We start from the raw sequence: 55,151 nt of genomic DNA, 5'->3' as shown, positions 1-55,151 counted from the left end.
GGTCGTCGGCAACCAGACCCGCGTCAAGGTCGTCAAGAACAAGATGGCGCCTCCGTTCAAGCAGGTCGAGTTCGACATCATGTATGGCGAAGGCGTGTCGAAGACCGGCGAACTGGTCGATCTCGGCGTCAAAGCCGGGATCGTCGAGAAGTCGGGCGCCTGGTTCTCCTACAACAGCCAGCGGCTCGGGCAAGGGCGTGAAAACGCCAAGCTCTTCCTGCGCGACAATCCCGTTGTGGCTCAGGAGATCGAAATGGCGCTGCGGCAGAATGCCGGTCTGATCGCCGAGAAGTTCCTGCAGAATGGCGGTCCGGACGCCAATGACGGGGACGGCGCCGAGGACTTGTAAGGTCGCTGTCTGTCTGCCGAAATTTTGCCGGCCGCGTTTCACCCGAAGCGCGGCCGGTTTTCATTTGTGCTGGCGGTCACGGCGCTGGACAGGGGCCATGGCGGGCGATAAAAGCCATTGATTTTGCGAATTGGCCGGGCTTCCGGCCCGAATGAAGGGCGTGACATGAGCGGTGTAAACGACATCCGGTCGACTTTCCTCGACTACTTCAAGACGAACGGTCACGAGGTCGTTTCCTCCAGCCCGCTGGTGCCGCGCAACGATCCGACGCTGATGTTCACGAATGCCGGCATGGTGCAGTTCAAGAACGTCTTCACCGGTCTTGAACAGCGTCCCTATTCGACGGCCGCGACCGCGCAGAAATGTGTGCGCGCCGGTGGCAAACATAACGACCTGGACAATGTCGGCTATACGGCCCGCCACCATACCTTCTTTGAAATGCTGGGGAATTTCTCCTTCGGCGACTATTTCAAGGAGCGTGCGATCGAGCTTGCCTGGAACCTGATCACCAAGGAATTCGGCCTCGACCGCAACCGCCTGCTGGTTACCGTATATCACACCGATGACGAAGCGCATGGCCTGTGGAAGAAGATCGCCGGTCTCTCGGACGACAAGATCATCCGCATTCCGACAAGCGACAATTTCTGGGCGATGGGCGATACCGGCCCCTGCGGGCCGTGCTCGGAAATCTTCTATGACCATGGCGATCACATCTGGGGTGGTCCTCCGGGTTCGCCCGAGGAAGACGGCGACCGGTTCATCGAGATCTGGAACCTCGTCTTCATGCAATACGAGCAGATCACCAAGGAGGAGCGCGTCGACCTGCCGCGTCCGTCGATCGATACCGGCATGGGTCTCGAACGTGTCGCAGCCGTCCTGCAGGGCCGCCACGACAACTATGATATCGACCTGTTCCGCGCGCTGATCGAGGCTTCCGTTGAACTCACCGGCGTGAAAGCCGAAGGCGAGCGCCGCGCCAGCCACCGGGTCATCGCCGATCATCTGCGTTCGTCCGCCTTCCTCATTGCCGATGGCGTTTTGCCGTCGAATGAAGGTCGAGGCTATGTGCTCCGTCGCATCATGCGCCGTGCCATGCGCCATGCGCAGCTGCTCGGCGCCAAGGATCCGATCATCTACAAGCTGTTGCCTGTCCTCGTTCAGCAGATGGGACGCGCCTATCCGGAACTGGTGCGGGCCGAACCGATGATCTCCGAGACGCTGAAGCTTGAGGAAAGCCGCTTCCGCAAGACGCTGGAACGTGGTCTGTCGCTTCTGTCCGAGGCGACCTCCGATCTCGACAAGGGTGACAGCCTTGATGGCGAAACCGCCTTCAAGCTTTACGACACCTATGGCTTCCCGCTCGATCTCACGCAGGATGCATTGCGCAACCGGGGCATCGGCGTCGATCTCACAGGCTTTAACGATGCCATGCAGCGGCAGAAGGCCGAGGCGCGGTCGCATTGGGCCGGTTCTGGCGACAAGGCGACCGAGACGGTCTGGTTCGAGCTCAAGGAAAAATTCGGCGCCACCGAATTCCTCGGCTATTCTGCGGAGACCGCCGAAGCGCAGATCCTGGCCGTCGTCGCCGAAGGCAAGGTCGTCGAGCAGGCCGGCGCCGGCTCCGAGGTCCAGATCGTCGTCAATCAGACGCCGTTCTACGGTGAATCGGGCGGCCAGATGGGCGATACCGGCGAGATCGTCGGCGAAGGTTTCTCGCTTGAGGTCACTGACACGCTGAAGAAGGGCGAGGGCGTCTTCGTACATGTCGCGACCGTTCGAAACGGTGTGGTGCGCGCGGGCGAGGCCGTCGTGCTGAACGTCGACCATGCGCGCCGTCAGCGCCTGCGCTCGAACCATTCTGCGACGCATCTCCTGCATGAGGCCTTGCGTGAAATCCTCGGAACCCATGTCGCCCAGAAGGGGTCGCTGGTTGCGCCCGAGCGTCTGCGCTTCGATATCTCGCATCCGAAGCCGATCTCGGCCGAGGAGCTGAAGGTCGTCGAGGAGATGGCCAATGAAATCATCCTGCAGAATGCACCGGTCACGACACGGCTGATGGCCGTCGACGACGCCATCGCAGAGGGTGCGATGGCCCTGTTCGGCGAAAAATACGGTGACGAAGTGCGCGTTGTTTCGATGGGCACTGCGCTCCGTGGCGAAAAGGCTGGAAAGTCTTATTCGACTGAACTCTGCGGCGGCACCCATGTGTCGGCGACCGGCGATATCGGTCTTGTGCGCCTGATCGGCGAAAGTGCTGTCGGTGCCGGCGTGCGGCGTATCGAGGCGCTGACCGGTGATGCTGCACGGACCTATCTCGCCGAGCAGGACGAGCGGGTGAAGACGCTTGCCGCGTCCCTCAAGGTTCAGCCGGCCGACGTCATTGGCCGTGTCGAGGCTCTCATCGATGAGCGCCGCAAGCTTGAGAAGGAGCTGGCGGATGCCAAGCGCAAGCTGGCGATGGGCGGCGGGGCCGCAGGCAATGTCGAAGCGCCAAAGGTCGTCAACGGGATCAATTTCATTGGCCGTGTCCTGGCCGGGGTCGAGGCCAAGGATCTGAAGGGCATGGCCGATGAGGCCAAGGCCGGGCTGGAATCGGTGGTCGTGCTTCTGATCGCGGTCTCCGAAGACGGCAAGGCGAGCGCGGTCGTGTCGGTGTCGCCTGACCTCACGGATCGCCTGAGCGCCGTCGATCTCGTGCGTGTCGCCTCTGCGGCGCTTGGTGGCAAGGGCGGCGGCGGACGACCCGACATGGCGCAGGCGGGCGGTCCGGATGGTGCCCAAGCCGATGCTGCGATTCAAGCGGTCGAAACCGCACTCGCCTGACACGAGATCTGACTGATTTCGACGGGCCGGCAGGGAATGCCGGCCCGTTTGCATGTTTGCATTTCCCTGGTGGCAAAATCCTGGCGCGTGATTGCCTTGCCCCTAGAAATTCGGGGATTCATGCTTGAATTTACCAAAGGGTTTTGGGCTTTCTTCAATCTTGGATGCCATGGTCCCGACCTTCGCGAGGGTTGAACTTGGACCACCTATTTCACATTCCGACACTCAGTCTCTGCCTGTCTGCGGCCTGCATCACCGTGTCGGTGTTCGTCACCTTGCTGTGGAACGAGGACCGCGCGGATCGGGCATTGGCTTTCTGGACCCTCGGCTTCTGGGCGGGCTGTGTCGGTCTTGCCTTGCTCAGCCTGCGCGACGTCGCGCCGCCGATCGTGGCGCTCGGATTCGGCAATGCATTCAGTCTTTGGAGCCTCGGTCTGGTGTGGCTCGGTTGTCTGGCCTTTGACCGGCGCCAGCTGCGCTTCTCCTTCCTCAAGGCCTTCGCCTGTGGCGGCATCTGGCTGATCTGCTTCGAGCTTTGGCCGCGTTTTGCCGTTGATCTGAACATGCGGATCGTCGTCTGTTCGGTGCTGTTTTTCATCAGCTCCTTCATGGTTACAGTCGCGATCTGGCAGGGGTATCGACACGATCCTCTTCCGGCGCGCCGCCTCGCCATCTTCGCCTTTGGTGGTCATGCCCTTGTCTATCTGATCCGCACGCCCATGCCGCTGCTTGAGCCGGTAACGCTGTCTGGCGGATTTGGCCCGAACTGGTTCGGGCTGATCATGTTCATCTATTTCGTCCAGGGCCTTGTCGGTGTCCTGGCGATTTTTGCCATGGTTTATGAGCGGACGCTCCGGGCCCACAAACTCGCCTCCGAGATCGACTTTCTGACCGCGGTGCCGAACCGGCGAGCCTTCCTGCTTGCGGTGGAGCGCAGTCGCCAGAGGCCGGACGAATCGGGTGCGGGAGCCGTCCTTGCCCTGGTTGATGCCGACCACTTCAAGGCGATCAACGATACGCATGGGCATGCCGCAGGGGACGCCGCATTGGTGGCGTTGGCGACCTTCCTGTCGGGCCGCCTTCCGAAGGGCGGCGTGTTCGGCCGCCTGGGTGGTGAAGAATTCGGCATCTACCTGCCTGCACGCCAGGTGGCGGCGGATCCGGATCTGCTCGAGCGATTGCGGATGGGCGTCGGGACCCTCGATATCCGCCATGCGGATATGGCGCTTCCGGTGACGATCAGTCTCGGCGCCGTCAGGCTGGCATCCGGGGATGTAGACCTGTCGATGGCGCTGGCGGCGGCCGACCGAGCACTGTATGCGTCGAAAGAGGCCGGGCGGGATCGGCTGAGCTGGGCAGAGCAGCCTGGGGCTGAGCCGCCAACGGCTCAGTTGCATGCGCTGTCGCAGCAATTGGCTGGCGATACGCGCGGAAAGGAGCGGCCGGCGGCGTAGCAGCGTATAGGCAAGACCAGGTTTAGAGGCTATTGCCCTGTATCGCCCATTGGGCCTCGCTCAGCGTCCTGGTGAATACGATATCCTGGGCATGCAGATCGTGATGCGAAAGCAACAGGCGGACCTCCGGACGGTCACTCACCACATAGACCTTAACCCCGTCGCGCCGGGCCTTGCGAATGACACCTGCCAAAAGATTGGCGCCCGAAGTGTCGAGGAGTTGAATGCCGCTGCAATCGAGCACGAGGTTCCGGTGGCCATCTGCGATGCGGTCGAGGACGGCGCTCGCGCTTGCCACGGCGCCGAAGAAGAAGGCGCCGTCCAGTCGGTAGATTACGGTGCCGGCATCGATGTTTTCGAGCGGTCTCTCGTCCTCCTGGTTTGTTACCTTCAAGCCCTTCGCCATGTGGTGGATGAACTGCAGGGCGGCGAGCGAGACGCCGACGACGATCCCCTCGGTCAGGTCTCGGAAGATGACCAGCAGGAATGTCACGGCCAGCACCAGAGTTTCGGCTCGTGAGGAGCGAATCAGTGCGGATATCGCCGACCGTTCCACCATGTTCCAGGAGACAACGGCGAGCACACCTGCGAGGCTCGCAAGCGGGATGTAGGCGGCGAGGGGGGCTGCGACCAGCATGAACGCGAGTAGGAAGAGGGCATGCAGCATTCCCGAAACCGGGCTTGTGGCGCCCGCCCGGACATTGGTTGCCGTGCGAGCGATGGTGCCCGTGACACAGATCCCGCCGAAGACGGCGGAACCGATATTGGCGAGCCCCTGTGCCACCAGTTCCATGCTGGAGCGGTGCCGTCGGCCGGTCATGCCGTCGGCCACGACGGCGGAGAGAAGCGACTCGATCGCGCCGAGAAGCGCAAAGGCGATCGCGTCCGGCAGGACTGCGATCGCAAGCGCGGGCGACAGGTGCGGCAGGCTCGGCATGGACAGGCCGGACGGGATCCCGCCGAACTTCGTGCCGATCGTCGAAACGGGCAAAGACAGCATGGAAGCCGCAATCGAGGCAGTGATCACGGCGATCAGCAGGCCGGGCCAGGTCGGGCGGAAGCGGCGAATGATGAGGATGATCGCAATGGTCAGGCCCGCAACGACTGCGGCGGGCGGTGAGAAACCGGGCAGGGCGGAGACGATGGCTGGGATCTTGTCGATCAGCGGCCCAGGTTCACCTTCGGGAAACGTCAGCCCCAGCAATTCGCCGATCTGGCTTGCGAAGATGATTACGGCAATGCCGGCGGTGAAGCCGATGGTCACGGGATAGGGGATGAATTTGATGTAGTCGCCGAGCCGTAGCAATCCGGCGGCGATCAGCATCAGCCCTGCCATGGCCGTTGCCAAGAGCAAGCCATCGATGCCGTGGCGGCTGACCGTTGCGGCCACCAGAACGATGAATGCGCCGGCAGGGCCACCGATCTGGTGCCGGCTGCCGCCCAGTGCGGAAACGAGAAAGCCGCCGACGATTGCGGTGTAGAGACCGCGATCAGGCGTGACGCCGGAGGCAATCGCGATCGCCATCGACAGCGGAAGGGCGACGATCGCGACAGTCAGCCCCGCCAGAGCATCGGCCTTCAAACGCGCAAGGTCATACCCCTCCTGGAAAACGCTGACAGTTTTCGGGAGCAGGTCTTCCTTCATGGCTTGCCACCGATTTCGTCTGGCATGCGCGGGTTCCGACGATGAAAGTGTTCCACATCAACAGACGCTATAGGACACTGAGTCCGGCTCTCTTTGCAATCGGCGGCTTTATCCATCTGCCCGTTCGCTGCGGCGGCGCTAACCCGTCGGGTCAGCTCGGCGTCTTCTGCATTTCGGCGGCGGCTGTATCGTCGAGCCTGCGGGCGCGTTGGTAGGCCGGGCGCGCGGAAAGTCCGGCGAAATATGTCTCGAAGACGGGGCGTCGTTCGATCGAGCCGAACTGTAAGCCCCAGCCGATATGGGCGCCGACATAGACATCGGCTGCAGAAAATCGATCGCCGGCGACGAATTCGCGATCGGTCAGCGCGATTTCCAGGGTGTCCATGACCGTTTCAAACGAGCCGTAGCCGACCATGCCCTTGAGATCGAGTGGGACTTCGACCTTGAGGCTGCGATTGGTCGAGGCTGCCTCCAAAGGACCGGCCACAAAAAACATCCAGCGGTAGTAGTCGCCGCGCTGGCGTGGCTCTGGTGCAAGGCCCGCTGCGGGAAAGGCATCGGCCAGATAGGCGCAGATGGCGGCGCACTCGGTGACGATGGTCTCGCCATGGCGGATTGCGGGCACCTTGCCCATCGGATTGATCCGCCGATAGGTGTGGGACTTCATTTCAGGGCCGTAGGCGACGAAATGGGTCTCGTATGGCTCGCCGAGTTCTTCCAGCATCCAGCGGGCAATCCGCCCGCGCGACATGGGATGTGTGTAGAAATGCAGTTCTGACATGATCATTCTCCCTTTGCCGACAGTTATCCCCGGACAGGGCTGCTTTGGTCACTTGGCCCTGTTGTCCAGCGTTGCCGTTTTTGATTACAGTTTTCCCATGGCCAATGACAACAGACCTTTCCTTCTTGTCGCCTATCCGGCGCGTGCCGTGCCTCTACTCGGCGTCACCCTGCTCACGATCGTCTTTGCCGTCGCCTTCGGCGGCGTGCTCACGCAGTTGCTGGGGGGAGGTTTCGGATCGTTCATCAGCTTCTTCTATATCGCGCTGGTTGCCGTGAGCTTTCTCGGATTGCATCGAAGCTTTCGGCGTATCGTCGTGGCGCTGAAGCCCGCGTTGGAACTGAATGAAGAGGAAATCGTCGATTACCGGACCGATACCCGTATTCCCTGGGAAACCATCGTCGAGTTCGAGCAAAGACGCGACGGGCGACAGACCTACATGCGTTTTCGCTATCTTGACGAGGAAACGCCGGAGCGGGAGCTGATTGCCGATGTGCTCTTGAGTGGGCTCAGCGTTTCCAGCGTGCGGCTGGCGAACCGGATCCGGGAGCACTTTGCCCGGATCGATGCTCAAGATCTCGATCCCGGCTTCGATCAAGAGGGCGCTGCCGAGGCATGAAAAAACCCGGCCATTGCTGGCCGGGTTGATGATGATTGCTTATGGCATTCGCCGATCAGGCGGCCATGGCCTTCTTCAGGTTTTCGTCGACCTTGTCGAGGAAGGCGGTCGTCGACAGCCACGGCTGATCAGGGCCGATGAGCAGCGCCAGGTCCTTGGTCATGTAACCGGCTTCGACGGTGTCGATGCAGACCTTTTCGAGCGTCGTTGCGAAACGGGCGAGTTCCGCATTGTCGTCGAGCTTGGCGCGGTGGGCAAGGCCACGGGTCCATGCGAAGATCGAGGCGATCGAGTTGGTCGAGGTTTCCTGGCCCTTCTGGTGCTGACGGTAGTGGCGCGTCACCGTGCCGTGTGCGGCTTCGGCTTCAACCGTGCGGCCATCGGGGGACAGAAGAACCGAGGTCATCAGGCCGAGCGAGCCGAAGCCCTGGGCAACCGTGTCGGACTGGACGTCGCCGTCGTAGTTCTTGCAGGCCCAGACGTAGCCGCCGGACCACTTCAGAGCGGAGGCGACCATGTCGTCGATCAGGCGATGTTCGTAGACGATGCCGGCTTCGTCGAACTTCGCCTTGAACTCGGTCTGGTAGACTTCTTCGAAGATATCCTTGAAGCGGCCGTCATAGGCCTTGAGGATGGTGTTCTTCGTCGACAGGTAGACCGGCCACTTGCGCATCAGGCCGTACATCATCGAAGCGCGGGCGAATTCGCGGATCGATTCGTCGAGGTTGTACATGGCAAGTGCCACGCCGGCGCCCGGCGCGTTGTAGACTTCCTTCTCGATCACTTCGCCGTCTTCGCCGACGAACTTGATGGTCAACTTGCCCTTGCCGGGGAACTTGAAGTCGGTTGCCTTGTACTGGTCACCGAAGGCGTGGCGGCCGACCACGATCGGCTTGGTCCAGCCGGGAACAAGGCGGGGAACGTTCTTGCAGATGATCGGCTCGCGGAAGATGACGCCGCCGAGGATGTTGCGGATCGTGCCGTTCGGGCTCTTCCACATTTCCTTGAGGTTGAATTCCTTCACGCGGGCTTCGTCCGGCGTGATCGTCGCGCACTTGATGCCAACGCCGTGCTTCTTGATGGCGTGAGCGGCATCGACCGTCACCTGGTCGTTGGTGGCATCGCGATTTTCAACCGATAGGTCGTAGTATTCGATGTCGAGATCCAGGTAGGGCAGGATCAGTTTTTCCTTGATGAACTGCCAGATGATGCGGGTCATCTCGTCGCCGTCGAGATCGACGACCGGGTTGGCTACCTTGATCTTGGTCATGAATATCCTCACGGAGTTTGCCTGACGCGCAGGCCAAGGGGAGGGCGCTGCGCCAATGGCCTGCCTATAACATTCTCTCACGGCAAGGCAAACAGTGCTGAGGCGTTCCGGACAAAAACTGCCCCCGCGACTTTCGGCTGAGAAGCCGGCATTCTCCCAAACTTGGACCGGGCCTACAGCGCTCATTCGCGCTAGGAGAGTGGTCTACCCATGCGCCTGTCCGTGACGCCGCTTGAAACCGGGAAAGAGATTTGCATGAAGACGATGAAGGCTGGTTTGTTCATGCTCGCGTTGATGTCCGGTGCCGGACCGGCACTCGCCGTCGACATGACGGCGCCGGTGCGCGAGATCGTCGAGGCGACTGCGCGCAATTGGGAAGAGGGGGCGAGTGGCACCGAAGAGGAGGTCTTCAGCGAGGACCGACTTAAACGTCTGTTCAGTGCCGAGTTTGTCGCTGCCTTTCGCGCGGCATCGAAGAACCCGCCGTATGACATCCCGGAGGGTGAGACGACGGGCTTCCCGTTCGACTACGACCCAATTGCCCAGGGGCAGGACGGTTGCCCCTTCAAGAATATCCGAATCGAAGATGATGGCGACGGCCAGGTCACAGCGCTTTTCGACAACCGCAGTTGTTCTTCGGACGCTGCTGGCGCTGCCGATACGGTCTTGATCTTCCATGTCGAGACCGAAAACGGACGGGCCGTGATCGACGATATCTATCCTGTCGTCGACGGCAATTCCGGCAATTCGATCAAGCAGGATCTGAAGGTCCAGGGTGGCGAGTAGCGAGGCGGCGATGACGAAACCTGTCCATATTGCCATAGCATTTGTATCGACACTCTTATCGCTTCCTGCCTTTGCAGCGGACCCCGCCGATCCCGTGAGGACGGTCATGGCGGTTGCCGGCTGGAATGGCGAAGGCCAGCCTGCAGTCGAAGCACAGGGATATTTTGACGAGAGCCTTCTTGCGTCGATTTATAGCAGCAGTTTCGTCGAGGTTTATCGGCTCGCCCAAAAGGTGGACGAACTCCAGGATGGCCAGGGCTATATGACTGGCTATGACGTGGTGATCGGCGGCCAGGATTCCTGTCCGCTGAAGGATGTCCGCTTCGAGACACTCGCGCCTGTTGGTGCGGTGACGCCGGTCGCCGTCTACTTCGATGCGATGTCCTGCTTTGGACACGCGCCGAACCTGAAGGAGCCGGGCACGATCTTCCATGTGATCGAGCAGGATGGACATTACGTCATCGACAACTTCTGGAACCGTGACTACGCGGCCGGGAATATCGAGACGTCGGTGAAAGCCGAATATGCCGCGCTCACCCATTCGTATCTCGACTTTCTGGTCACCGGATCCTGGCCCAAGCAGTGACCCGCCCCTTTGCGGCGCGGTGAATTTGTGCGAATGGGAGCCCGGATTGTTTTAAGAAGGGCGGATCATGGCGGGAACGAACAGCGAGCGCATCATGCTGGCGGAAGGGCCGGCAATCATTCTGGTGGAGCCGCAGCTTGGCGAAAACATCGGAATGGTGGCGCGCGCGATGGCGAATTTCGGCCTGGTGGAACTGCGCCTGGTCAAGCCGCGCGACGGCTGGCCCTCCGACAAGGCCCGGGCCGCCGCCTCCAAGGCTGATCACGTCATCGACGGGGCCGTCGTCTACGACACATTGGAAGAGGCGATCGCCGACCTCAATTTCGTCTACGCGACGACCGCGCGGGGGCGTGACGGGTTCAAGCCGGTTCGATCGCCCGTGACGGCGGCCGAGACCCTGCGCCACAAGTTCAGGGCGGGCGAAAAGACCGGTATACTCTTTGGCCGGGAAAAATCCGGTCTGTCGAACGAAGACGTCGCACTGGCCGACGAAATCGTCACTTTCCCGGTCAATCCTGCCTTTGCTTCGCTCAACATCGCACAAGCGGTGCTGTTGATGTCCTACGAGTGGATGAAGTCCAGCATGGACGATGTGCATGCGGTGCCTTTCGACGCACCCGAGCAGCCCATGGCGACAAAGGACGAACTTGTCGGCCTGTTCGATCATGTCGAGGAGGCACTCGATGCACGGGGCTATTTTCATCCGCCGCATAAAAAAGCCAGGATGGTAGAGAATTTAAGGGCGGTGCTGAGCCGGCGCGCTTTCACCACGCCCGAGATCCATGTGGTCCGTGGCGTGATTTCCTCCCTCGACCGTTTCTCGCGGCGGGGGCAGAGAGCCCCGGCAGTCCCAGTGGCGGGTGATGAGGATGCTGATACAGATGGTCAAGCCGGCACCGAATGAACTGAAGCCCATCCTGGTTTTCGATTCCGGGATCGGTGGGCTGACCGTGCTGCGCGAGGCGCGGCTTTTGATGCCCGAACGTGGCTTCATCTATGTTTCCGACGATGCCGGCTTCCCCTATGGCCGTTGGGAGGAGGCGCCGCTCAAGGCCCGCGTGATCGACGTGTTTCGAGACCTGCTCGAGCGCTACGACCCCGAGGCCGTGATCGTTGCCTGCAACACCGCCTTCACGCTGGTCGGTGCCGAGCTGCGCGAAGCGTTTCCCGCCATGCGCTTCATCGGGACGGTGCCGGCGATCAAGCCGGCGGCAGAGCGGACGCGGTCCGGTCTCGTCTCGGTGCTTGCCACACCCGGTACCGTGCGCCGCGCCTATACCCGTGATCTCATCCAGTCGTTTGCTTCGCAATGTCATGTCCGGTTGGTCGGGTCCGAGAACCTTGCGCGCATGGCAGAAGCCTATATCCGGGGCGAGACACTGGATGACGAGGCGGTGCGCGCCGAGATCGCGCCCTGTTTTGTTGAAAAGGATGGCGCGCGAACCGATATCGTGGTGCTCGCCTGCACCCATTATCCGTTCCTCGCCAATGTCTTTCGCAAGCTGGCGCCCTGGCCGGTCGACTGGCTCGATCCGGCGGAGGCCATTGCCCGCCAGGCACGAAGGCTCGTTCCGCTGGTCGAGGATGCCGAACATCCGGACGGCTTCGATTTTGCCGTCTTTACATCCGGTCGGCAGGACTTTCCCACACGCCGGTTGATGCAGGGCATGGGACTTGCCGTTTCCGAACAGCCTGCGATCGCTCTGGCTTGATGCCACCCATTCGCGACGGCGAATGCCTTTCGGCTTTTTCGCTCGTGTTCGTCGTGTTAGTAGCTATGGGCTATTGGCCGGCCATGCTGCCGGTGTAGAGGAGCCTTGCTCAGCGTTTTGTTCATCGAGATTTCAATCGTCTTTTTCCTGACCGTGCTCAACGGCATTCTGGCCATGTCTGAACTTGCCGTGGTTTCGGCCCGTCCGGCCCGTCTGAAAGTGCTGGCCGAGCAGGGAAGCCGCGGTGCCGAGACCGCACTTCGCCTCGCCTCCGATCCGGGACGCTTCCTGTCCACCGTGCAGATCGGCATCACCCTGGTCGGCGTTCTCTCCGGGGCCTTTTCCGGCGCCACGCTCGGCGCGCGCCTCTCCACGTGGCTGGGCGCCCAGGGCCTGTCGGAGACCGCGTCCGATGCACTCGGCGTCGGGTCTGTCGTCATGCTCATCACCTATCTGTCGCTGATCGTCGGGGAACTGGTGCCGAAACAGGTGGCACTGCGCAATGCCGAGGCGGTTGCCGCCCGGATGGCGCCGTTCATGTCGATCCTGTCCAAGGTCGCGGCCCCGCTCGTCTGGCTGCTCGACGGATCGGGCAAGCTGATCCTTTCCCTGCTCGGGCAGAGCGGCGATGCCGGCGGAAGGGTGACGGACGAGGAAATCCGCACGGTGCTTGCCGAAGCGCATAGCGCTGGGGTCATCGAGGCTGGCGAATCCGCGATGCTGAGCGGGGTGATGCGCCTTTCCGATCGAACGGCCCGCGGGTTGATGACGCCGCGTCGCGACGTGCTGATCCTCGACGTCGAGGATACGATCGACGAGGTGCGCGAGGTGCTGCGCGACAGCCCGCATTCACGTATCCCGGTGCGACGGGGCGATTCCGACGAGATCATCGGGGTGTTGCTTGCCAAGACCCTCTATGAACGGCTCGCCATGGGCAATGCCGCTGATCTCGCAAGCCTGGTTTCGGACGTTCCCGTGGTCTCCGATCTTTCCAAGGCGACCGACATCATCGAGGCATTGCGCCGGACCCCGCTGCACATGGTGCTCGTCTACGACGAATATGGCCATTTTGAAGGGATCGTCACCTCAGGGGATATCCTCGAAGCCATCACGGGCGCCTTCCAGCAGGATGCGTCCGAGGAACAGGCGATGTTCCAGCGCGAGGATGGTTCCTATCTGGTCGCCGGCTGGACGCCGATCGACGAGTTCGTCGACATCATCCGTGTGCCTGTCGATCCCGATCTCGACTACACCACTGTTGCAGGCTTCGTGCTCGACGAGATGAAACGCATTCCGGAACTCGGCGAGAGCTTCGTGAAGGGCGACTGGCGTTTCGAAGTCGTGGACCTTGACGGCCGACGGATCGACAAGCTGCTGGTTTCCCGACATCAGGGGTAAGCAGAGAATGGTCAGGGCCTCGACCTGGCCAATCTTCACGGCGTCGCTTCGCCTGCGACAATCTGTTGCATCTGTGCAACGGATGTCCTGAAGTTTTGCAATCCCGAATTGCGGGGTTGCAGGTGCCGATTCGGCGTGGCATGTTCCCTTCATCCGCAACTCAAGCAACAGGAGGCGACTGATGACTCATTCTTCGACGCATATGCGCCTCTCTGGCGGATCGGTGTTTGCATATTCTTCGGCCATCTTCGGCTGCGTGCGAACCACCCGCTGATCGTTCATTCGATCAGTTTCTCCGCCTTTTCAGGCAATTTCATCCTACTGACGTGAATGGCCCCCGGCGCGCGTAATCGTGTCTTCAGGCTCGATCCGCGTCGTTTTTCATCACCGAAAGGACCTGGGCGCCGTCGCGTTCCGGGGCGGAAAAATCATGCACAAAGATCAATCACTGGTTGAGATTCCTCTCAATGACAGAATCCACGAACTGGTCGAGCGTTTCGGCCCATGGCGGACTGCACTTGCGGTTCTGTTTGCGGCTTGGCGGCAGCGGAAGATCCGCAATGTCGTCTCTGGTCTCTCGCCGCGCATGCTTGAGGACATCGGCTTGCCGGTGGACGAAGTCCAGCGGCTGCCTCCGCGGATATCGCTGTGGGACATCAGGCTCTAATTCCGGCATTCCGGCTCCGCACGCCTTGTGGAGCCGGAGGCCGGCTGCTGTCCCTTGTCGGTGGCGGCTTTGCTTGGTGATCGCGACTTCGGACTGCTACATAAATCGAACCAGCGAATCGCCAAGGTGGATCGCGTGCGACAACGCCCCGTATTCCGGCCTTTCGCACAGCATTGCCTGTGGGTTTCTTGCGCCATCCTCGGACGGAAGGGCGCAAGTCTGTTAGAGACGTCTGGTCAATGCATTCATGGGCCTTCAGGAGACTGCGCAGTTGAAAGTCGGAATCGATATGGGAACGGTGCAGGGCGGTCAGCCTGCCAAGCTCGATATCGAGGAGCTTCTTGCCACCCGTCTTCTCGTGCAGGGCAATTCCGGCTCCGGCAAGTCCCATCTGCTGCGCCGCCTGCTCGAACAGTCCGCGCCATGGGTCCAGCAGGTCATCATCGATCCCGAGGGTGATTTCGTTACGCTCTCGGACAAATATGGCCATGTGGTCGTGGACGGTGAGCGCACCGAGGCGGAACTGGTCGGTATCGCCGACCGTATCCGCCGTCACCGGGTCTCCTGCGTGCTGACGCTCGAAGGGCTCGATGTCGAACAGCAGATACGCGCGGCCGGTGCCTTCCTCAACGGTCTCTTCGATGCAGACCGTGAATTCTGGTATCCGGTGCTTGTGGTCGTCGACGAGGCGCAGATGTTTGCCCCCGCCGTCGGCGGTGACGTGTCGGAAGACGCGCGCAAGGTGTCGCTCGGTGCGATGACCAATCTGATGTGCCGCGGCCGTAAACGCGGGCTTGCCGGCGTCATAGCCACGCAGCGCCTCGCCAAACTCGCGAAGAACGTCGCAGCGGAAGCCTCGAACTTCCTGATGGGCCGCACATTCCTCGATATCGACATGGCGCGCGCCGCCGATCTCTTGGGCATGGACCGGCGCCAGGCGGAGATGTTCCGCGACCTGCAGCGCGGCAATTTCGTGGCGCTGGGGCCGGCCCTCTCGCGCCGCCCGCTGCCGATCGTGATCGGGACCGTCGAAACCTCGGCGCGTTCATCGTCGCCGCTCCTGATGCCGCTGCCGGATGCGCCGCAGGATGTCGAGGATCTGATCTTCACGCCAGATCCGGAAGAATTCACCCGTCCGATCGTCCGCCGCGCGCCGCCGGCCCCGCGTCCGACGACGGATATTCTCGCCGAGCTCTCGCGCTCGACACCTGCTTCCGACGCGCCGATCAATGCTGATGCTTCAGCGCCATCCCGCCATTCGGAAATGTCGGCGGAGGAACGCGAGGAGCGACTGTCGGCCGTGCTCTCGGAAATCCTCGCCGATCCCCAGGCGGCCTACCGTACCGACAGCGTGCTCTATCAGGAGTTCCTGGTGCGCGCCCGCATGCGCCGTGTCTCCGGCCCGCCGATGCCGATGGGCGAATTCCGCCGCCGCGTTGCGGTCGCTCGCGCCGGCGTCGATGAGGAGACGGCGGCGAGTGAAGGCTGGCAGACGGCATTGTCGCTTTCTGTGCGGGTGTCCGACGATTTGCAGGGTGTGTTCCTGCTGCTGGCCAAGGCAGCACTCCGCAACGAGGAATGCCCGTCCGACATGCGCATCGCCCGTGCCTATGGCACCCATTCGGCACGACGTGCACGTCGTCTGCTCGGCTATTTCGAGGAGCAGGGTCTGGTCGTCGTGCATACCGACTTTTCCGGCAAGCGCATTGTCGCCTTCCCGGATCTCGAGGCGGAAACGCGCCCCGGAGATCCCAACCAGGTGGACGCCGAGGCGCCGTCACAGTCGGCCGCCGAATAACGGTCTTCGGCGGCAACCTTCCCCGAGCGGCCTTAAGCCGCCCGCTCTTCCCAGACCTGTACCAGGGCAACGATCGTTTCCGCCGCCTTTTCCATGTCCTGTACACTCACCCATTCGAGTGGCGAGTGATAGGCGTGGCCGCCGGTAAAGATGTTGGGGCAGGGCAGGCCCATGAAGGACAGGCGCGAGCCGTCCGTGCCGCCGCGAATGCTGTGCAACACCGGCTCCAGGCCCACGCGACGCACGGCTTCGGCGAGATTGTCCATGATCTCGGGATGACGGTCGAGGACCTGCTTCATGTTGCGGTATTGCTGCTTGACCGTGAAGGTCATGGTTGAGCCGGGATAGCCCAACAGCACGTCTTCGGCGATCGCCTTCAAGAGTGCTTCTTTTTCCACAAGTCCTGCATCGTCGAAGTCGCGGATGATCAGTTGCAGATGGGCGCTCTCCATGCTGCCGGAGAGGTCGACCGGGTGGATGAAGCCGGCGCGGCCGTCTGTCGTTTCCGGTGCGATGTCGCGCGGCAGGCGGGCCACGATGTCGCTGGCGATCTTGATCGCGTTTTCCATCTTGCCCTTGGCGTAACCGGGATGCATGGCAACGCCTGAGATGTCGATCGTCACGCCATCGGCCGAGAAGGTCTCGTTCTCGATCTCGCCGACGGTGGATCCATCCAGCGTATAGGCAAAGCGGGCGCCGAGCTTTTCGAGGTTCACCTTGTCGGCGCCGCGACCGATCTCCTCGTCGGTGGTGAAGAGGATCTTGATCGTCCCGTGGGGGATGTCCGGATTGGCCAGCAGATGGGCCGCTGTCGTCATGATCTCGGCAATGCCCGCCTTGTCGTCGGCGCCGAGAAGCGTCGTACCGTCAGTCGTGACGATGTCATTGCCGATCTGGCTCTTCAACTGCGGATGTGCTTCGACACGGATGACCTGGCCGCTGTCGCCGGGAAGCGCGATGTCGCCGCCCTGATAGTTGCGCAGGATCTGCGGGCGGACATTGGTGCCGGTGAAGTCCGGAGCCGTATCCATGTGGCTGCAGAAGCAGATGACGGGCACGTCCTTGGACGTGTTGCCCGGGATGGTCGCATAGACATTGCCGTGTTCGTCGAGATGCGCATCGGACAAGCCCAGCTCCAGCAATTCGGCGGTCAGCAGGCGGCCGAGATCCTTCTGCTTTTCCGTCGATGGCTGCGCGTCAGAGGCGGGGTCCGACTGGGTGTCGATGACGACATAACGGAGAAAGCGGTCGAGAACGGTATCGCTCATGGTGTCTGTCCCTGGATCTTGATGGACGTCTGGCTGGCTTTGACGGGTACAGGTCCGAGATGCTTCTCGAAAAGGCCAATGATCTCGGTGTTGCGGGCGTCGTTGCTCGAAGCCCCGAGCACCACGCCCACCAGGCGGCGTTCGCCATTCGTGGCCGATGTCACGATGTTGTACCCGGCGGCCTTGGTGTAGCCGGTCTTGATGCCGTCGCCACCGGGATAGCGGACGAGGAACGGATTGTGGCCGCGCAACTTCATGCCACGGAACGTCATGCCGCGCGAGGCAAACAGCTTGTACTCCTCGGGAAAGTCGCGGATCAGCGCAAGGCCGAGGCGGGCCATGTCGGTCGCGGTGGTCACCTGGGCGGGGTCGGGCAGGCCGGAGGGGTTGGTGAAGACCGTGTCGTTCATGCCGAGCTTGTGCGCCTTGACGGTCATGACCACGCCAAAGGCAGCCTCGGAGCCTGCCAGCGTTTCGGCCACGGCGGTTGCCGCATCATTGGCCGAAAGCACCACCATGCCCATCACCGCCTCGCGCACGCTGATCGTATTGCCGGCGCCGATCGCGAACTTGTAAGGTTCCTTGTCATTCGCGTTCTTGGAAATCACCAGCCGCTGGTCCCAGGACAGTCGTCCCGAATGCAGCGCTTCGAAGGTCAGGTACAGCGTCATCATCTTGGTGAGCGACGCCGGATAGGTGATGGCGTCTGGGTTCATGGACGCCAGCACCTCGCCCGTCTCGGCATCCACCAGGATGTTGGCATGCGTGGCCGCTTTTGCGCTGGTGGCGGCAAGCGGCAGGGGAAGACACAACAAGGCGAGCAGGCAGAAACGAGACAGACGCAGGATCATCGGGGGAGACGCAAGTTGTTGGCGGGACCCACGGGATAGCGGAGTTCGCCCCGCCTGTCAGCACTTGCTGCCTAATCGGCCGGGGATTGTCTGGGCAAAACCGCAAGCCGCAAGGAAAAGGGGCGGCCCGAGAGCCGCCCCTTGCAAGTGTTGCCTGCGTTAGTGGCCGGTGCCGTGCTTCTCGGGCAGGGCGTTTCTTGTCGCCCAGAGAGAGCCGAGGATACCAGCCGCAAGGATACCGAGGGTGACCGTCAGCGAGACCACAGGCGGGATCTTGGCCAGCCCCAGCATATCAGCCAGGAAGATCTTCGAGCCGATGAAGATCAGCACGACCGACAGCGCGTATTTGAGATATGCGAAGCGGTGGATCAGGGCCGAGAGCGCGAAATAGAGGGCGCGCAGGCCGAGGATCGCGAAGATGTTCGAGGTGTAGACGATATAGGGGTCGGTTGTGATCGCGAAGATCGCCGGGATCGAGTCGACGGCGAAGATGACGTCGGCCAGTTCCACCATCACCAGCGCCAGGAAGAGCGGCGTGATGAAGGTCTTCAGCTTTCCGGTCTTCTCGTCCGGTTCGCGAACGAAGAAGTGCTCCTTGCGCAGGCCGTCGGTGACCGGCAGCTTGCGCCGCAGGAACTTCAGGACCGGGTTCGAGGATACGTCATATTCCTGGTCGGCGGTGAGCAGCATCTTGATGCCGGTGCCGATGAGGAAGGCCGCGAAGATATAGAGAACCCAGCTGTAGTTCTCGACGATTGCAGCACCTGCCGCAATCATGATGCCGCGCAACACGATCACGCCGAGAATGCCCCAGAGCAGGACGCGGTGTTGATAGGCTCTGGGAATGGAGAAGTAGCTGAAGATCATCGCGATGACGAAGATATTGTCCATCGCGAGGCTTTTTTCGACCACGAAACCCGTGAGGTATTCGAGACCGGCCTGTTCGCCGCTCTGGTACCAGAGCCATCCACCGAAGGCGAGGCCAAGGGTGATATAGAAGGCCGAGAGGGCGAAACTCTCCTTGATGCCGATCTCGCGGCTGTCCTTATGAAGAACCCCGAGATCGAGAGCGAGGAGGAAGAGAACGACGACGACGAAAGTGAGCCACATCCAGGCAGGTTTGCCCAGAAAATCAATCCAAAGAAAATCCACGATGGGGTTTCCCTTGCCGGATAGTTGAGGATCGCAGCTCCGACATCACGGGAATCCGGCACTCGCGTCAGAGGGGCCCGGTGCTGCGTCGTCAAGAGATGGTTTTGTTCTTGCCTGTTTCAAGTCTCGTTGTTGACATTTTTGATCAAGCCCACTAATGACGCCCCAACGCCGGGCCGAAACGCCCGGTGTTTGTTTTAACATGTCCCGTGGTTTTCTCCGTTCGCTGACGCGAGAATCCTGTCAGAGCTTCGAAAAAGGAGGCTCAGAGGAGGGCGTGTTTCCTTGAGGCGGTTTGGTAACAAACCGTCCTAACGTGTTGAGAAGGAAATACGATGAGCAAGCGCGCATCATCCAAGTACAAAATCGATCGCCGTATGGGCGAAAACATCTGGGGCCGTCCGAAGTCCCCGGTCAACCGTCGCGAATACGGCCCGGGCCAGCACGGCCAGCGCCGCAAGGGTAAGCTTTCCGACTTCGGCGTGCAGCTGCGCGCCAAGCAGAAGCTCAAGGGCTACTACGGCGACATCAGCGAGAAGCAGTTCCGCGCTGCTTACGATGAAGCCAACCGTCGCAAGGGCGACACAGGCGAAAACCTGATCGGCCTGCTTGAGTCGCGCCTGGACGCCATCGTCTACCGCGCCAAGTTCGTTCCGACGATCTTCGCTGCCCGCCAGTTCGTCAACCATGGCCACGTCACGGTCAATGGCGTTCGCGTCAACATCGGTTCCTACCGTTGCAAGGCCGGCGACGTCATCGAAGTTCGTCAGAAGTCGAAGCAGCTCGTCATCGTTCTGGAATCGGTCCAGCTCGCCGAGCGCGACGTTCCTGACTACATCGAAGTCGACCACAACAAGATGGTTGCCACGTTTGCGCGCGTCCCGACCCTGACGGACGTCCCGTATGCGGTCATCATGGAACCGAACCTGGTCGTCGAATTCTACTCGCGTTAATTCTTCGCGATACGGATTTGTGGAAAGCCGCCCTTCGGGGCGGCTTTTTTTGTTTGCAGTGCGGGAGAGAGCCGCGATGATGGCGCAGCGCTAGCGGCGGGGATTTGACAGCATGGATCTTCAACTGATTGCCGACGAGATCGTAGAGGCGCTGGAGCCGCGTCTGGGCGAAGGCAAGGTGGCGGACTATATCCCCGAACTCGCCCGCGTCGATCCGAAGCAGTTCGGCATTGCGATCACGACCGTTGACGGCCAGACCTTCAAGGCCGGTGACGCCGATACCTCCTTCTCGATCCAGAGCATTTCCAAGGTCTTCATGCTGACTTTGGCCCTCGGAAAGGCGGGCGAGGCGATCTGGAAGCGGGTTGGTCGCGAGCCGTCAGGCTCGTCCTTCAATTCGATCGTGCAGCTCGAACATGAACACGGCATTCCGCGCAATCCCTTTATCAATGCCGGTGCGATCGTCGTCACCGACATGGTGCTGGCTGGTCACAAGCCGCGTGAAGCCATTGGCGAATACCTGCGTTTCATGCGTTATCTCGCCGATGACGAGAGCCTCTCCATCGACGAGAAAGTGGCGCAGTCGGAGCAGAAGACCGGCTACCGGAATTTCGCGCTGGCCAATTTCATGCGCGGTTTCGGCAATCTCGACCATCCGGTCGAGCACACGCTTGGCGTCTATTTTCACCAATGCGCGCTGGCGCTCTCCTGCGTGCAGCTCTCCCATGCCGGACTGTTTCTGGCCAATCGCGGCACCAATCCGCTGACCGGTTTCTCGGTGGTCTCGCCGAAGCGGGCGCGGCGCATCAATGCGCTGATGCTGATGTGCGGGCATTACGACGGCTCGGGAGACTTCGCCTATCAGGTCGGCCTGCCCGGCAAGTCCGGTGTTGGTGGCGGCATCCTCGCGGTGGCACCCGGAAAGGCTTCGATCGCGGTGTGGTCGCCCGGTCTCAACAAGGTCGGCAACTCGGCGCTCGGCTCGGCCGCACTCGAAATGCTGGCCACGCGCACGGGCTGGTCGGTGTTCGGGGCTTGATCTTCCGGGCCGCAACGGGCATTGCAGGGCGAACGGAGCCGTAGATGAACCTCGCCACCACGATCGACAGCCAGAATGCAGCCGCATTGGAGGCCGAGGACGAGTTCGACCTCGCGACCGTTCACCCCGTTTTTGCCCAGGCGCCAGGCTCCGTTTCGTTCAACAAGCTGCGCAAGCGGCTGATCCGTCAGGTGCGCCAGGCGCTTGCCGATTTCGACATGCTGAAGGGCCAGAAACGCTGGCTGGTTGGCCTGTCGGGGGGCAAGGACAGCTATGGCCTGCTCGCCATCCTTCTTGACCTGCAATGGCGCGGTCTGCTTTCGGTCGAACTCGTGGCCTGCAATCTGGACCAGGGGCAACCGAATTTCCCCAAGCATGTCCTGCCGGACTATCTGGCGTCCATTGGGGTGAAACACCGGATCGAATATCGCGACACCTATTCGATCGTGAAGGAGAAGGTGCCCAGCGGCGGCACCTATTGTTCCCTCTGTTCGCGTCTGCGGCGGGGCAATCTCTACCGGATCGCCCGCGAAGAAGGATGCGATGCGCTGGTGCTTGGGCATCATCGCGAGGATATTCTTGAAACCTTCTTCATGAACTTCTTCCATGGCGGTCGGCTCTCGGCCATGCCGGCCAAACTGCTCAACGACGAGAAGGATCTCTTCGTCCTGCGTCCGCTTGCCTATGCCGCAGAAGACGACATGGCGCGGTTTGCTGAAGCCATGGCCTTCCCGATCATCCCTTGCGATCTCTGCGGCTCGCAAGATGGGCTCCAGCGCAATGCGATGAAGGAGATGCTGTCAGGCATCGAAGCGCGAATGCCGGGCCGGAAGGATGCGATGCTGCGGGCACTCGGTCATGTCGATCCGTCTCATCTGCTTGATCCGAAATTGTTCGATTTCGCCGGACTGATGGCGGCGCCCCGCGACTGAGTGCATGGCCTTTCACGGTCAGCATTGGGTGTCCTGCACAATTTTCGCCGCTCTTGCACAATTTCCCCGGCTTTGCGCACCCTGCGGACTGTCCTTAAGGCAGCTTGCACTTTAGAAAGTCAGAAAGGGGCCGGTTCGCACGAACGAGCCGGGTGGATGAACGAGTGTGGGAGTGTGGATGACTGAGGAATCTCAGGCGTCGGTCGCGCGGCGTGCCGTCTTTCTGGTCGGTGGTTATGAGCGCAACGATTCGGCCGGGTTCTTTCGCAGGATCGGTCGTGAGATGGCCCGGTTCAGTGCCTGCTGGGGAGTGGCCGCGCGGATGGAGGAGCCGGTACCGGCGCCGGGCGGAATCGCTGCGACGGCGCGGGTCCACTATCATGGCGCCGACGGCGACTGCGTCAGCGACCTGACCTTCCTCAGCTTCGACGATCTGGTCAAACGTGACGGGTCCAGGCCCTTTGTCGTTCGGCTCTGGGTCTATCTGATCTCCTTCCTCGACTATGTCTTCAGCGGGACGATGTTTCGCTTCTTCGGGACCAACTGGCGTTTCGCGCTCTATTTTCTTTATCCGGCCGTGGCGCTCATGGCGTTCGCCGGAGCAGGGTGTTTCGTCTATCGGCTGGTGAGGTTTGCCGGCTTTCCGGGAAGCATGATCGTTGCCGTTCTGGTCGGCATGCTCGTCGCCTATGCTGCGGGGCGTTTCATCGGCCGGCGCTATTTCGTCTTCCACCTGATGGATCTCTGGTCGTTCAGCCGCGAGCATCTGCGCGGCCGCCGGCCGGACATGGATCTGCGTCTCGATGCGTGGTCACGGTTGATCGATGAGCGCTTGCGGGATGGTCGATATGACGAGGTGTTGCTCGTTGGCCATTCGACCGGTGGGGCGCTGATCCTTGACGTTGCCCATTTGTTGGCGGAGCGCCTGACGGGTGAGGGACGGGCAGTCGACTTTACCCTGCTCACGGTCGGATCAACTTCGCTCAAGGTCTGCCTGCATCCGGCAGCGGTGAGGGCGCGTCAACGGCTGGAGAACCTGTCTCGGTTTCCGGCACTGCGCTGGACCGAGTTCCAGGCGCTCACCGACATCATCAATTTCTACAAATGCGACCCCTACCGGCTCGCCGGTCTGACCCACCAGCGGAAGGATGCCTTTCCGCGCATGTTCCAGGTGCGGTTCAGAGAGATGCTGGTGTCGGAAAGCTATAAGCGGATCAAACGCAATTTCTTCCGCGTGCACTACCAGTTCATCTCGGCCAACAGTCGCCGCTATTTCTACGACTTCTTCCTGATCTGCTGTGGCACGCAGCGGCTCGAAGAGGTCGGTCCCGGCAGCGCGCCGGCTATCGCGCTCGTCGCCGAACAGACAAAGGTCGAAGCATGATCCGCATTTCCTTCATTCTCTGGGCCGTGATGCTCCTGGTGTGGTGCGCCATGCGCTATCCGGCGATGCGTCGGGCACGGCGGCAGAAGACGCGCGTCGACAACCGGACGGTGCTCGACATCTCTCTGCTGACGCTCTGTTTCCTCGGTCTTGTTGTCATGCCGATCGCCTGGCGTCTGGATCTGTTTTCAGACTTTGCCGATCGCGGCCAGCCTGTTCCCGTTCTCGTTCTTGGCATGTTGACCGGTGCCGTCTTCCTCTGGCTGTTTCGCCGCAGCCACAAGGATCTCGGGCGCAACTGGTCGGTCACGCTTGAAGTACGCGAAGGGCATCAACTGGTGACCGGCGGCGTCTATGCCCATGTCCGGCACCCGATGTACGCTTCGTTCCTGCTCTGGGGGCTCGCCCAGGTGTTGCTGATCCCGAACTGGATCGCGGGTTTTGCCGGGCTGGCTGCCGTGCTTGCGCTTTATGCGGTGCGACAGTCGCGCGAAGAGGCGATGATGCGCCAGACCTTTGGCGGCGAATACGACGCCTATTGTGCCCGCACGAAGCGACTCATTCCCGGCGTGTTCTGACGTATCCGGTTCGCGGTTCAGCGGGCGCGCAGGGCCGCCTTGATATCCCGGATGGTGCGATCATGCAGGCCGGGATTCTTGTCGATGTTGAAATGGCCGATGCCCTTGATGGCGGTGTCACCCTGGCGCAGGTTGATATTGGCAAGGTCGCCCTTGAAGCCCGGCATCGGGGTCACCGGTGACCAGAGGGTTTCGCCGCCGGTATAATAGTTCAAGGCCTTCTTGACGTTCCGCGGTACCGGGCCTTTGCCGGTCGGGTCGAAGCTGATGATCAAGGCGACAGGGATCTTCATCGGTTCCAGAGCGCGGGCGACGGCAAAGGTCATGTCGGCCCCCAGGGAATGGCCCACGAGCACGATCGGTCGCGCATCTTTCGAGGCCCGGTATTTTTCGGCGATGCGCCGGGCAAATGCATCTGTGTTCGGCAGCGACAAAACTTCAGCCTTCACGCCGTCTGCAGCAAGCTGCTCGCCCAGGGTGTCTAGCCCCGTGGAGAAGATATTTGCAAAGCCGCGGATCAGATAAACCTGACCGGTTTTCAGCTTGGGCTTGGACTTGAGTGCGGCTTCGGCGGGCAGGGCGGAGGTGATCAGGAGTGCCGACGCGGCTGCCAGCAGGGACCGTCTGGAAATCATGGAAGAATGCACTCCGACATGGCTGTGTTTTCGAAATCATGCATTTTTCACCGTGGCAAGCAACAGCAGCTTGGGGCCTTTCCAGCTGTACTTTGCGTCTTCCTTCCGGTTAGAAGAACCGCGTTGGGGCGGCGTCCAAGAATAGCCGGAATACCACGACGGAACGGAGAGATTTCATGACTGCCACGATCGATATCGCCGCCTTGGCCAACCTCCTGCAGGAGGCCGCCGTCGAGGAAATCCTGCCGCGTTTTCGTAACCTCGGCGAGGGTGACGTGCGCATGAAAACCGAGGCGATCGATCTCGTGACCGAGGCCGACGAGGCGGCCGAGCGCCTGATCCGAAAGGGTGTGTCCACGCTTCTTCCTGACGCCCTTTTCATCGGTGAGGAGGCGGTCGCTGCCGATCCGGAACTGCTTGGAAAACTCGCCGGTGCCGATCTGGCCGTGATCGTCGATCCGATCGACGGGACCTTCAATTTTGCGGCCGGGCTGACACTGTTCGGTGTCATGCTTGCGGTGGTGAGCAAGGGGGAGACCGTCGCCGGCATCATCTATGACCCGATCGGCAATGACTGGGCGCTGGTCGAGAAGGGTTCCGGTGCGTGGCTTTGCCGGCCCGATGGATCGCAGGAGCAAATGTTCGTCCGGCCGAGCCAGCCGCTGTCCCAGATGATCGGCATTGCGAATACCGGGTTCTTCGATATCGAGACCCGTCGCCGCCTGTTGACGAACCTCGCGGAGGTGCGGCTCTTCACCAGCTATCGCTGTGCGGCCCACGAATATCGTCTGCTCGGCCAGGGGCACATGGATTTTGCCATGTACAACAAGCTGATGCCCTGGGACCATCTCGGCGGTGCGCTGATGATGCAGGAGGCGGGCGCGCATGTCGCGCGCTTCGACGGATCTGCCTATCTGCCGCATCATACCGATGGTGGACTGCTGGTCGCGGCCGACCCGGATGCCTGGCGGGAATTGCGCGAGAAGATCTTTACCGTCTGAGAATGACAAAAGGCCCGGCATCGACCGGGCCTTTCGCTTTGAGCAGGTCGCTCTGTTGGTCAGACGGGCTTGTTTTGCGGGTGGAACAGGCGGCCCTTCTCACCGATCAGAACGAAGATCAGACCGATGAAGCCGACCACGAAGAAGCCCGTGACCATCGGCAGCGCTGTGCCGTCGAAGGCCTGGCCGATGGCCGCGCCGATCAGCGAGCCGCCGATCGTGCCCATGAAGCCGAGGACCGAGGACGCCGTGCCGGCGACGTGGCCGAGTGGTTCCATAGCCAGCGAGTTGAAGTTCGATCCGATCCAGCCGAACTGGAACATCGAGAGCGCAAAGAAGCTCAGGAACAGCGCAAACGGCATCGGCTGCGGGCCAACGACCTGGATCAGCAGCCACACGGCATTGATGAAGATGAAACCGAGCAGAGAAGCGTGCGACAGCTTGCGCATGCCGAAGCGGCCGACCAGCTTCGAGTTGACGAAGGACGACAGCGCCATGAACAATGCGACGGCGGCAAAAGCGACCGGGAACCAGACGCCGAGGCCGTAAATGCCCACATAGATCTGCTGGGCCGAATTGATGAAACCGAACAGCGCCCCGAAGATGAAGGTGCTGGCCAGCGTGTAACAGAGGGCTACGCGGTTGGTGAGGACGATGCGGAAGCCGTCGAGGATAACCTTCGGCGTGAAGGCCCTGATATCCTCAGGCGCTAGCGTTTCCGGAAGGCGGATGTACATCCAGGTCCCGACGATCAGTGCGATCACCGCCATGAAGACGAAGATCCAGTGCCAGTCCCCGAACAGCATGATCAATTGACCGGTGCCGGGGGCGACGACCGGGATGACCATGAAGACCATCATGATCAGCGACATGACTTCGGCCATCTGCCGACCGCCGAAGACGTCGCGAACGATCGAGACGGTGATGACGCGGGTGGCGGCCGACCCGATGCCCTGGATGAACCGCAGGACGAGCAGCATGCCGAAGGACGGCACGAAGACGACGGCGAGCGAGGAGACAACATAGATGCCGAGACCGAGGATCATTGGGATGCGGCGGCCGAGGCGGTCGGCGATCGGACCGTAGAACAGTTGCGCCAGACCGAAACCGATCAGGTAGGCGGAGACCACGTATTGACGGTGGTTTTCGTTTTCGACGTTGAGGGCTGCTCCGATTTGCTGGAGGCCGGGAAGCATGATGTCGATGGCGAGCGCATTGAGCGCCATCAGGAAGGCCATCAACGCGATAAATTCGGCGCGGCCCATCTTGCCCAGCGCTTTTTGCGCGGAGTGTAAGGAATCAGACACGGGAGAATACCTCTAAACGGCCAAAAGGCGTTGCCCGGGGCAACGCCTACTCAGCCTTGGAATGAAGATGCCTTGCGGCGAGCTTGTCAGGCGGCGCCGCGAACGGCGATACCCTGGTCTTCAAAATGCTTTTGCAATTCGCCGGCCTGGAACATCTCGCGGACGATGTCGCAACCGCCGACAAATTCGCCCTTGATGTAGAGCTGCGGAATGGTCGGCCAGTTGGAATACTGCTTGATGCCTTCGCGGATCTCCATGTCGGCCAGCACGTTGACGCCCTTGTAGTCGACACCGAGATAGTCGAGAATCTGGACCACCTGGCCGGAGAAGCCGCATTGCGGGAACTGCGGGCTGCCCTTCATGAACAGGACCACGTCGTTGGTCTTCACTTCGTTGTCGATGAAATCGTGGGCGCTCATGTCTTATCCTTTCACATGCCGGTCAAGGCGGCAGGTTTGCGTGCCGTACAAATAGCAAGAGCAATCCGCTTTTGCCAGTGCCGAGAGGCGAAGGTTTGTCAGGAACTGCGCTGGCGGCTGCGTTTGGCCGCCGTCCGGCGACGGCTCAATTGCTTCTTCGGCGCGGCGCGCTTGACCTTCTTCTTCACGAAACGGCCCGTCGTGCTGGAGCGTGTCTGCTGCTTGCGCCGGCTTGTGCGCTTGCTTGCCGGCTTTTTCAGAATTTCTTTCAGGACGCCTTCGACGACATTCTTGACGATGTCGGAGACCAGATCAGCCATTCGTTTTCATCCTCCCGCCGTGGTGCACCCACTTCTGTTCCATTTCTCCTTTTAATCAGCGCAATTCTCGTCTAGCAAGCGCTGCCTGCGGTCGATCTGCAGTGAAACGAGTGACCGCCATCATGATCCATCGTCGTGTCGTCCTGCATTTTCCGGGTTTCGAGCCCCTGGATTCTGAGGCGCATCGTCAGCGATACCAAAGATCCGCAGCCCAAGCAGCGCGCGTCTGGGAAAGCCGCTTCGCCGTCGGGCCGATGTCCGGCATGCCTGAGAACGCGCATTTTATCGTCGATGCGGCTGGCGACGGTTGGGTCACCAGTAGCGAGATCCACATCCACGACCACAACGACCTGATCGCAAGCCTGCGTCGCGACAGTCTCTGGCGGCAGATTGCTGCCGGGTTCCGTGCTGGTCTTGCACTCGTAGTCCAGGGAGCCGCCTTTGCCTATTTCCGTCATGCCTGGCGTTTCGGCTTGTTCTTCCTGTTTCCCTATCTGTTCATCGCGCTCGGCATCGCCATTGGTGTCGAGATCGCGGCACTGCCTCTGACGATTGATCTCCACCCGCTCTGGCTTCTCCTCTCTCTGCCACTCGGCTATGCCGCATTCCGTTACGGCTGGATGCGCCTTTCCGATCGTTACCATGTGCTGCATCTGCTGGCCGATTGGCGCCTGGCGGTCGCCATCGCCGAGAACGGGCAAGAGGTGGCGGCCTGGATCGAGCGGGAGGCAGATCGCGCCGAACGGGCGCTTGCGACATCCGCAGACGAGGTCCTCGTGACCTCGCACAGCATGGGCGCGAGCCTCGCTTTGTCGGTGATCGGCCGTCTGATCGAGCGGAACTCGCCGGTGTTGAGAGATCGGCGGATCACTTTCGTCACCCTGGGTGGGGCGGCTCTGCAATGCAGCCTTCTGTCGAGTGCGACCTTGCTGAGGCACAGGATCGGGCTTGTGGCGCGCCACACCCAGGTGGACTGGTTCGACATCCAGTGCCTGACCGACCCGATCCATCTCTACAAATGTCAGACGGTCGCGCTATCGGGCCATCCCGATGCGCCGCAGCCGAAGCTGGTCTTTGTGCGCTTCAAGAACGCCATGTCGGCCGAGCGTTATGGACGCAATCGCCGGGACTTCCTGCGCATGCACCGGCAATATGTGCTGGGTCCGGACCAGAAGAGCGGATTCGACTTCACCCTGATGACGGCCGGTCCCTTGCCGGCACTGTCATTTTCGGACCTGCACTCGGCACGGCCACCGGTTTTCTGATTTTCCAAACCAAAAAAGCCTGCCGCGATTGCGGCAGGCTTTTTTCAACGCAAGTCAGCTCTGGACTGCGTTATTCTGGAATGCTCGTCTGCAGGGCGAGTGCATGCAGAACACCCCCCATGTTGCCCTTCAGGGCGTCATAGACCATCTGGTGCTGCTGAACGCGGCTCTTGCCACGGAAGGCTTCGGCGACAACCTCGGCGGCATAGTGATCGCCGTCCCCGGCGAGATCGCGAATAACGACCTTCGCTCCCGGAATGCCGGCCTTGATCATGTCTTCGATGTCGCCTGGTTTCATCGGCATGTAACGGATCCCTCATGCAAATCAGCAATGGCCGACTATCGGCCATCCGACCAGTTCTTTCAATGGGGATGGCAGTCGCCACCCCATGCTCCACAGGGACGTGATCGGGCCGTCAGGCGACTTCGCCTTCCATCAGTGCGGGGAACCAGCCTTCATGGGCCGCCTTCAACGCTTCGACGGATACCGGCTTGGCATCGCCGAGGACAACATTGGTGCCGCCCGTGCGGCCAATCCACGGGCAGAAGACGCCTGCGGCTTCGGCGCGGACCTGGACCTGGTCGACATTGTCTTCGGCGACTGTCAGCACATAACGGCCCTGGTCCTCGCCATAGAAGACGGCGATGGGGTTTGCATCACTCAGCGCATTGACGTGGGCGCCGATGCCCGAAGCCATAGCCATTTCGGCGACGGCGAGAGCGAGGCCACCCGACGAGCAATCATGGACGGCGGTCGCCAGACCATCGTTGATGAGGCCGCGAACGAAATCGCCGACCTTCTTCTCGTGTTCGAGATCGACATGCGGGGCCGGTCCGTCCGTGCGACCATGAATGTCGCGCAGATAGACCGACTGGCCGAGATGTGTGCCCCAGCTGGACGGTGCGCCAGCGAGCAGGATCGCCTCGCCCTGGGCGGCGAAACGGATGCGCGCCATCTTCTTCCAGTCCGCCATCAGGCCAACGCCGGCAATGGTCGGTGTCGGCAGGATGCCCTGGCCATTGGTCTCGTTGTAGAGCGAGACATTGCCGGAGACGATCGGGAAGTCGAGTGCGAGGCAAGCCTCGCCGATGCCTTTGATCGCAAAGACGAACTGGCCCATGATCTCAGGGCGTTCGGGATTGCCGAAATTGAGGTTGTCGGTGGCGGCGAGCGGAAGCGCGCCAGTCGCGGTGATGTTGCGCCAGCATTCGGCAACCGCCTGCTTGCCGCCTTCAAACGGGTCGGCCTCGACGTAACGCGGCGTGACGTCGGAGGAGAAGGCGAGCGCCTTGGTGGCATGGCCTTCGACGCGGATAACGCCGGCATCGCCGCCCGGAAGCTGCAGCGAGTTGCCCTGGATCAGGGTGTCATACTGTTCGTAGACCCAGCGGCGCGAGGAGTTGTTGGCAGAGCCAACGAGCTTGAGCAGCGCGTCTGCGACGTCACCGGCCGGGATGTCCTTCTCGGCAAGCGGGGCAGGGGTCTTGGGCTCGATCCAGGGGCGGTCGTATTCCGGGGCTTCGTCGCCGAGTTCCTTGATCGGCAGGTTCGCGACTTCTTCGCCCTGATGGATGACGCGGAAACGCAGGTCGTCGGTGGTGTAGCCAACGATCGCGAAGTCGAGACCCCACTTGACGAAGATCGCCTTGGCGACCTCTTCCTTGGAAGGCTCGAGCACCATGAGCATGCGCTCCTGGCTTTCCGACAGCATCATTTCGTAGGCCGTCATGCGCTCTTCGCGCACCGGCACCTTGTCGAGCTGCAGCTCGATGCCGAGGCCGCCTTTGGCGCCCATTTCGACGGCCGAGCAGGTGAGGCCGGCGGCACCCATGTCCTGGATGGCGATGACGGCGCCGGTCTGCATCAGTTCGAGGCAGGCTTCGAGCAGGCACTTTTCGGTGAAGGGGTCGCCAACCTGAACGGTCGGACGCTTCTCTTCGATCGATTCGTCGAATTCTGCAGACGCCATGGTGGCCCCACCGACGCCGTCGCGACCGGTCTTTGCGCCGAGATAGACAACGGGAAGGCCGACGCCCTTGGCTTCCGACAGGAAGATGCCGTCCGCCTTGGCAAGGCCGGCAGCGAATGCGTTGACCAGGATATTGCCATTGTAGCGGGCGTCGAATTCGACTTCACCGCCCACCGTCGGAACACCGAAGGAATTGCCGTAGCCGCCAACGCCGGCAACAACACCGGCCACGAGATGCTTGGTCTTCGGATGATCGGGCGCGCCAAAACGCAGCGCGTTCATAGCAGCCACCGGACGGGCGCCCATGGTGAAGACGTCGCGCAGGATGCCGCCGACGCCGGTTGCAGCCCCTTGGTAAGGCTCGATGTAGGACGGGTGGTTGTGGCTCTCCATCTTGAAGACCACGACATCGCCGTCATCGATGTCGACCACGCCGGCGTTTTCGCCCGGCCCCTGGATGACGCGCGGCCCCTTGGTCGGCAGCGTCTTCAGCCACTTCTTGGAAGACTTGTAGGAGCAGTGCTCGTTCCACATCGCCGAGAAGATGCCGAGCTCGGTGAAGGTCGGCTCGCGCCCGATCAGGTTCAGGATGCGATCGTATTCGTCTGGCTTCAGGCCGTGGCTTGCGATCAATTCTGCGGTGATGGGACGGGAGTTGGAAACGGTCATCTGGCTCTCAGGGAAATGGGAGATCGGTTTCGAGGCAGGCTATAACGCAAGCCTGCGCCCGGCGCACTTGAAAAATGCGCCCGATTAAGCCTTTCCTGCCGCTTTCGTGGTTCGATGGATGCGTCTCGCGGTCCGGCTCAGACGATGGCGCTGGTGCCGAGCGGAGACTGGTCCAGAATGCGCCGAACCGTCTTCAAGCCTTCCGATGACAGTGTCCGATCACGCCCTTCGCTGAAGCCGACTCGGACGTGGTGGAAGACCCGCGCAGATCGTGCCGGCTTGAACTCGTCTTCGTCATCAATCAGCACATTTGCGTCGAGCACCGCCTGCTTGAAAGTGCCGGACATCCAGGGTTCGGGCAGCTTCAGCCAAAAGAAGGGCAGGCGAGAGTGAGAGCGAAACTCGTGGCCCTCGAAGAGCTGGCGGACGATTGCTTCTCTGGCTGAGATTTCGGTAAGGACCTGGCTGCGAATCTCGGCGGCGGCACCTGACAGGACCAGCCTTGCGGAGAGTTCGGCGAGCAGGAAGGGCAAGCCGCCGGTCACCATTTTTTGGGTCACACGCACGCGCTGACTCATATGTGGCGGACAGGCGACCCAGCCGCCGCGCACGCCGGCTGCAACCGATTTCGACAAGCCGTTCAGCAGAAAGGTTCGGTCCGGCGCCAGTTCAGCCAGAAGCGGGATGCCGTCGGCGATCATGCCGCCATAGAGGTAGTCCTCGATGAGCCAGACATTGTATTTTCGGGCGATGGTGACAATGTCCTGGCGTCGCGAGAGTGTCAGGCAAGCCAGCGTCGGGTTCTGCCCCGAGGACATAATGAAAGCCGCCTTGGGGTGTTCGCGGGCACAGACCCGTTCAAAATCCGCCGGCAGGATCCCGTCACTGTCCGAATCGACCAGTGCAATCTGGCGGCCCATGACCATGGCGCTGCGCGAGACCTGCGAATAGGTGAGGTGCTCGCAGACGACCCGGTCACCTGTGCCCGTCACCGCTGCGATCACCGCATTGATCCCGGCATGGACTCCCATTTGCGGCAGGATCTGCGAGGCTTCCGGCGACCAGTTGCCGGCCGAGAGCCACTGTTTGCCGGCTTCCTGCCAATCCGGCGAGAGCGTGCGGGTATAACTGGAGATTTCCGAGGGATGCTGCGAAGCGATTTCGGTCATGATCCGCCCGACAACTGCGGCCTGGCCCACGTCGATCGCAGCCGTCGTGTCGAAGCGCAACTTGCCTGGCGGCGGGCTCATCGCCCGGGTGCCGCCATAGGTGATTGTCACCGGATCGCGCGCAACAGCCGTGGGATCGGAGGTGTCTGCCTGCACATAGGTGCCGCGGCCAACCTCGCCACTCACAAGGCCGCGCTCGCGCAGAAGTGCATAGGCACGAGAAATTGTCCCTATTGTCACCCCGACGTCATAAGCGAGATCCCGTTGCGGCGGCAATTTGGTGCCATGCGCAAGTTGACCTGATTTTATGGCGTTTTCCGCATCATCTGCGATGCGGACATACAGCGGGCCGTGACCGCTGGTGAGGGAGGGGAGCCAGTTTGTCATGGGGACAATTCTCTATATTGTCACCGTCATTGAGTCAATTCATATCTCTTGCTCGATGCATACAGGCAGCCAGCAAGAGTGATATGATGACAATCGATACAATTTCCTCGCCAGCCGAGCAATCCGTCTCCTTCCGGCCCGTCGGTATTGCCGCTTTTTGGGGTATGCTCTCTCGTCGCGTGATGGGATGGTCAAGCCGCTCTCGGTCGCGGCAGGCCTTGTCGGAGTTGACGGAAAGTCAGTTGCGCGACATCGGGCTTAGCGAAGGTGAAGCGCGGCGGGAAGCGAGGCGGAGCCTTATGGTTCGCCTCAATGGCGCGTCGCTGCCGCCGTTCTGATCAGCAATCCTTGGAGCCCTTGGCCCAGCGGATGACGTCTGTGCGGATGCGGGGTGCGAGCGCTTCGCCCATTAACGGACCAAACGCGTCAAGTCTGGCCGGCTTGCCTTCCGCCTGAACGACCAGCAAAGGCCGGATGTCGCTGGAGCCCTTGCGGACCAGCAAGATGCGCGGCCTGCCCGAGAAGGACGAGAGTTCCGGTGCCAGTGAATACGCCTTGAAATCAGGGTCGCCTGACTTGAACCAGCAGCGGTTTGCGCCAACGGCAACCAGTTCCATCACGTCAAGTGCGGACTGACCTGTTGCTGCTCGTGGTGCCGGCGCGTCGGGCTTGCAGGCGGAAAGCGCTGCGACGGAAATCAGGAAGAGAGAAAGGCTGAGGCGGCGCATGGCGATCTTTCGGCTGTGTGCCGCCTCTCTAACATTCATAGGGTTAAGCGAAGCTTACCTCAGGCGGCGATGACATCGAGGGCCGAGGCAAAGATGCCGCGCCCGTCATTGCCGCCATGGGCGGCTTCAATCAGGTTTTCCGGATGCGGCATCATGCCGAGCACGTTGCCCTTGGCATTCACAACGCCGGCGATGTCGTTCATCGAGCCGTTCGGGTTCGTGCCTTCGGCATAGCGGAACACGACCTGGCCATTGCCTTCGATCGCTTTCAGCGTCTCGGCATCGGCGAAGTAGTTGCCGTCGTGATGGGCGACGGGCGAGCGTATGATCTGGCCCTTGGCATAGGCGCGAGTGAAGTCGGTGTCGGCGTTGACGACTTCCAGCTTGATTTCCTTGCAGACGAACTTCAGCGACTGGTTGCGCATCAGGGCGCCCGGCAGCATGCCCGCCTCGACCAGGATCTGGAAGCCGTTGCAGACGCCGATGACCTTGACGCCCTGCTCGGACTTGTCCTTGATCGCCTGCATGACCGGCATGCGGGCGGCAATCGCGCCACACCGTAGATAGTCGCCATAGGAGAAGCCGCCTGGAATGACGATCAGATCGACATCCGGGATCTCGGTCTCGGTCTGCCAGATGGTGACAGGCGCATGGCCGGAGATCTTGGTCAGCGCCGCGATCATGTCACGGTCACGATTGAGGCCTGGGAGCTGGACGACGGCTGATTTCATGGCTGTGGCTCAAACCTTAGCTGGGCTTCCTGGAACTCCCGCAGCTCCAGGCGATTTTCAATGCGATCCAGACGCGTCTCATGGCGAGCAAGCGTCGTATGGATGTTATGAATGTCCTGATGCACCGACACCAAGGTGCCGCGCATCGCATTCATGTCTGCTTTCAGCTCTCGTTGGCCCAGTTTGATGTCCGCAATGTCGGCGTGAACTCGCTTCAAAAGCTCGAACATCAATTCGCTGGTCACTTCAGCCATATCGCGCGTCTCCTTCAACCCTCAGGCGATGGAGATAGTATAATTCTCGATTACCGTGTTGGCGAGGAGCTTTTCGCACATGGCCTTGAGGTCGGCTTCGGCCTTCGCCTTGTCGGAACCTTCAACTTCGAGGTCGAAGACCTTGCCCTGGCGGACCTGGCCGACGCCCTCGAAGCCGAGGGCACCGAGTGCGCCCTCGATGGCCTTGCCCTGGGGATCCAGGACACCGTTTTTCAGGGTGACGGTGACGCGTGCCTTGATCACTTGTACTCTCTCCAAAACTTACTTGACCAGAACCGGGCCCGTGCCGCGCAGGGGCTCGTTTTCGTTGATGATGCCGAGACGCTTGGCGACTTCCTGATAGGCTTCAAGCAGCCCGCCCATGTCGTGACGGAAGCGGTCCTTGTCGAGCTTCTCGCGGGTCTCGATGTCCCAGAGGCGGCAGCTGTCCGGCGAGATCTCGTCGGCCAGGATGATGCGCATCATGTCGCCTTCATAGAGGCGGCCGCATTCTATCTTGAAGTCGACAAGCTGGATGCCGATGCCGAGGAAGAGGCCGGAGAGGAAGTCGTTGACGCGAATGGCAAGCGCCATGATGTCATCGAGTTCGGCCGGGTTGGCCCAGCCAAAGGCGGTAATGTGCTCTTCCGAGACCATCGGATCGCCGAGCGCATCCGACTTGTAGTAGAATTCGATGATGGAGCGCGGCAGGACCACGCCTTCCTCGATGCCGAGGCGGGCAGACAGGGAGCCCGCGGCAACGTTGCGCACGACGATCTCGAGCGGGATGATCTCGACTTCCTTGATCAGCTGCTCGCGCATGTTCATGCGGCGAATGAAATGGGTCGGGATGCCGATCTTGTTCAGATGCGTGAAGACGTATTCGGAGATGCGGTTGTTCAGAACGCCTTTTCCGTCGATGACTTCATGCTTCTTCTTGTTGAATGCCGTTGCATCGTCCTTGAAGAACTGGATCAGCGTGCCGGGCTCGGGACCCTCATAGAGGATCTTTGCCTTGCCCTCGTAAACGCGGCGGCGACGGTTCATGAGTGGTTTTCTCTGTTGTTGGCATCTCGGCGCAAATGCGCGGACGCAGTGGATCGGTCTTTGAAGCGGTCCCTTAACGGAAAACCTCGGTTTTCACAATGCGCAGATCACCCCTTCCTGCCAAAACGTCGCGTCATCAGGGACTCACCCGGAATCGCGGAAGTTTGCATTGCACTTTGTACTCCCTTTTGATTAATGGGGAAACGTCACCGCACAACGACGGCACAATACGGGAGATTCAGATGAGCGGCATGAGTGATCGCGAAAAGGCGTTCGAAAACAAGTTCGCACATGATCAGGAGCTTCGCTTCAAGGCAGAAGCGCGTCGCAACAAGCTGGTCGGGCTCTGGGCCGCCGGTCTGCTCGGCAAGGCCGATGCAGAGGCCTATGCCAGGGAAGTCATCGCATCCGATTTCGAGGAAGCCGGTGATGAAGACGTCATCCGCAAGCTGAAGGCCGATCTCTCGGCCGGCGGTGTCTCGATCACCGATGAAGAGCTGCGCAGCAAGATGGTCGATTTCCTCGGTCAGGCGATCGAGCAGATCCAGAATTCCTGATTCGAAAACGTCAGAGACCCATCGATCCGCTCAGGCTAACCGGCCTGGGCGGATTTTCTTTGTTCCCGCAGCCGAATGGTCGTCCGTTCGAAATCTGTCGGTCTGGCAAGGCCATAGCCCTGCAGAACGTCGCAGCCGAGACGTTTGAGGATGCGCGCGTGTTCCTCCGTCTCGACGCCTTCCGCGACCACCTTGATTTTCAGCGAGCGGGCGATCTGGATGATCGACATGACCAGGACCCGTTGCTCCTGGCTTTCCGGCAGGTGCTCGATCAATTGGCGGTCGATTTTCAACGTTCCCGGCTTCAGGTTGAGCAGGCCGACGATCGAGGCGTGACCCGTGCCGAAATCGTCGATTTCGATGCCGATCGACAGGCGACGCAGCGTCTCGAGATTGGTTCGCACGACTTCGTCCTGGCGATCGAGGAAGACACTTTCGAGAAGTTCGAAGGAGACCGTGCCCGGCTTGATGTCGAGCTTCGACAGGCCCTGGGCGAGGTCCGGGTCGTTGAGCCTGCGGGCGGAGACGTTTACGGAAATCTTCGGGATATCCAGGCCGAGTGCTTTCCAGCGCGCGACATCGGCCAGGGATTTCTCCAGGATGATGCGATCGACCTGGGCGATCACGCCGCAGTCTTCGGCGACGGCCAGGAAGCGGTCCGGACCGAGGATTCCATGTTCCGGATGCTGCCAGCGCGCCAGGCATTCGGCACCGGTGATGTCGCGGGTGCGCGCATCGAACTGCAGCTGATAGTATGGAATGATCTCGTCGCGCTCCAGTCCGCGCAGCAACTGGTCCGAGAGGCGGTGGGCATCGACGAGCATGCTGCGGCTGGACGGCTTGTAGAACTCGTAGCGGTTCCGGCCTAGGTTTTTCGCATTGTAGAGCGCAATGTCGGCGTTCTGTAGCAGCTGGCGCGGGTCAGCCAGCCGGTCGTTGGAGTAGGCGATGCCGATACTCGCGCCGAATCGGCATTCGTGCCCGTTGTACCAGACGGGTTGACGCATGGTCTCGATGATCCGGGCGGCGACGTCGGACAAGGCTGTGGTCGTGCCGGAATGCGCGACCAGGAGGACGAATTCGTCGCCGCCAATGCGGGCGGCGAAATCGCTGGGACGAATGCTGTCTCGCAGAATTTTGGCAGCATGTTTGAGCATGGCATCGCCGGCACTGTGGCCCAGGGTGTCGTTGATCTGCTTGAAGCGATCGAGGTCGATGTGCAGGATGGCGATGCCGTGCCGCTCCGCTTCAGGCACGGCCCGCCAGTCGTCGATCCGTTGCTCCAGGAAGCGGCGGTTGGGCAGTCCGGTCAGGTAGTCATGCAGTGCCGAGTGTTCGGCCGCAATACGGGTGCGTTCCAGCTCCTCGTTGCGTGCCTCCGCCAGCGCCTTCTGGCGCTCCAGTTCCTCGCGCAGGCGCCGGTCTTCGGTCACGTCCCAGTTGACGCCGATCATCTTCAGGCGGCCGTCGTGGTCGACATAAGGCAGGCTGTTGGCGCGGATGTACCGTGTGCTGCCGTCCCGTGCGATGATGCGGTAATCGTCGGTGAAGGTTTCCCGCATCTCAATGCGCCGGGTAACATTGGCCAGGACCCGTTCGCGGTCGTCGGGGTGGAGCTTTTCCTCCCACCGGTCGCCGATCCGGATCTCGTCCTCTTCATCAACTTCGAAGATATGGCGCATGGCGTCGTCCCAGACGCTGATGCCGGCGTCGAAGTCGGTCTCGAAGACACCGATGCGCGAAATGTCGAGTGCCAGGCGCAGGCGCCGAGACAGGCCTTCCTGCCACTCCTCCTGGGCTTTGCGGGCCGTGACGTCGGTGTCCGTGCCGGTGATTCGAAGCGCGCGCCCCTGGTCGTCCGTTTCGATGCATGCGCCGCGGCATTCGATCCAGATGTAGTGACCGTCGTGATGGCGTTCGCGATACTGAAAGGTCAGATAAGCAGGGTCTCCTGAATTCTGCCGTTCGATGCAATGCAGCACATGTTCGCGGTCGTGGGGATGCACCGATTCCAGCCAGATTTCGGTGGTTGGCGGAATGGGATCATTTGGACCGAGACCGCGGATCCGGCGCCAGATATCGGAATAATAGTAGTCGCCGTTCATCCGCTGGTCCCAGACACCGGAGGCGGACGAGACCAATGCGTGGTTCCAGCGGCTTTCGCGAATGGCAAGGTCCGCCATATCGGCTTTCAGCCGCGTGATCTCGGCAAGCTGCAAGAGGACGGCACCGGCCGTGGCGGGTGCCCTCGAGAGAGACGCGAGAAAATGTCGGACCGTGGTCCCCGCTGTGATCCGGATCTCGATCTGGGTGATGTCCCCAGGGTTCAGAAGTCTGTTCTTCGCCAGGTCGAGAGCGGTTGCGTCATCGCTGTCCAGGTAGTCTGCAAAGCAGACGCTGTCGGTGCCGGTCAATGCCAGAATGTCAACAAGAGCCAGATTGCGATCGAGAATGACGCCGTCGGCGTCGAGCAAGGCGGTCGGCCAAGCGAGGTTGGACAGCGTCAGACTGCGCGCGTTGGCCGAATGTGCTTGGACTGCAGCGTTTTTGCGCAAGGTCGTGCTCTGAACCGGAAAGCTGCCTCAAGTCTAGGTCGCTTGACTTAAGAAGCGCTTAACCGGCTATGCCCGTCACCTGATGGCGCCGTAAACCTTTTGTTCATATTTGGCCGGGTCGTTCGCGACCGATCGTTTTCACAGGCGGCTGAGGAATTGCGCGAAGACCATCGTGCCCTCGGGCCAGGGGCCATGGCCGGAATCGGCGTTGATGTGTCCGGATTCGCCTGCATCGACCAACAGCGATCCCCATGCGTTGGCAATGTCCTCGGCATGGGCGTATTCCCCGAAGGGGTCGTTGCGGCTGGCAATGGTCATCGACGGGAAGGGCAGGGGATCGCGCGGGTAGGGCCCGAAGGTCATCAGGTGTTTGGGGCGGATCTCCGGATTGGCGACATCCGGCGGCGCGACGAAGAAGGCACCGGCCACCTTCTGCTTGAGTTGCGGGATCGCGTGGATGACTGTCGGGACACCCAGTGAGTGGGCAACAAGAACAACTGGCTTGGTCGAGGAATTGACCTCCTCGACGACACGGGCCACCCAATCCTCGCGCACCGGTTTCGACCACTCCGCCTGCTCGACGCGGCGCGCGGTCGACAGTTTGGACTCCCACCGGGTTTGCCAGTGGTCGGGGCCGGAATTGGTGTAACCGGGTACGATCAGGATATCGACATCAGAGACTTTCATGGCGCTTATCTGCGTTTGGCGATGCGCCGCGTCAAGGTTTCCGGTGCCGTCCCGGACAAAAAATCCGACTGCTGTATCGCGTCTGTCCACGCCGGCCCTTCATCACGATCCGGTGCGCGTCGTTCCAATGGCCGCGACATTCGGGCGCAGTGGTGATATGATTGTGTCGGATGCTCCTGCAAGACGCCGAGCATCCGTATGTGCCGCCTGCCGACCAGTCATGTGTTCTCGCATTTACGGCGTGTCGGTTTCATGGGGCATCGGGGGGCATGCCTCTTTCGTGCATTTCACTTTGCAGTCTGCAATTCCTGGGAATTCGAGGAGGAGTGAGAATGTCGACTTTTCATGTCTTGACCGGCCCCGCCGGACTTCTGGAGCGACCCGATATCCGCCGGATCTCGGTGGCCGACGTGTTTGATGCGCTGAGCGAGGGTTATGCCGATTTCCGCGAGAAGCCGTCGCATTATGCCTTCGTGGCGCTGATCTATCCAATCGCCGGTGCCATCATGATCGCCTGGAGCGCCGGTGCCGAATTGCTGCCAATGGTCTATCCGCTGCTTACGGGCTTTGCCCTGCTCGGGCCGCTTCTGGCGCTGGGTCTGATGGATATCAGCCGGCGGCGCGAGCGCGGTGAGGACGCGAGTTGGTCCAAGGTGCCGGCGATCCTCAAGTCGCCTTCGCTGCCGTCCCTGCTGATGATGAGCATCGGATTGCTTCTGCTCTTCATGGTCTGGCTGTTTCTGGCGCGGGGTCTTTATGACACCATGGTCAGCGACAATCTGGCGCCCGGCGTGTTCAACTTCATGTCCGGCATCCTCGGTCACCCGAATGCCGTTCCCTTCCTGATCTGGAGCAACGGCCTCGGTTTCCTCTTGGCGCTCGTCGCGCTGGTGGTCAGCATCGTTGCGTTCCCGCTGCTTTTGGACAGGGATGTCGGTGCGGTGACTGCAGTCTCCACCTCGATCCGTGCGAGCCTAGCCAATCCGGTGCCGGTCGCCGTCTGGGGCCTGCTGGTTGCCGGACTGCTCGCCATCGGCATGGCGACGCTGATGGTCGGGCTGGTCGTCATCGTGCCCGTGCTCGGACATGCCACCTGGCATCTCTATCGCAAGCTGGTGGTTGCGCGGCCGCACGTTTGATCGTCAATGCAAAAGGCCCGGCATGTCCGCCGGGCCTTGGTTCTCTCAGCTCTGATGGCCGAAATCAGCCGAAGACGCGGGCAAAAATCGTGTCGACGTGCTTGGTGTGATAGCCGAGATCGAATTTTTCGCGGATCTCCTCTTCGGAGAGTGCTGCGCGAACTTCCGCGTCGCCAAGCAGTTCTTCCAGGAAGTCGGCGCCCTTTTCCCAGACCTTCATGGCATTGCGCTGGACGAGGCGGTAGCTGTCCTCACGCGACACGCCGGCTTGCGTCAGCGCCAGCAGCACGCGCTGGCTCATGACCAGGCCCTTGAACTTGTTCATGTTCTTCAACATGTTCTCGGGGTAGATCACCAGCTTCTCGACGACGCCGGCCAGACGGTTCAGCGCAAAGTCCAGCGTGATCGTGGTATCAGGGCCGATGGCGCGCTCGACGCTCGAATGGCTGATGTCGCGCTCGTGCCAGAGAGCTACGTTCTCCAGCGCCGGCGTCACCGACATCCGCACCAGACGGGCAAGGCCGGTGAGGTTTTCGGTCAGCACCGGGTTGCGCTTGTGCGGCATGGCCGACGAGCCCTTCTGGCCCGGCGAGAAGAATTCTTCGGCTTCCAGCACTTCCGTGCGCTGCATGTGGCGGATCTCGATCGCGACATTCTCGATCGACGAGGCAATGACGCCAAGCGTCGCGAAGAACATCGCATGGCGGTCGCGCGGGATGACCTGGGTCGAGATCGGCTCGGCGACGAGGCCGAGCTTTTCGCAGACATGCTCTTCGACGCGCGGGTCGATATTGGCGAAGGTGCCGACGGCCCCGGAGATCGCGCCGGTGGCGATCTCGGCGCGGGCATTGACGAGGCGCGTCCGATTGCGGGCCATCTCGGCATAGAAGCGGGCAAAGGTCAGGCCCATGGTCGTCGGCTCGGCATGAATGCCGTGGCTGCGGCCGATGCGGACCGTGTCCTTGTGTTCAAAGGCGCGGGTTTTGAGCGCTGCCAGCACGCGGTCGACGCCGGCGAGCAGGATGTCGGCGGCGCGCACCAGCTGGATGTTGAGCGTCGTGTCCAGCACGTCGGACGAGGTCATGCCCTGATGGACGAAGCGCGAGTCCGGGCCGATGAATTCGGCAAGATGGGTGAGGAAGGCGATGACATCATGCTTGGTGACGGCCTCGATCTCGTCGATGCGGGCCACGTCGAATTCGGCCGCGCCACCCTTTTCCCAGATCATCCGGGCCGACTCTTTCGGGATGACGCCGAGTTCGGCGAGTGCGTCGCAAGCATGGGCTTCGATTTCGAACCAGATGCGGAACTTGGTTTCGGGGGACCAGATGGCGACCATTTCCGGCCGGGAGTAACGCGGGATCATCGGGCTCGTCTTTCGTTGGATCTGAAATTCTGGCCCCCCCTTAGCAAAGTGAGCCGATAAGCTCAACGGTTGCGGCGGGCCATGAGGATGGCAAGCACCAGCAAAATCAGGAAGGCCGTGGGCAGGAAGTGTCTGAGGCCGAGAACGGCGAACTGGTAGAGCGCCGAAGCGGAGGTAAAGACAAACTGGTAAACCCAGATGCGTGAAGGGAAGGGCGCGTGCCAATGGGCATAGAACATGCGGTATTGCAGGGCAAAAAGCCCGGCGGTTGCCCCGATTGTGGCAAGGCCGAGCAAGAGGAACCAGGCGGCAAAGATTTTTGCGGATCTCCTGCCGTCCCCGCTGAAGCAGACCAGAGGAAGGGCGACGAGCCATCCAATTACCCCGCCCGCAGCATAGATGGCGGTGAGGCCAATATCATGGCTGCCAGTTGCTCGACCGAAGACATGGATCGACAGAAGGAAACTCAAGGCCATGGCGAGCCCCCAGGCCAAGGCGCCCACGCTCCAAAGCTGCATCGAGGGCAGCCGGGCGCGCCTGATCACGGCTTCACCGGAACGGCAAGCCAGCGCAGATCGCTGCCTTCGAAGCCGAGCGACGCCACCTGGACCATGACCATGTGCGGGGCTGTCGATCCCAGGCCGGCTGTCACCACACCGCCGATCGCATAGGCGCTCGGGCAGTGACGGCTCTTCGGCACATTCCGGTCCCTGTAAACCTCGCGCTTCGTTTCGGGCTTGGCGTCGTCCGCAACGGAGAGGGCAAAGCCGCGCACAGGTGTGTTCATGCTGCGGCAGAGGTCCTCGCCCTCGGCATCGAATTCCTGCAGAGACAGCCGGTAAATGCCGTCTGAGACGTAGAAGCTCGGAAAGGCCTGATAGCGCAGGTCGTGCAGCTTTTCCGTCAATTCGCCGATGGGTGCGAAGGCGACGAGATGGCCGGGATCATCCCCGATTTTTCGCGCGTCGAGCAGCGCCTTGGCCTGGTTCAGGCTTTCGCGCCGCGCCTCACCGATCGATGCCTCTTCCTGTCGGATGAGGACCTTGATCGGCGTGCCCTCGACATAGCTGTCCGTCTCGGTGTCGATCACCTGGATTTCCGCATAGGGAAAGCCCGAGCCGTCCTGTTCGCCGAATTGTTCGAAGGCGAAGTATTTGCCGTCGGGGGAAAAACCCAGCGGCCGCATCTCCGCCACGTCTCCGGCGTTCGCGGCAAGAGCCGTGAGCAGCAGGATCGCGATGGTCGGAAGCGGTGACTTCACCCGCGTCCTCCCTCGGCCGCCTTGCGCAGGGTGGCCACCGTCTTGCGGTAGTCATCCACGCCATTGCCCTTGAAGATCGCGGAGCCTGCGACCAGAGCATTGGCCCCGGCTTTCGCAATCTCGGCGGCGTTGTCGGCGGTCACGCCGCCATCGACTTCAAGATCGATCGGGCGGTTGCCGATCAGAGCGTGCGCCTTGGCGATCTTGTCGGTCATGGCGGGGATGTATTTCTGGCCGCCGAAGCCGGGATTGACGCTCATGATCAGGATCAGGTCGAGATCATCCATCACGTGTTCGATGACCGAAAGCGGGGTTGCCGGATTGAGCGAGACGCCCGCCTTCTTGCCGAGTGAACGAATGGTCTGCAGCGAGCGGTGCAGGTGCGGCCCCGCTTCGGCATGAACCGTGATGATGTCGCAGCCGGCATCGGCAAAGGCCGCCAGATAGGGATCGGCCGGTGCGATCATCAGATGGCAGTCGAAGACGGCCTTGGTATGGGGGCGCAGCGCCTTGATGACGGCCGGGCCGAAGGAGATGTTCGGCACGAAATGGCCGTCCATGACATCCAGGTGAACCCATTCGGCGCCCGCCTCGACGACATCGGAGACTTCCTGGCCGAGGCGCGAGAAGTCGGCAGCGAGAATGGAGGGCGAAATCAGCAGGGGGCGTGTCATGGCGTGTTCCTCGGCAGCGCAGTCGCATGGGTGGCCGGCGCGATCCGGTGCCGGGTCCATGCGGGATCATGGCAGTCATTTCCGGTCCGCATAGCACCCGCGATGGTGTGCGGCAACCATGCCTTGGAATGAGATGCATCCGGGCTTGACGCGCCGGTGTCGGGCGTCCATCCCTCGACCGGATAAAGATCTCGGTCTGGGAGGACAACATGGCCAAATTCGCGATCATCACCGGCGGCAGTTCGGGCATCGGCCGACACCTCGTTTCGGCCTTCGTCACCTCCGGTTACGACGTCGCCTTCACCCATATCGGCCAGGCGGAAGCCGCTGCTGCCGTCGAGGCGGAAGCGGCGGCGCTCGGAGGCCGGGCTCTTGGCCGCGAGTGCGAGGTTGCGGGCAGCGAGGCCATCGAGGCGTTTCTCGATGAGGCAATTGCCTGGGCAGGCCAGGCGCCGGATGTGCTGGTCAACAATGCCGGGATCCAGACCTGGGCTTCGCTGCTGGAGTTGTCCGAGGAACGCTGGGATGCAGTGATCAGCACCAATCTCAAGGGCACTTTCCTCAACACGCAGCGTGTAGCGCGGCGCATGGTGGCCGCTGGCAAGGGCGGTTCGATCGTCAATCTCGGCTCCGGCTGCAACAAGCTCGCCTTCCCGAAGCTCGTCGATTACACGGCGTCGAAAGGCGGGATCGAGCAGTTCACCAAGGTGTCCGCCGTTGAGCTGGGGCCGCAGGGCATCCGCGTCAACTGCATCGCGCCCGGCGCCATCGAGACGGCGCGGACGCAGGCCGAAGCCCCTGATTATGCGAAGACCTGGGGCGACGTCACGCCACTCCGCCGCGTCGGCACGCCGGAGGACATCGCAGGGCCGGTGCTGTTCTTGTGCTCCGAACAGGCGTCGTTCGTGACCGGTCAGACCATCTGGGTCGATGGCGGTGTCTTCACGCAGGCCTTCTGGCCCTACCGTGACTGAGCTGAAGCCCTACTGTGTCTTGTCCGGGACGGCGACGAAGGCGTTGCCTTTCCATTCGAGCAGGCGATAGGGATTTTCGCTCAGTTCGTGATCTTCTCCAAAGGTGACGGGACCCAAGGCCGTCTCGAAGGGGGTGCCGACCAGCGCATCCGGCAGCGCCGTTCCCATGGCCGACGAAATGCCTGCAGCATCCGCCAGGATCGTCACAGCCGCATGGGCTGGCAGAACATAACCTTCTGCCGAGATCTTTTTCTCGGTCAGTTCTGCCGCCAACGCCTCTGCGGAGGGGCCTTGCGGTGTCTCGTCCAGACCCACGGCCAGCACGCCATCTTCCAGCGGCACCGGTTCATTGGCAGCGCGCATGGCGTCGCCACCCAGGATGGTCAGCGCCAGCTTTTCGGTCTTCGCATCGCGGGCGATCACGGCGACATCGTTGCGGTCACCACCGATGAAGACACGGGATGCGCCGGTCTTCTTAAGTCGGCGCACGAGGGTGAGCTGCTGCTCCTGGCCCGGCCGGAAGGTGTCGGTGAAGACGGGTTTCAGGCCGCTTTCCTCAAGGCTTGCGCGGACGGCATCCGCCAGCTCTCGACCGCGAATGGTCCCGTCATCCAGGAGGGCCACGGCGTCGCCCGCCCAGTCGCGCAGGATGATTTCGGAGAGCTTCTTTGCCTCTGCATCGCTATCTGGGGCAAGGCGGAAGAAGGGCCAGCTCTCCTTGGCCGAATCTTCCATCAGGCCCTTCCAGCGAACCGAAAGCGTGATGGCCGGAATGCCAGCCTCTGCCAGCTGCGGCAGCCCGCCGACCAGGCTCTCGCTGCAGAGGAAGCCGATCGCCGCCTTGGCGCCGGCCGCGCGGATCTGTTCGGCAATTTTTGGCCCGCTGCCTTCCGTGCAGCTTTCCTCGATCTCGACCAGCGCGATTGACAGCCGGTCGGCCGCCAGGTGGGCGCCCTGACGCACCTGCTCGCCGAGCACGTCAAAGAGGCCGCTCTTGGGGGCGACGACAGCCAGTGTCAGCGGCTCGGCAAACGCCGGCGCGAGCGCTATGGCAGTCATGGCGCCGGTCAGCAAAAGTCGTTTCATTGGCAGGTCCCACATTGCTTGGCGGCATCCTAACCGAAAGCTTAGGCAATTGGAAATGCTGGCTTTCCGGCCGATGAGCAGGCGGTCTTGAAAAACCTTGGCGCTGTTGTGGAAAAGGTAAGGCTTGGCGTCCATATTCGCCATCGAAGTGGGAATGCATGCAGGGAGACAGCATTTGAGTCGTGAAGGTCTGGATCCGGTCTCCTATCGCGAGGCGATGAGCCATTATGCCGGCCATGTGCAGGTCGTGACATCCGAGCACAAGGGCGTGCGGCGTGGGGTGACGATCACCGCTGCATGCTCCGTCTCCGACAATCCGCCGACCGTGCTCGTGTGCCTGAACAACAGCAATCTCAGCAATGATGTCTTGTTCGAAAGCGGTTTCTTCGCGCTCAACTCGCTCGCCGCCCATCATGAGGCGCTGGCCGGTGCCTTTGCGGGTTTTGGCAAGCTCTCGGCGGAAGAGCGTTTTGCACTCGGAACCTGGCGGACCCTCGAAACGGGTGCGCCTGTGCTCGACGACGCGCTTGCCGCTTTCGACTGCCGGGTGGTCGATCGCAAGGTGACGGCAACCCATACCGTGTTGTTCGGCGAGGTGCTGGCCCTGCATATGGGTCCGAAACAGCCCGCTCTCATCTATCTGGACCGGGGCTTTCGCACGCTGTAAGCTTTTCCCACAAGAGGAGGAGACATGGCAGAACGCGCGGATACGGGACTGCCGCAGACGATCGATGCCGTCATCGATCTGCTCGCGGATGAGGATTATCTGGCCGGCCGGCCACTCGCCACGGTGCTGTTTCTCGCACTCAGGATGAAGCGGCCGCTGTTCCTCGAAGGGGAGGCCGGCGTCGGCAAGACCGAGGTTGCGAAGGTCTTGGCCAAGGCGCTGGACCGGCCCCTCATTCGCCTGCAATGTTATGAAGGCCTTGACGTCGCATCCGCCGTTTACGAGTGGAACTACCCCGCCCAGATGCTGGAAATCCGCATGGCGGAGGCCTCGGGCATGTCCGATCGGTCGCGGCTGGAAAGCGACATCTTTTCCGAACGTTACCTGATCCGCCGGCCGGTCTTGCAGGCGCTGGACGGGCAGTCCGGTCGCGCCCCGGTCTTTCTGATTGATGAGCTGGACCGCACCGACGAGGCTTTCGAGGCTTTCCTCCTCGAAGTGCTCTCGGATTTCCAGGTGACCATTCCCGAATTCGGCACGGTGAAGGCGGCAGAGCCTCCCATCGTCATCGTCACGTCGAACCGCACCCGCGAGGTGCATGACGCGCTGAAGCGCCGTTGCCTCTATCACTGGGTCGATTATCCGGCCGCTGCCGAGGAACTGGCGATCATCCGCCGCAAGGTGCCAGGCTGTGATGTGCAGCTGTCGCGCCAGATCGTCGGGTATGTGCAGAAGCTGCGGACCGTGGACCTGTTCAAGAGCCCCGGCATTGCCGAGACGATCGACTGGGCGACGGCGCTGACCGAACTCGACCGGCTGGCACTCGATCCCGAGACGATTGCCGACACGCTCGGCACGCTCTTGAAATACCAGGAAGACATAGCGCGCATCCAGGGCAGCGAGGGCCAGGCGCTTCTCTCCGAGGTCAAGGCCGAGCTGCTTGCGGCGGCGGTGTGAGCATGGAGGGCGTCCATGCACAGGACGGCATCATCGTTCCGCCACCGGTCGCGGGTGACGGAAAACTTGCAGACAACATCGTGCATTTTGCCCGGGTGCTGCGCAAGGCCGGGCTGAAACCCGGACCCGGTGCCGTGATCGACGCGATTGCAGCCGTGGATGCGATCGGCATCGGGTCACGTATCGAATTTCACGCCGCTTTGTCTGCCATCTTCGTCAAGCGGCACGAGGATCAGCCGGTTTTCGATGAAGCCTTTGCCGTCTTCTGGCGCTCGCGGGACCTGATCGGCAAGATGATCGCGCTGATGTCGCCGGTGGCGGCGATCGGCGAGCGGCAGAAGCCAAAGGCCGGTGGCGCACGCGTGAGCGACGCGTTGTTTGCCGAAAAGAACCGGCAGGCACCGCCGCGGGACGAACCGGATGTCGAGATCGATGCCCGGCTCACGGTTTCCGGTCAGGATGTGTTTCGCCGGCTCGATTTCGGCCAGATGACGGCGGCCGAACTTGCCGAGGCACGGCGCGCCATTGAGCGGCTTGTCATGCCCGATGATGCGGTGAAGACCCGCCGTTACCGCCCGTCCAACCGGGGCCGCATGTTTGATGCTCGCGCCACCATGCGGCAGTCCTTGCGCTCCGGTGGCGATTTGATGCTGCCGCGCTTCCGCACGCATCGGGAGCGGCCACCGCCGCTGGTGGTGCTGGCCGATATCTCCGGCTCGATGAGCCAATACACCCGGATCTTCCTGCATTTCCTGCATGTGCTGACCGAGAGGCGGCGGCGGGTGCATACCTTCCTGTTCGGCACCCGGCTCACCAATGTTACCCGGCAACTGCGCAACCGCGACCCGGATGAAGCCATCGCGCAATGCAGTGCTGCCGTTGCCGACTGGTCTGGCGGCACGCGGATCGGAGAGACGCTTCGTCTGTTCAACCGTCAATGGGGACGGCGCGTGCTGGGGCAGGGCGCAATCGTGCTTCTGATCACCGACGGCCTGGAGCGGGATGACGTAAATCTGCTGGCTATGGAGACGGACCGGCTGCACCGGTCCTGCCGGCGCCTCGTCTGGCTCAACCCGCTCCTGCGTTTTGCCGGCTTCGAGGCGCGGGCGCGTGGCGTGCGGGCCATGCTGCCGCATGTTGACGAACTGCGGTCGGTGCACAATCTGAATGCGCTCGGCGATCTCGTGAAATCGCTGTCCGCGCCGCTGGACCGGGATTGCGATCCGCGCCGCCTGATGAATTCCGGAGGGATGAGGCCATGACCCAGGATATGCTCACGCGTGATCCGCTGGTAATTGCGGAGGACTGGCAGGCCGAGGGGCGGGCGGTCGCCATCGCCACTGTCGTCGAGACCTGGGGCTCGGCCCCGCGTCCGGTCGGCAGTCATCTGGTGATCGACGCAGAGGGGAATTTCGAAGGCTCGGTGTCGGGTGGCTGTGTAGAGGGTTCGGTCATTACGGAGGCACTTGAAGTGCTGGAAAACGGCAGCCCACGCATGCTGGAATTCGGCGTTGCCGACGAGACGGCCTGGCGTGTTGGCCTCTCCTGTGGCGGCCGTATTCGCGTCTATGTCGAAAGGCTGGGCTGATGGAGGTCTCGCTTCTCCAGGCGCTTAACGCCGCGCGGCGCGCCCGCCGGGCAGCAGTGGTCGTCACAGATCTTGCGGGTGGTCCGAGCCGGCTCGTTGTCGAAGGCGATTCCGTCGATGGGCCACTTTCCGATGAGATCGGGCAGCGCCTGCGGTCCGGAAAATCGGGTCTCGTCACGGTCGATGACCAGTCCTGGTTTCTCAATGTGCACCTGCCGCCCGCCCGGATCGTTGTGATCGGTGCCGTGCATATCAGCCAGGCGCTGGCATCCATGGCCACCTTGGCCGGCTTCGCCGTTCGCATCGTCGATCCGCGCACGGCCTTTGCCACGCCCGAGCGTTTTGAGGGCATCGATCTCGTTCCCGAATGGCCGCAGGATGCCTTGGCCCGGCAACCGCTCGACCGTTTCACGGCGCTGGTCGCGGTGACCCATGATCCCAAGATCGACGATCCCGGCATCATCGCGGCGCTCAAGGCCGGGTGTTTCTATATTGGCGCGCTCGGCAGCCGGAAAACCCATGCCAAGCGCCTCGAACGTCTGGCGGCTGAAGGGTTTGGCACAGAAGAGACCGGTCGCATTTCGGCTCCCATCGGCCTCGATATCGGGGCCGCCACGCCGGCGGAAATTGCGGTCGCAACGCTTGCGGACATCATTCAGGCGCTGCGCCGCCGGCCGCTTTTTGCGCACGCGGAGCCTCTAGCATGAGTTTCGGTCCGCTGCCGCTCGACGAGGCGGAAGGCGCCATCCTCGCCCATTCGTTGCCGCTCAACACCGGTCGATTGCCCAAAGGGAGCCGGCTGACGGCAGCGGATATCTCCCGGCTGCGCGCCGAGGGTGTCGAACAGGTGATCGTGCGCAAGCTTCACGAGGGAGACCGGACGGAAGACGAGGCGGCGGAGTTGCTTGCATCGTCCATTCGCAGTTCACGTCTCGACCGGGGCCCGGCCGCCACAGGCCGCGTCAACTTCTACGCGTCCGCCAACGGCCTTTTCGTTGCCGACAAGGCGGTGGTGGACCGCTTCAATCGGGTTGATCCCGCGATCACGCTTGCATGTCTGGCGGATCGCAGTGACGTGCGCAGCGGCGATCTCGTGGCAACGATCAAGATCATTCCGCTGGCTGTGTCTGCCACCAGCCTCAATGCGGCGATCTCTGTGCTTGAAGCGGGCGACGCCTTTTGTGTTCGCTCCTACCGGCCATATGCCGTGCATCTGGTCGCGACCGAATTGCCCTCCCTCAAGCGCTCCGTCATGGACAAGACGGCCAGGGTGCTTGAGGCGCGTCTTGACCGCTCGGGGAGCAAGCTCGCAGGCGAGCGGCGGGTCCGCCATGAGGCTGAGGCGGTGGCCGATGCGTTGAGGGCAAGCCTTGTTGGTGCCGCGGCCGATCCTGGCGCTTTTCCATCACTTCTCGTGGTCTTTGGTGCCTCTGCCGTCTGCGATGCCGAGGATGTCATCCCCAAGGCGATCATGCTTGCCGGCGGAACCGTCGAGCGGGTCGGCCTGCCCGTCGATCCCGGCAATCTGCTGGTGCTCGGCCATATCGGCGACGTGCCCGTGATCGGAGCGCCGGGGTGTGCGCGCTCGCCGAAGGACAATGGCTTCGACTGGGTCCTGAACCGCATCCTGGCCGGCGTTCCCCCGTCGGCAGACGAGATGGCCGGGTGGGGCGTGGGAGGTCTGTTGATGGAAATTCCAAGCCGGCCTCTGCCGCGTCTCGCCGCGAATACCGGAGCCGGTCCGGCGGGTCACGCGCCCGATCTCGGCATCGTCGTGCTGGCCGCCGGCCGGGCCAGCCGCATGGGCGAGGGCGGGCCACACAAGCTTCTGGCCGAGTTCGAAGGCGAGGCCCTGGTGCGCCGCGTGGTTCGGCAGGCGGTCGAGGCGGATTGCGGCCCCGTCTTCGTGGTCACTGGTCACCGCTCCGCCGATATTACGAAGGCCTTGTCAGGGCTTGATGTCGAACCCATTGAAAACCCGGCCTATGCGACCGGCATGGCAAGTTCCCTGCGTGCCGGCCTGACCGCCGCTGAGGCGGTCGGCTTGCCCGCGATCATGGTGCTGCTCGCCGATATGCCCGGTGTTACGACCGGTGATATCCAGCTGATGGCAAAAATCTTGCGCAGGATGGAAACCCCGGCGATCATCCGTGCTGTGGCCGATGGCCAGCGCGGCAATCCCGTGATCTTGCCGGCCCATACCTTCGAGGCGTTGAAGGCGCTCGAGGGGGACATCGGCGCGCGGGCAGTGATCGAGAGTTCCGGTCTTCCGGTCATCGATGTCGAGATCGGCGCTGCCGCTCGGCTCGACGTCGATACGCCGGAAGCCGTCGTTGCAGCGGGTGGCACCTTGAGGGACTGACGATGGACAATGCCGCGATTGAAGAGATGTTCGAGGCCGTAGGCCCGGTCAGCATCCGCCGCATGTTCGGCGGAAAGGGAATTTACCACCACGGCATCATCTTCGCGCTCGAACTCTATGACGAGATCATGCTGAAGGGGGACGCCGAGAGCGGACCTCTCCTGGAGGCGGCCGGGGCCAAGCGGTGGGTCTATGAGGGCAAGGGTGGCAAGCCCGTCGCCATGCCCTATTGGACCGTGCCGGACGAGGCCTATGACGATCCGGAGCTGATGGCGAAATGGGCGCGGCTCGCCTTCGAAGCGGCCGTCCGGATCACGAGTGCCGATCAGCGCAAGTAGGCAAGAACGGCGCGGGTGAAGACCGACAGGGGCTGGGGCAGATCATCCAGCTCGAACCAGCCGATCTCCGACAGCTTGTCGGGCTCGGTCAGTTGCGGTTCGCCCTGAGTTTCGGTCGCCTTGTAGAGCAGCGACACCCAGTGCTGGCCATCGGCCGCGATAATCTGCTCGGTCACGCCGAGATAGGTGATCGGGCCAATCGTCAGGCCTGTCTCTTCCTCAGCCTCACGGCGGGCCGCCTCTGCCGCCGGTTCCATATGGTCGACCTTGCCACCGACGATGTTCCAGTGGCCGGCTTCCGGCGCCTTCATGCGCCTGCACAAAAGCAACTTGCCATCCCGAAGGATGGCAAGACCGACACCGAGGCCGGGAAAATCAATGCCGGGCAGACCCATGACCAATCAGGCCTTGGCTGCAGCCACGATCAGCATGAAGGCGGGGATGTCATCACCGAAGCCGACGGGCGTCGGGCCGTCGTCGTGGTCGTGATAGCGGTTACGGCGGCGATCGCGGTTGTCGTCGTTCGCGGGTGCCTGGCTGCTGCGATTGTTGCGCGGATTGTTGCTATGGCGCTTGTCGCCGCGACGATCGTCTCCGCGACGGTCGTTTGCCACCGGCTCGGCCTTCATCGGTTCTGCCACCTTGACCGCTTCAACCTTCACTGCTGCTTCCACCACTTCTTCCTCTACCGGTTTGGTATACTCGCTGCGCGTATCCGATTTGTGACCACCGCGCCGCTCACGACCCTTGTCGCGGCCACGTTTTCCACGGCTTTCGTCATGGCTCTCGGCCGGGGCCGGAAGCGCGGAGATGTCGCCGTCGTGCCATTCGATCTTCTGACCGATCAGCTTTTCGATGGCGTCGAGGAATTTGGTGTCGCTGCGCGTCACCAGGGTGAAGGCGGCGCCCGAACGACCGGCGCGACCGGTGCGGCCGATGCGGTGGACATAATCCTCCGCATGGATCGGAACGTCGAAATTGAAGACGTGGCTGACGTCGGGGATGTCGAGACCGCGGGCGGCGACGTCGGAGGCGACCAGAAGCGTGATCTGGTTGTCCTTGAAGCCGGCCAGCATGTTGGTGCGCGAGCGCTGGTCCATGTCGCCATGCAGGGCGCCGACGGAGAAGCCGTGGCGTTCCAGCGAACGGAACAGGTCGGCGACATCTTTCTTGCGGTTGCAGAAGATGATGCCGTTTTTCAGTTCGCTCTGGGTGCCGATCAGTTCGCGCAGCTTGGCGCGCTTCTCGTAGTCCTTGTTGTGGCAGGCGACGAGACGCTGCGTCACGGTGAGCGCGGTCGAAGACGGCTTGGCCACTTCGATGCGTTCCGGGTTCTGCAGGAAGCGGTCGGCCAGTTTCTGGATTTCCGGCGGCATGGTGGCCGAGAAGAACAAGGTCTGGCGGGTGAACGGGATCATCTTGGCGATGCGTTCGATATCCGGGATGAAGCCCATGTCGAGCATGCGGTCGGCTTCGTCGATGACGAGGATTTCGACGCCGGTCATCAAGAGCTTGCCGCGCTCGCAATGATCGAGCAGGCGGCCGGGGGTGCAGATCAGCACGTCCGCGCCACGCTCCAGCTTTCGGTTCTGCTCCTCGAAGGAGACGCCACCAATCAGGAGCGCCACGTTGAGCTTGTGGTTCTTGCCGTATTTTTCGAAGTTTTCAGCGACCTGGGCTGCCAATTCGCGCGTCGGCTCAAGGATCAGCGTGCGCGGCATGCGGGCGCGGGCGCGGCCATTCTCGAGCAAGGTCAGCATGGGAAGAACGAAGGATGCAGTCTTGCCGGTGCCCGTCTGTGCGATGCCGCAGATATCCCGCCGCTGCAGGGCCGGCGGGATGGCGCCAGCCTGAATCGGGGTCGGAATCGTGTAGCCGGCGTCGGTGACGGCTGAAAGGACTTTCTGGCTCAGGCCAAGGTCAGCAAAAGTTGTCAAAGGGAAGTAGTTTCCGTTCCTGTTCTCGCGAACATCCATGAGTCGCCCTTGATGCGGGCTCGAATGGTTGCGGCGAATAGTGGGAAACGGCCCGAAAGTCAAGGAAACAGGCGGATTTAACCCTACAAAGGCTTAAAGCGCATGTTTAATTCGTTCGCGTCGTCCAAAGGATCTGGATACCGGCGAGCCCGATCGCGGTGCCGGCGAGGCGGTTGACCCGGCGGACCACGGCCGGAATGCGCATCAGGGAGCGGGCGCGCCCGGCAATCCAGACATGGCCGCCGACCACCACGATCTCGACCAGAACGATGACCGAAGCCAGTGCCAGATAGTCGTGCGCGCCGAAGGTGGCGCCGACGAAACCCGGCAGGAGAGCCAGATAAAACAAGGGCATCTTCGGATTGCCGAGGTTGAGCGCGATGGCCGTCAGGAAGGTGGTCGACAGGCCCCGGCGGTCGACTTCACGCGTCGTTTCCGGGATCACCGGCGTCACGGTCCAGAGACGATAGGCGACATAGATCAGGTAGGCGGCACCCGCATAGCGCAGGATCACCATGAACAGCCCCATCTCCTGGGCGATCAGGGAAAGGCCGAAGGCTGCCAGTGCAAGATAGATGAGGATGCCGGCCAGCGTCCCGGCGCCATACGCAAATCCAAAGGCAGGACCGTGGGAGAGCGTGCGGGCGACGATGGTCATGTTATCAGGGCCGGGGCTCGCGGCGAAGACGAAGAAGGCGAGCGCGAAGGCCAAAAGCGAAGCGGCATCCATCGGGATTCTCCTTTGCCCGATGAAGCTGAACGCAAAAGGCGTTCGGGTCAATTGATCAGAGGCGTCAGTTTCATGCCGGCATTGAGAAATTGCATCGGGTCGACCGCGTCGCCGTTGCGCCGGATTTCATAGTGGAGATGCGGCCCGGTGGAGCGTCCTGTCGAGCCGGAAAGGCCGACGACGTCACCGGTTGCAACTTCGTCGCCGACCTTGACCAGAACGCGCGACATGTGGCCGTAGCGGGTGGATATGCCGAGGCCATGATCGACCTCAACCATGTTGCCGTA

58 protein-coding genes (2 of these 58 only partly in view) are annotated in these 55,151 nt (G+C 61.8%); 29 read left to right on the top strand and 29 right to left on the bottom strand.

Annotated features, from left to right (window positions below; translation table 11 throughout):
- The 3 genes from recA to DMY87_RS07240 all read left to right on the top strand — a co-directional run.
- Positions 1 to 349 carry the 3' end of a recombinase RecA gene (recA, locus tag DMY87_RS07250; protein ID WP_110790626.1) on the top strand. It extends 740 nt beyond the left edge of the window, so the window shows 349 of its 1,089 coding nt (coding positions 741-1,089); its start codon lies beyond the left edge, outside the window; its stop codon occupies positions 347 to 349.
- A 165-nt stretch (positions 350 to 514) separates the two neighbouring features.
- On the top strand, positions 515 to 3,172 hold the full coding sequence (gene alaS / locus DMY87_RS07245) for an alanine--tRNA ligase (protein WP_110790625.1): 2,658 nt from the start codon (positions 515 to 517) through the stop codon (positions 3,170 to 3,172).
- A gap of 197 nt (positions 3,173 to 3,369) precedes the next feature.
- On the top strand, positions 3,370 to 4,626 hold the full coding sequence (locus DMY87_RS07240; RefSeq protein WP_165826170.1) for a GGDEF domain-containing protein: 1,257 nt from the start codon (positions 3,370 to 3,372) through the stop codon (positions 4,624 to 4,626).
- A gap of 22 nt (positions 4,627 to 4,648) precedes the next feature.
- On the opposite strand, the gene DMY87_RS07235 is transcribed toward DMY87_RS07240, so the two are convergent.
- On the bottom strand, positions 4,649 to 6,271 hold the full coding sequence (locus DMY87_RS07235) for a SulP family inorganic anion transporter (protein ID WP_110790623.1): 1,623 nt from the start codon (positions 6,269 to 6,271) through the stop codon (positions 4,649 to 4,651).
- A gap of 151 nt (positions 6,272 to 6,422) precedes the next feature.
- Positions 6,423 to 7,052, bottom strand: a complete 630-nt coding sequence (locus DMY87_RS07230) for a glutathione S-transferase family protein (protein ID WP_110790998.1) — start codon at positions 7,050 to 7,052, stop codon at positions 6,423 to 6,425.
- A 97-nt stretch (positions 7,053 to 7,149) separates the two neighbouring features.
- On the opposite strand from DMY87_RS07230, the gene DMY87_RS07225 reads away from it, so the two are divergent.
- Positions 7,150 to 7,671, top strand: a complete 522-nt coding sequence (locus DMY87_RS07225) for a hypothetical protein (RefSeq protein WP_110790622.1) — start codon at positions 7,150 to 7,152, stop codon at positions 7,669 to 7,671.
- Positions 7,672 to 7,726: 55 nt separating this feature from the next.
- Here the strand turns inward: DMY87_RS07225 and DMY87_RS07220 are convergent, their stop codons facing one another.
- Positions 7,727 to 8,941: an NADP-dependent isocitrate dehydrogenase gene (locus tag DMY87_RS07220; protein ID WP_110790621.1), complete on the bottom strand. Its 1,215-nt coding sequence runs from the start codon at positions 8,939 to 8,941 to the stop codon at positions 7,727 to 7,729.
- Positions 8,942 to 9,196: 255 nt separating this feature from the next.
- Here DMY87_RS07220 and DMY87_RS07215 point away from each other — a divergent pair, with 255 nt between their 5' ends.
- The 7 genes from DMY87_RS07215 to DMY87_RS07185 all read left to right on the top strand — a co-directional run bounded on the left by DMY87_RS07215 (position 9,197) and on the right by DMY87_RS07185 (position 15,888).
- Complete coding sequence (locus DMY87_RS07215; protein WP_245408849.1) at positions 9,197 to 9,727, top strand: hypothetical protein; 531 nt, start codon at positions 9,197 to 9,199, stop codon at positions 9,725 to 9,727.
- Positions 9,728 to 9,833: 106 nt separating this feature from the next.
- Positions 9,834 to 10,313: a hypothetical protein gene (locus DMY87_RS07210; RefSeq protein WP_110790620.1), complete on the top strand. Its 480-nt coding sequence runs from the start codon at positions 9,834 to 9,836 to the stop codon at positions 10,311 to 10,313.
- 67 nt (positions 10,314 to 10,380) lie between these two features.
- Positions 10,381 to 11,217, top strand: a complete 837-nt coding sequence (locus DMY87_RS07205) for an RNA methyltransferase (protein ID WP_110790619.1) — start codon at positions 10,381 to 10,383, stop codon at positions 11,215 to 11,217.
- Entirely contained in the window at positions 11,183 to 12,025 is an 843-nt protein-coding gene (gene murI, locus DMY87_RS07200; protein WP_165826169.1) for a glutamate racemase, read from the top strand. Before DMY87_RS07205 ends, murI begins: the two co-directional genes overlap by 35 nt.
- A 117-nt stretch (positions 12,026 to 12,142) precedes the next feature.
- Entirely contained in the window at positions 12,143 to 13,423 is a 1,281-nt protein-coding gene (locus DMY87_RS07195; protein ID WP_110790618.1) for a hemolysin family protein, read from the top strand.
- Between the two features lie 352 nt (positions 13,424 to 13,775).
- Positions 13,776 to 14,090 carry a DUF1127 domain-containing protein gene (locus DMY87_RS07190; protein WP_245408848.1) on the top strand — a complete coding sequence of 105 codons (315 nt, stop codon included), beginning with the start codon at positions 13,776 to 13,778 and terminating at the stop codon, positions 14,088 to 14,090.
- A 271-nt stretch (positions 14,091 to 14,361) separates the two neighbouring features.
- Positions 14,362 to 15,888 carry a helicase HerA domain-containing protein gene (locus DMY87_RS07185; protein WP_165826168.1) on the top strand — a complete coding sequence of 509 codons (1,527 nt, stop codon included), beginning with the start codon at positions 14,362 to 14,364 and terminating at the stop codon, positions 15,886 to 15,888.
- 32 nt (positions 15,889 to 15,920) lie between these two features.
- On the opposite strand, the gene pepT is transcribed toward DMY87_RS07185, so the two are convergent.
- From pepT to DMY87_RS07170, 3 genes are all read right to left on the bottom strand, one after another.
- Entirely contained in the window at positions 15,921 to 17,156 is a 1,236-nt protein-coding gene (gene pepT, locus DMY87_RS07180) for a peptidase T (RefSeq protein ID WP_110790615.1), read from the bottom strand.
- A complete protein-coding gene (locus tag DMY87_RS07175) occupies positions 17,153 to 18,007 on the bottom strand; it encodes a D-alanyl-D-alanine carboxypeptidase family protein (RefSeq protein WP_110790614.1) in 855 nt (284 codons plus the stop codon). The genes pepT and DMY87_RS07175 overlap by 4 nt, the downstream gene beginning before the upstream one ends.
- A 159-nt stretch (positions 18,008 to 18,166) precedes the next feature.
- Positions 18,167 to 19,159, bottom strand: a complete 993-nt coding sequence (locus DMY87_RS07170) for a TerC family protein (RefSeq protein WP_110790613.1) — start codon at positions 19,157 to 19,159, stop codon at positions 18,167 to 18,169.
- Between the two features lie 335 nt (positions 19,160 to 19,494).
- Between DMY87_RS07170 and rpsD the strand changes: the two genes are divergently transcribed.
- The 5 genes from rpsD to DMY87_RS07145 all read left to right on the top strand — a co-directional run bounded on the left by rpsD (position 19,495) and on the right by DMY87_RS07145 (position 24,045).
- Positions 19,495 to 20,112: a 30S ribosomal protein S4 gene (gene rpsD, locus DMY87_RS07165; protein ID WP_110790612.1), complete on the top strand. Its 618-nt coding sequence runs from the start codon at positions 19,495 to 19,497 to the stop codon at positions 20,110 to 20,112.
- A gap of 112 nt (positions 20,113 to 20,224) precedes the next feature.
- Entirely contained in the window at positions 20,225 to 21,151 is a 927-nt protein-coding gene (locus tag DMY87_RS07160; RefSeq protein ID WP_110790611.1) for a glutaminase, read from the top strand.
- 44 nt (positions 21,152 to 21,195) lie between these two features.
- On the top strand, positions 21,196 to 22,083 hold the full coding sequence (gene ttcA, locus DMY87_RS07155) for a tRNA 2-thiocytidine(32) synthetase TtcA (RefSeq protein WP_110790610.1): 888 nt from the start codon (positions 21,196 to 21,198) through the stop codon (positions 22,081 to 22,083).
- A 178-nt stretch (positions 22,084 to 22,261) separates the two neighbouring features.
- Positions 22,262 to 23,467, top strand: a complete 1,206-nt coding sequence (locus DMY87_RS07150) for an alpha/beta hydrolase family protein (RefSeq protein WP_110790609.1) — start codon at positions 22,262 to 22,264, stop codon at positions 23,465 to 23,467.
- On the top strand, positions 23,464 to 24,045 hold the full coding sequence (locus DMY87_RS07145) for a protein-S-isoprenylcysteine O-methyltransferase (protein ID WP_110790608.1): 582 nt from the start codon (positions 23,464 to 23,466) through the stop codon (positions 24,043 to 24,045). The genes DMY87_RS07150 and DMY87_RS07145 overlap by 4 nt, the downstream gene beginning before the upstream one ends.
- Positions 24,046 to 24,062: 17 nt before the next feature.
- On the opposite strand, the gene DMY87_RS07140 is transcribed toward DMY87_RS07145, so the two are convergent.
- Complete coding sequence (locus tag DMY87_RS07140) at positions 24,063 to 24,680, bottom strand: thioesterase domain-containing protein (protein ID WP_110790607.1); 618 nt, start codon at positions 24,678 to 24,680, stop codon at positions 24,063 to 24,065.
- A 176-nt stretch (positions 24,681 to 24,856) separates the two neighbouring features.
- Between DMY87_RS07140 and DMY87_RS07135 the strand changes: the two genes are divergently transcribed.
- The gene (locus tag DMY87_RS07135) at positions 24,857 to 25,681 is read left to right on the top strand and encodes an inositol monophosphatase family protein (RefSeq protein WP_110790606.1); all 825 of its coding nucleotides are present in this window, start codon (positions 24,857 to 24,859) and stop codon (positions 25,679 to 25,681) included.
- A gap of 59 nt (positions 25,682 to 25,740) precedes the next feature.
- Here DMY87_RS07135 and DMY87_RS07130 read toward each other — a convergent pair whose 3' ends face one another.
- From DMY87_RS07130 to DMY87_RS07120, 3 genes are all read right to left on the bottom strand, one after another.
- Positions 25,741 to 26,946, bottom strand: coding sequence for a multidrug effflux MFS transporter (locus tag DMY87_RS07130; RefSeq protein WP_110790605.1), 1,206 nt, complete (start codon positions 26,944 to 26,946; stop codon positions 25,741 to 25,743).
- Positions 26,947 to 27,074: 128 nt separating this feature from the next.
- On the bottom strand, positions 27,075 to 27,407 hold the full coding sequence (gene grxD / locus DMY87_RS07125) for a Grx4 family monothiol glutaredoxin (protein ID WP_110790604.1): 333 nt from the start codon (positions 27,405 to 27,407) through the stop codon (positions 27,075 to 27,077).
- Positions 27,408 to 27,505: 98 nt separating this feature from the next.
- Complete coding sequence (locus DMY87_RS07120; RefSeq protein ID WP_110790603.1) at positions 27,506 to 27,727, bottom strand: hypothetical protein; 222 nt, start codon at positions 27,725 to 27,727, stop codon at positions 27,506 to 27,508.
- A gap of 122 nt (positions 27,728 to 27,849) precedes the next feature.
- Here DMY87_RS07120 and DMY87_RS07115 point away from each other — a divergent pair, with 122 nt between their 5' ends.
- Positions 27,850 to 28,992 carry a hypothetical protein gene (locus DMY87_RS07115; protein ID WP_110790995.1) on the top strand — a complete coding sequence of 381 codons (1,143 nt, stop codon included), beginning with the start codon at positions 27,850 to 27,852 and terminating at the stop codon, positions 28,990 to 28,992.
- Positions 28,993 to 29,062: 70 nt separating this feature from the next.
- On the opposite strand, the gene DMY87_RS07110 is transcribed toward DMY87_RS07115, so the two are convergent.
- The 3 genes from DMY87_RS07110 to DMY87_RS07100 form a co-directional block, all read right to left on the bottom strand.
- Positions 29,063 to 29,296, bottom strand: a complete 234-nt coding sequence (locus DMY87_RS07110) for a BolA/IbaG family iron-sulfur metabolism protein (protein WP_062278593.1) — start codon at positions 29,294 to 29,296, stop codon at positions 29,063 to 29,065.
- Between the two features lie 112 nt (positions 29,297 to 29,408).
- Positions 29,409 to 31,631, bottom strand: a complete 2,223-nt coding sequence (gene purL, locus DMY87_RS07105; RefSeq protein ID WP_110790602.1) for a phosphoribosylformylglycinamidine synthase subunit PurL — start codon at positions 31,629 to 31,631, stop codon at positions 29,409 to 29,411.
- A gap of 137 nt (positions 31,632 to 31,768) precedes the next feature.
- A complete protein-coding gene (locus DMY87_RS07100) occupies positions 31,769 to 33,187 on the bottom strand; it encodes an aminotransferase-like domain-containing protein (RefSeq protein ID WP_110790601.1) in 1,419 nt (472 codons plus the stop codon).
- An 83-nt stretch (positions 33,188 to 33,270) separates the two neighbouring features.
- Here DMY87_RS07100 and DMY87_RS24585 point away from each other — a divergent pair, with 83 nt between their 5' ends.
- Positions 33,271 to 33,525, top strand: coding sequence for a DUF1127 domain-containing protein (locus tag DMY87_RS24585; protein WP_110790600.1), 255 nt, complete (start codon positions 33,271 to 33,273; stop codon positions 33,523 to 33,525).
- Here DMY87_RS24585 and DMY87_RS07090 read toward each other — a convergent pair whose 3' ends face one another.
- Genes DMY87_RS07090 through purC form a run of 5 tightly spaced genes read right to left on the bottom strand, consistent with a single transcriptional unit; the run spans position 33,526 to position 35,947 of the window.
- Positions 33,526 to 33,915 (bottom strand): hypothetical protein, encoded by a 390-nt coding sequence (locus DMY87_RS07090; protein ID WP_110790599.1) that lies wholly within the window; start codon positions 33,913 to 33,915, stop codon positions 33,526 to 33,528.
- Between the two features lie 59 nt (positions 33,916 to 33,974).
- Positions 33,975 to 34,646, bottom strand: coding sequence for a phosphoribosylformylglycinamidine synthase subunit PurQ (gene purQ / locus DMY87_RS07085; RefSeq protein WP_110790598.1), 672 nt, complete (start codon positions 34,644 to 34,646; stop codon positions 33,975 to 33,977).
- Positions 34,643 to 34,900 carry a hypothetical protein gene (locus tag DMY87_RS07080; RefSeq protein ID WP_110790597.1) on the bottom strand — a complete coding sequence of 86 codons (258 nt, stop codon included), beginning with the start codon at positions 34,898 to 34,900 and terminating at the stop codon, positions 34,643 to 34,645. The genes purQ and DMY87_RS07080 overlap by 4 nt, the downstream gene beginning before the upstream one ends.
- 21 nt (positions 34,901 to 34,921) lie before the next feature.
- On the bottom strand, positions 34,922 to 35,164 hold the full coding sequence (gene purS / locus DMY87_RS07075) for a phosphoribosylformylglycinamidine synthase subunit PurS (protein WP_110790596.1): 243 nt from the start codon (positions 35,162 to 35,164) through the stop codon (positions 34,922 to 34,924).
- 18 nt (positions 35,165 to 35,182) lie between these two features.
- On the bottom strand, positions 35,183 to 35,947 hold the full coding sequence (gene purC, locus DMY87_RS07070; RefSeq protein ID WP_110790595.1) for a phosphoribosylaminoimidazolesuccinocarboxamide synthase: 765 nt from the start codon (positions 35,945 to 35,947) through the stop codon (positions 35,183 to 35,185).
- Between the two features lie 242 nt (positions 35,948 to 36,189).
- Here purC and DMY87_RS07065 point away from each other — a divergent pair, with 242 nt between their 5' ends.
- Positions 36,190 to 36,504 (top strand): DUF1476 domain-containing protein, encoded by a 315-nt coding sequence (locus DMY87_RS07065; RefSeq protein WP_110790594.1) that lies wholly within the window; start codon positions 36,190 to 36,192, stop codon positions 36,502 to 36,504.
- Between the two features lie 35 nt (positions 36,505 to 36,539).
- Here DMY87_RS07065 and DMY87_RS07060 read toward each other — a convergent pair whose 3' ends face one another.
- Entirely contained in the window at positions 36,540 to 39,059 is a 2,520-nt protein-coding gene (locus DMY87_RS07060; protein ID WP_245408847.1) for a sensor domain-containing protein, read from the bottom strand.
- Between the two features lie 138 nt (positions 39,060 to 39,197).
- A complete protein-coding gene (locus tag DMY87_RS07055) occupies positions 39,198 to 39,746 on the bottom strand; it encodes an alpha/beta hydrolase (protein WP_110790593.1) in 549 nt (182 codons plus the stop codon).
- Positions 39,747 to 40,078: 332 nt separating this feature from the next.
- Between DMY87_RS07055 and DMY87_RS07050 the strand changes: the two genes are divergently transcribed.
- On the top strand, positions 40,079 to 40,885 hold the full coding sequence (locus DMY87_RS07050) for a DUF2189 domain-containing protein (RefSeq protein WP_110790592.1): 807 nt from the start codon (positions 40,079 to 40,081) through the stop codon (positions 40,883 to 40,885).
- A 64-nt stretch (positions 40,886 to 40,949) separates the two neighbouring features.
- Here the strand turns inward: DMY87_RS07050 and purB are convergent, their stop codons facing one another.
- From purB to rpe, 4 genes are all read right to left on the bottom strand, one after another.
- The gene (gene purB / locus DMY87_RS07045) at positions 40,950 to 42,251 is read right to left on the bottom strand and encodes an adenylosuccinate lyase (protein WP_110790591.1); all 1,302 of its coding nucleotides are present in this window, start codon (positions 42,249 to 42,251) and stop codon (positions 40,950 to 40,952) included.
- A gap of 62 nt (positions 42,252 to 42,313) precedes the next feature.
- Positions 42,314 to 42,796 (bottom strand): hypothetical protein, encoded by a 483-nt coding sequence (locus DMY87_RS07040; RefSeq protein WP_245408846.1) that lies wholly within the window; start codon positions 42,794 to 42,796, stop codon positions 42,314 to 42,316.
- A complete protein-coding gene (locus DMY87_RS07035; protein WP_110790590.1) occupies positions 42,793 to 43,512 on the bottom strand; it encodes a DUF2259 domain-containing protein in 720 nt (239 codons plus the stop codon). The genes DMY87_RS07040 and DMY87_RS07035 overlap by 4 nt, the downstream gene beginning before the upstream one ends.
- Entirely contained in the window at positions 43,509 to 44,186 is a 678-nt protein-coding gene (gene rpe, locus DMY87_RS07030) for a ribulose-phosphate 3-epimerase (RefSeq protein WP_110790992.1), read from the bottom strand. Before rpe ends, DMY87_RS07035 begins: the two co-directional genes overlap by 4 nt.
- Positions 44,187 to 44,395: 209 nt before the next feature.
- Between rpe and DMY87_RS07025 the strand changes: the two genes are divergently transcribed.
- Positions 44,396 to 45,160: an SDR family NAD(P)-dependent oxidoreductase gene (locus tag DMY87_RS07025; RefSeq protein WP_110790589.1), complete on the top strand. Its 765-nt coding sequence runs from the start codon at positions 44,396 to 44,398 to the stop codon at positions 45,158 to 45,160.
- A gap of 9 nt (positions 45,161 to 45,169) precedes the next feature.
- On the opposite strand, the gene DMY87_RS07020 is transcribed toward DMY87_RS07025, so the two are convergent.
- Positions 45,170 to 46,246, bottom strand: a complete 1,077-nt coding sequence (locus DMY87_RS07020; RefSeq protein WP_110790991.1) for a branched-chain amino acid ABC transporter substrate-binding protein — start codon at positions 46,244 to 46,246, stop codon at positions 45,170 to 45,172.
- Positions 46,247 to 46,463: 217 nt separating this feature from the next.
- On the opposite strand from DMY87_RS07020, the gene DMY87_RS07015 reads away from it, so the two are divergent.
- Genes DMY87_RS07015 through DMY87_RS06985 form a run of 7 tightly spaced genes read left to right on the top strand, consistent with a single transcriptional unit; the run spans position 46,464 to position 52,158 of the window.
- Positions 46,464 to 46,913, top strand: coding sequence for a flavin reductase (locus DMY87_RS07015; protein WP_110790990.1), 450 nt, complete (start codon positions 46,464 to 46,466; stop codon positions 46,911 to 46,913).
- Positions 46,914 to 46,937: 24 nt separating this feature from the next.
- Positions 46,938 to 47,870: an AAA family ATPase gene (locus DMY87_RS07010; RefSeq protein ID WP_110790588.1), complete on the top strand. Its 933-nt coding sequence runs from the start codon at positions 46,938 to 46,940 to the stop codon at positions 47,868 to 47,870.
- A 2-nt stretch (positions 47,871 to 47,872) separates the two neighbouring features.
- Complete coding sequence (locus DMY87_RS07005; protein ID WP_110790587.1) at positions 47,873 to 49,132, top strand: vWA domain-containing protein; 1,260 nt, start codon at positions 47,873 to 47,875, stop codon at positions 49,130 to 49,132.
- Positions 49,129 to 49,458, top strand: a complete 330-nt coding sequence (locus DMY87_RS07000) for an XdhC family protein (protein WP_110790586.1) — start codon at positions 49,129 to 49,131, stop codon at positions 49,456 to 49,458. Before DMY87_RS07005 ends, DMY87_RS07000 begins: the two co-directional genes overlap by 4 nt.
- On the top strand, positions 49,458 to 50,165 hold the full coding sequence (locus DMY87_RS06995; protein WP_110790585.1) for an XdhC family protein: 708 nt from the start codon (positions 49,458 to 49,460) through the stop codon (positions 50,163 to 50,165). Before DMY87_RS07000 ends, DMY87_RS06995 begins: the two co-directional genes overlap by 1 nt.
- On the top strand, positions 50,162 to 51,820 hold the full coding sequence (locus DMY87_RS06990; protein ID WP_110790584.1) for an NTP transferase domain-containing protein: 1,659 nt from the start codon (positions 50,162 to 50,164) through the stop codon (positions 51,818 to 51,820). The genes DMY87_RS06995 and DMY87_RS06990 overlap by 4 nt, the downstream gene beginning before the upstream one ends.
- A 2-nt stretch (positions 51,821 to 51,822) precedes the next feature.
- Complete coding sequence (locus DMY87_RS06985; RefSeq protein WP_110790583.1) at positions 51,823 to 52,158, top strand: TfoX/Sxy family protein; 336 nt, start codon at positions 51,823 to 51,825, stop codon at positions 52,156 to 52,158.
- On the opposite strand, the gene DMY87_RS06980 is transcribed toward DMY87_RS06985, so the two are convergent.
- From DMY87_RS06980 to DMY87_RS06965, 4 genes are all read right to left on the bottom strand, one after another.
- Positions 52,146 to 52,553 (bottom strand): NUDIX domain-containing protein, encoded by a 408-nt coding sequence (locus DMY87_RS06980; RefSeq protein ID WP_110790582.1) that lies wholly within the window; start codon positions 52,551 to 52,553, stop codon positions 52,146 to 52,148. The two genes, DMY87_RS06985 and DMY87_RS06980, sit on opposite strands and share 13 nt — an antisense overlap.
- A gap of 6 nt (positions 52,554 to 52,559) precedes the next feature.
- Complete coding sequence (locus DMY87_RS06975; protein ID WP_110790581.1) at positions 52,560 to 54,095, bottom strand: DEAD/DEAH box helicase; 1,536 nt, start codon at positions 54,093 to 54,095, stop codon at positions 52,560 to 52,562.
- A 145-nt stretch (positions 54,096 to 54,240) separates the two neighbouring features.
- Entirely contained in the window at positions 54,241 to 54,864 is a 624-nt protein-coding gene (locus DMY87_RS06970) for a LysE family translocator (RefSeq protein WP_110790580.1), read from the bottom strand.
- A gap of 47 nt (positions 54,865 to 54,911) precedes the next feature.
- Positions 54,912 to 55,151, bottom strand: partial view of a M23 family metallopeptidase gene (locus tag DMY87_RS06965; protein ID WP_110790579.1) — the final stretch only. It continues 1,059 nt past the right edge of the window; only the last 240 of its 1,299 coding nucleotides appear in the window; its start codon lies off the right edge, out of view; it ends in the stop codon at positions 54,912 to 54,914.

The sequence above is a fragment of the Peteryoungia wuzhouensis genome (assembly GCF_003205195.1).
Classification (GTDB): domain Bacteria; phylum Pseudomonadota; class Alphaproteobacteria; order Rhizobiales; family Rhizobiaceae; genus Allorhizobium; species Allorhizobium wuzhouense.
The sequence above is the reverse complement of the archived record's forward strand: the minus strand, read 5'-3'. Positions and strand labels throughout refer to the sequence as shown.

Excerpts from the sequence above, each read along its gene's own strand:
- alaS (WP_110790625.1), top strand. The coding sequence starts at position 515 with ATGAGCGGTGTAAACGACATCCGGTCGACTTTCCTCGACTACTTCAAG.
- DMY87_RS07235 (WP_110790623.1), bottom strand. The coding sequence starts at position 6,271 with ATGAAGGAAGACCTGCTCCCGAAAACTGTCAGCGTTTTCCAGGAGGGG.
- DMY87_RS07230 (WP_110790998.1), bottom strand. The coding sequence starts at position 7,052 with ATGTCAGAACTGCATTTCTACACACATCCCATGTCGCGCGGGCGGATT.
- DMY87_RS07225 (WP_110790622.1), top strand. The coding sequence starts at position 7,150 with ATGGCCAATGACAACAGACCTTTCCTTCTTGTCGCCTATCCGGCGCGT.
- DMY87_RS07220 (WP_110790621.1), bottom strand. The coding sequence starts at position 8,941 with ATGACCAAGATCAAGGTAGCCAACCCGGTCGTCGATCTCGACGGCGAC.
- DMY87_RS07215 (WP_245408849.1), top strand. The coding sequence starts at position 9,197 with ATGAAGACGATGAAGGCTGGTTTGTTCATGCTCGCGTTGATGTCCGGT.
- DMY87_RS07210 (WP_110790620.1), top strand. The coding sequence starts at position 9,834 with ATGGCGGTTGCCGGCTGGAATGGCGAAGGCCAGCCTGCAGTCGAAGCA.
- DMY87_RS07205 (WP_110790619.1), top strand. The coding sequence starts at position 10,381 with ATGGCGGGAACGAACAGCGAGCGCATCATGCTGGCGGAAGGGCCGGCA.
- murI (WP_165826169.1), top strand. The coding sequence starts at position 11,183 with ATGCTGATACAGATGGTCAAGCCGGCACCGAATGAACTGAAGCCCATC.
- pepT (WP_110790615.1), bottom strand. The coding sequence starts at position 17,156 with ATGAGCGATACCGTTCTCGACCGCTTTCTCCGTTATGTCGTCATCGAC.
- DMY87_RS07175 (WP_110790614.1), bottom strand. The coding sequence starts at position 18,007 with ATGATCCTGCGTCTGTCTCGTTTCTGCCTGCTCGCCTTGTTGTGTCTT.
- rpsD (WP_110790612.1), top strand. The coding sequence starts at position 19,495 with ATGAGCAAGCGCGCATCATCCAAGTACAAAATCGATCGCCGTATGGGC.
- DMY87_RS07160 (WP_110790611.1), top strand. The coding sequence starts at position 20,225 with ATGGATCTTCAACTGATTGCCGACGAGATCGTAGAGGCGCTGGAGCCG.
- ttcA (WP_110790610.1), top strand. The coding sequence starts at position 21,196 with ATGAACCTCGCCACCACGATCGACAGCCAGAATGCAGCCGCATTGGAG.
- DMY87_RS07150 (WP_110790609.1), top strand. The coding sequence starts at position 22,262 with ATGACTGAGGAATCTCAGGCGTCGGTCGCGCGGCGTGCCGTCTTTCTG.
- DMY87_RS07145 (WP_110790608.1), top strand. The coding sequence starts at position 23,464 with ATGATCCGCATTTCCTTCATTCTCTGGGCCGTGATGCTCCTGGTGTGG.
- DMY87_RS07140 (WP_110790607.1), bottom strand. The coding sequence starts at position 24,680 with ATGATTTCCAGACGGTCCCTGCTGGCAGCCGCGTCGGCACTCCTGATC.
- DMY87_RS07135 (WP_110790606.1), top strand. The coding sequence starts at position 24,857 with ATGACTGCCACGATCGATATCGCCGCCTTGGCCAACCTCCTGCAGGAG.
- DMY87_RS07130 (WP_110790605.1), bottom strand. The coding sequence starts at position 26,946 with ATGGGCCGCGCCGAATTTATCGCGTTGATGGCCTTCCTGATGGCGCTC.
- grxD (WP_110790604.1), bottom strand. The coding sequence starts at position 27,407 with ATGAGCGCCCACGATTTCATCGACAACGAAGTGAAGACCAACGACGTG.
- DMY87_RS07120 (WP_110790603.1), bottom strand. The coding sequence starts at position 27,727 with ATGGCTGATCTGGTCTCCGACATCGTCAAGAATGTCGTCGAAGGCGTC.
- DMY87_RS07115 (WP_110790995.1), top strand. The coding sequence starts at position 27,850 with ATGATCCATCGTCGTGTCGTCCTGCATTTTCCGGGTTTCGAGCCCCTG.
- DMY87_RS07110 (WP_062278593.1), bottom strand. The coding sequence starts at position 29,296 with ATGCCGATGAAACCAGGCGACATCGAAGACATGATCAAGGCCGGCATT.
- purL (WP_110790602.1), bottom strand. The coding sequence starts at position 31,631 with ATGACCGTTTCCAACTCCCGTCCCATCACCGCAGAATTGATCGCAAGC.
- DMY87_RS07100 (WP_110790601.1), bottom strand. The coding sequence starts at position 33,187 with ATGACAAACTGGCTCCCCTCCCTCACCAGCGGTCACGGCCCGCTGTAT.
- DMY87_RS24585 (WP_110790600.1), top strand. The coding sequence starts at position 33,271 with ATGATGACAATCGATACAATTTCCTCGCCAGCCGAGCAATCCGTCTCC.
- DMY87_RS07090 (WP_110790599.1), bottom strand. The coding sequence starts at position 33,915 with ATGCGCCGCCTCAGCCTTTCTCTCTTCCTGATTTCCGTCGCAGCGCTT.
- purQ (WP_110790598.1), bottom strand. The coding sequence starts at position 34,646 with ATGAAATCAGCCGTCGTCCAGCTCCCAGGCCTCAATCGTGACCGTGAC.
- DMY87_RS07080 (WP_110790597.1), bottom strand. The coding sequence starts at position 34,900 with ATGGCTGAAGTGACCAGCGAATTGATGTTCGAGCTTTTGAAGCGAGTT.
- purC (WP_110790595.1), bottom strand. The coding sequence starts at position 35,947 with ATGAACCGTCGCCGCCGCGTTTACGAGGGCAAGGCAAAGATCCTCTAT.
- DMY87_RS07065 (WP_110790594.1), top strand. The coding sequence starts at position 36,190 with ATGAGCGGCATGAGTGATCGCGAAAAGGCGTTCGAAAACAAGTTCGCA.
- DMY87_RS07055 (WP_110790593.1), bottom strand. The coding sequence starts at position 39,746 with ATGAAAGTCTCTGATGTCGATATCCTGATCGTACCCGGTTACACCAAT.
- DMY87_RS07050 (WP_110790592.1), top strand. The coding sequence starts at position 40,079 with ATGTCGACTTTTCATGTCTTGACCGGCCCCGCCGGACTTCTGGAGCGA.
- purB (WP_110790591.1), bottom strand. The coding sequence starts at position 42,251 with ATGATCCCGCGTTACTCCCGGCCGGAAATGGTCGCCATCTGGTCCCCC.
- rpe (WP_110790992.1), bottom strand. The coding sequence starts at position 44,186 with ATGACACGCCCCCTGCTGATTTCGCCCTCCATTCTCGCTGCCGACTTC.
- DMY87_RS07025 (WP_110790589.1), top strand. The coding sequence starts at position 44,396 with ATGGCCAAATTCGCGATCATCACCGGCGGCAGTTCGGGCATCGGCCGA.
- DMY87_RS07020 (WP_110790991.1), bottom strand. The coding sequence starts at position 46,246 with ATGAAACGACTTTTGCTGACCGGCGCCATGACTGCCATAGCGCTCGCG.
- DMY87_RS07015 (WP_110790990.1), top strand. The coding sequence starts at position 46,464 with ATGAGCCATTATGCCGGCCATGTGCAGGTCGTGACATCCGAGCACAAG.
- DMY87_RS07010 (WP_110790588.1), top strand. The coding sequence starts at position 46,938 with ATGGCAGAACGCGCGGATACGGGACTGCCGCAGACGATCGATGCCGTC.
- DMY87_RS07005 (WP_110790587.1), top strand. The coding sequence starts at position 47,873 with ATGGAGGGCGTCCATGCACAGGACGGCATCATCGTTCCGCCACCGGTC.
- DMY87_RS07000 (WP_110790586.1), top strand. The coding sequence starts at position 49,129 with ATGACCCAGGATATGCTCACGCGTGATCCGCTGGTAATTGCGGAGGAC.
- DMY87_RS06995 (WP_110790585.1), top strand. The coding sequence starts at position 49,458 with ATGGAGGTCTCGCTTCTCCAGGCGCTTAACGCCGCGCGGCGCGCCCGC.
- DMY87_RS06990 (WP_110790584.1), top strand. The coding sequence starts at position 50,162 with ATGAGTTTCGGTCCGCTGCCGCTCGACGAGGCGGAAGGCGCCATCCTC.
- DMY87_RS06985 (WP_110790583.1), top strand. The coding sequence starts at position 51,823 with ATGGACAATGCCGCGATTGAAGAGATGTTCGAGGCCGTAGGCCCGGTC.
- DMY87_RS06980 (WP_110790582.1), bottom strand. The coding sequence starts at position 52,553 with ATGGGTCTGCCCGGCATTGATTTTCCCGGCCTCGGTGTCGGTCTTGCC.
- DMY87_RS06970 (WP_110790580.1), bottom strand. The coding sequence starts at position 54,864 with ATGGATGCCGCTTCGCTTTTGGCCTTCGCGCTCGCCTTCTTCGTCTTC.